We start from the raw sequence: 57671 nt of genomic DNA on the forward strand, positions 1-57671 counted from the left end.
TGATCACGTCCAGCGAGTTGGCGTCGGGCGCGACGAAGATGCCCATGAAGGTGGCCGATTGGCCGTTCATGCGCACCGAAGTGCCGTAGCTCTCCGAGCCGAGCTGCACGTCGGCGACGTCGCCCAGGCGTACGATCGCGCCGTCCTGCTCGCGCACGACCAGCTTGCGGAACTCTTCCGCGTCGCGCAGGTCGGTGCGCGCGGTCATGTCGATCGCGACCATCTGGCCCTTGGTCGAACCCACCGCGGACAGCACGTTGTTGTTCTGCAGCGCGTTGGCGACGTCGCTGGCGGTGACCTTCAGCGCGGTCATGCGGTCGGGTTTCAGCCAGATCCGCATCGCGAACGTGCCGGCGCCGAGGATGTCGGCGCGCTGCACGCCGGGAACGGTGACCAGCTTGGGCTGGATGACGCGGGTGATGTAGTCGGTGATCTGGTTGTTGTTGAGGGTGTCGCTGGCGAAGGACACGTACATCGCCGCGATCTGCTGGCCCTGCTGCAGGTCGATCACCGGGTCCTCGGACTCCGGCGGCAGCTGGCCGCGCATCTTGTTGACCTTGGCCGCGATCTGGGTGAGCGCCTCGTTCGGATCCTGGTCCAAGCGGATGTAGGCCTGGATGGTGCTGATGCCGGCCGAGCTGGTCGAGCTCATGTACTCGATGCCCTCGGCGCTGGCGATCTCGCGCTCCAGCGGCGTGGTGATGAAGCCCTGGATCAGGTCCGCGTCGGCGCCGTAGTACGTGGTGCTGACGTTGACCACCGCGTTGCGCAGCTCGGGATACTGGCGCACGTTCAATTCGCTGAACGCGCGCAGCCCGAACAGCAGGATGAACAGGCTGACCACGATCGCCAGCACCGGTTTGTTGATGAAGATATCGGTGAATTTCATCTGAAATCCTCTCCCTCTCCCGCTTGCGGGAGAGGGTTGGGTGAGGGTGCGGGAAGATCAGCGGTTTTCGGTCTTCGGCTGCGCTTCCGCAGTCGGCAGGACCTTGTTGTTGATCGTCACTTCCGCATCGTTGCGCAGCTTCAGCAGACCGCTGGTCACCACCTGCTCGCCCGGCTTCAGGCCGTCGGTCACCGCGATCAGGTCGCCGCGAGTGGCGCCGGTCTTGACGAAGCGCTGGGTGACGATGAGCTTGTCGCCCGTTAGCGGCTTGCCCTGCATGTCCTTCTCGCCTTCGGCGCGCTTCTTCTTGGTGATCACGTACACCGCGTTGCCGTAAGGATTGAAGCTGACCGCGGTCTGCGGGATCACCACCACGGTGCGTTCGCCGCCCAGCGCGAAGCCGACGTGCGCGAACGTGCCGGGACGCAGATTGCCCTCGGCGTTGTCGAGCGTGGCCTGGACCTTGAAGTTGCGGGTAGCGGCTTCGACTTCGGGCTGGATCGCGGTGACTTCGCCTTCGAAGGTGCGGCCGGGCATCGCGTCCACGGTGGCGCGGACGCGGGTGCCGTTCTGCACTTGGCCCATCAGCTTCTCGGGCAGGCTGAAATCCAGGTAGATCGGATCGAGCGCCTGCAGGCTCACGATCGGGTCGCCGGGATTGACGAACTGGCCGAGGTTGACCTGGCGGATGCCGAGGAAACCGTCGAACGGCGCGCGTATGGTCTTCTGCGCGATCAGCGCGCGTTGGGCGTCGGCGTTGGCGCGGGCGCTGGCCGCCGCGGTGGCGCGTTGCTCCACCTCGTCCTGCGACACCAGCTTGTCTTGGCCCAGCTTGCGCCAGCGGTCGCGCTGCACCGCCGCCAGTTTGGCGGTGGCTTCCAGCGAATTCAGCGTCGCCAACTCGTTGGCGGTGTTCAACCGCACCAGCACCTGGCCGGCCTTCACCGGCTGGCCGGCTTCGAACTCGATCGACTTGACCACGCCGCCGGCTTCGGTGGTGACGTTGGTGCCGTTGATCGCGACGAAGGTGCCGACCGATTCCTCGTTGTCGCTCCAACGTTCCGACTTCGCCGTCGCCGCGGTCACCGCGGACGCCGGCTGCGGCATGTTGTCGAAGAAGTCGTTCATGCCCTTGCTCATGCCGGCCTTGACGAGGAACACGCCGCCGAACACCACGATGGCGCCGATCAGCATCCAGATCATCCGTTTGCGCGTGGAGGGCTTGCGCGCGGGGTCATGCTTGGGCATGGGAAACATCCTTGAGGGAAGTAGAGTTGTGATCGGGCAGGTACGGCGACGGACAGCCGAATACCGCCTCGCTGACGCGTACGACCAAGGCGTCGACGGCGTCGTCGTCGACCGGATCGAACAGCGGCCGCCAGCCGTAGCCGTTGAGCAGGTATTGCAATTGCTTGAACAGCAGCCGGTACGGATCGCCGAAACCCTTGTGGTCCAGCAAACCGTCCTGCTGCAGCAGGGTGTACATGCCCAGGCACATCGCCCAGGGCCCGACCGTCAGCGCCTGCGGCGCCAGCGACATCGTCGCCGGCAGCTCGCCGTTGCGTAAGGCCTCGACCACGATGCCGTCGACCAGTTCGCTCAGCGGCGCGCTGGCTTCCAGCGCGCGCTGGCGGCTGGCTTCGGAAGCCGCGCCCCAAATAACGTCGGTCCACACGAACTGGGCTAGGCGGAAATGTTCGGGCTGGGCGCGGATCACCATCAAGTCGGCCAACGCCACCGCCAGCATGCGCTCGCGGGTCGGGCCGGCCCAGCGCGCGGCGCGTTCGAACAGTTCGACCCGGCTCAGGCAGTTGCGCGTGGCCAAGGCCACCAGCAGATCTTCCTTGCTGGCGAAATGATTGTAGAGCGTGCCGATCGCGTAGTCCGACTCCTCGGCGATGCGCGACATCTGCAGGCTGAGCAGACCGTCGCGCTGGATCAGTTCCTGGGCTTTGTCCAGGAACAGGCGCTCACGATCGGCGAGCTCGCGTCGACGGCGTTCCCGGGTGCTCATGGTCCTTGGCGCGGAGGTCGGTCCGAACGCGATTTTGAACATGGTTCACGAATTGATCAAGGCTTTCGCAGAGGATTCGCCGGATCCTTCGCATCGTCTAGAGGCGCGGTCGCACACGCTGAGAGGCGCGTGACTGAACGACGCGATCCGTCCTTACTTCCGGCACGGTCGCCGTCTCAGCCGAATGCTAGACTGAACAGTATAGAAAATAACAAGACCTTAAGAGGCTTCCCCATGCGCGTTTCCTGGTTTTCTATTTTGGCGGTATCGGCGGCGCTCGCCGCTTGCGGCAAGCAAGCCCCGCCTCCGGCCCCGCCGCCGCCGGAAGTCGGCGTGGTGACGGTCAAGCCCGCGAACGTGCCCTTGCAGAAGGATCTGGTCGGCCGCCTGGCCGCCTACCGTAGCGCCGACGTGCGCGCGCGCGTGCCGGGCGTGCTGCAGCGGCGCGCTTACGCGGAAGGCAGCGACGTGCGCAAGGGCCAAGTGTTGTTCGTGATCGATCCCGCCCCGCTGCGCGCCGCGCTGTCGCAGGCGCAGGCCTCGCTCGCGCAGGCGCAAGCCAATTACACCAACGCCAAGGTCGCGGCCGACCGCGCGCGCCAGCTGGCGCCGACCAACTTCATCTCCAAGTCGGACCTGGACAACGCCCTGGCCGCCGAACGCAGCGCCGCGGCCGCGGTGCAGGCCGGCAAGGCCAGCGTGGACAGCGCCCGCATCAATCTGGGCTATGCGAGCGTGGCCTCGCCGATCGACGGCCGCGCCGGCAAACAACAGGTCACCGAAGGCGCGCTGGTCGGCCAGGGCGACGCGACACTGCTGACGACGGTGGACCAGATCGATCCGCTGTACGTGAACTTCTCGCTCAGCATCGCCGAACTGGAGCAGGTACGCGCCGCGCAGGGCGGTCGGACGCAGAGCAAGGCCCAGGTGCAGGTGCTGCTGCCCGACGGCACGCCGTATCAGCGCATGGGCGAATTGGATTTCTCGGGCGACGTGGTCGACCCGGCCACGGGCGCGATCGCGTTGCGCGCGCTGTTGCCCAATCCCGACAAAACTTTGTTGCCCGGCACTTATGTGACCTTGAAAGCGACGCTCGGCGAACAGCAGAACGTATTCCTGCTGCCGCAAGCCGCGGTGCAGCGCGATGCGACCAGCGCCTACGTGCTGGTCGTAGGCCAGGACGGCAAAGTCGTGCGCAAGGACATCGTCACCGACCGCAGCCAAGGCAACCAGTGGGTGGTGCATCTGGGCTTGAACGCCGGCGATCAGGTGATCGTTTCCGGTTTGCAGAAAGCGCAGCCCGGCCAGCCGGCGAAGGCGACGCCGTGGCAGCCCGACAACGGCGGAGCGCCCGCAAACGCGCCGAAGAAGGACGAAAAGCCGGCGGCGAAGGCCTGATCCGTCATGTCCAAGTTCTTCATCAACCATCCCGTTTTCGCCTGGGTCATCGCGATCCTGATCACGCTCGGCGGCGTGCTCGCGATCCTCAACCTGGGCGTGGAGTCGTATCCCAGCATCGCGCCGCCGCAGGTGACGGTGGGCGCGAGCTATCCCGGCGCCAGCGCCGACACCACCGAGCGCGCGGTCACCCAGGTGATCGAACAGCAGCTCACCGGCATCGACAATCTGGATTACTTCAGTTCGTCGTCCAGCTCGAGCGGCCGCTCTTCGATCACGCTCACCTTCAAGGCCGGCACCAATCCGGACATCGCCCAGGTGCAGGTGCAGAACAAAGTGGCGCTGGCCACGCCGCGCCTGCCGTCGGAAGTGACTCAGCAGGGCGTGGTGGTGGCCAAGGCCAACGCCGGCTTCCTGATGGTGGTGGCGTTGCGTTCGAGCAATCCGGCCTACGACAAGAGCGCGCTGTCGGACATCATCGCCTCGCGCGTGCTCGACCAGATCTCGCGCGTGCCCGGCGTCGGCAGCACCCAGCTGTTCGGCGGCGAGTACGCGATGAACATCTGGCTCAATCCCGACAAGCTGCAAGGTTACGGCCTGTCCGCCAGCCAGGCGTTGGCCGCGGTGCGCGGCCAGAACGTGCAGTTCGCCGCCGGTTCGATCGGCGCCGAGCCTTCGCCGCAAGGCCAGGCCTTCACCGCGACGGTGTCGGCGGAAGGCCGCTACAGCACCGCCGAACAATTCGGCGACATCATCTTGCGCGCCAACCGCGACGGCACCACGGTGCGGCTGAAGGACGTGGCGCGGATCCAGAAAGGCGCTTCGGCCTACGGCTTCGATCTGAAGTGGAGCGGCACCCCGGCCGCGGGCTACGCGATCCAGCTCGCGCCCGGCGCGAACGCCTTGGGCGTGGCCGAAGCGGTGCGCGCGCGGATGGACGAATTGCAGGCGACGTTCCCGCAGGGCGTGACCTGGTTCTCGCCGTACGACAGCTCCACCTTCGTGAAGATTTCGGTCGAGGAAGTGGTCAAGACCCTGATCGAAGCGATCGTGCTGGTGTTCCTGGTGATGCTGATCTTCCTGCAGAACCTGCGCGCCACGATCATCCCGACTTTGGTGATCCCGGTCGCGCTGATGGGCACGTTCCTGGGCATGTACCTGATCGGCTTCACCATCAACCAGCTCAGCTTGTTCGGCATGGTGCTGGCGATCGGCATCGTGGTGGACGACGCGATCGTCGTGATCGAGAACGTCGAACGCATCATGACCGAGGAAGGCCTGTCGCCGAAGGAGGCCACGGTCAAGGCGATGGGCCAGATCACCGGCGCCGTGGTGGCGATCACCGTCGTGCTGGCCGCGGTGTTCGTGCCCAGCGCGTTCCAAGGCGGCAGCGCGGGCCAGATCTACAAGCAGTTCGCGATCACCATCGCGATGGCGATGGGCTTCTCCGCGTTCCTGGCGCTGGGCTTCACCCCGGCGCTGTGCGCGACCATGCTCAAGCCGACCGGCCACCACGAGAGCCGCAACTTCATCTTCCGCGGCTTCAACCGGATCTACGACGGGACGGTCAAGACCTACGTCGGCCACATCGGCAGCGCGGTGACGCACGCACCGCGCTGGATGATCGTGTTCGGCGCGCTGGCGGTGCTGTGCGGATTCCTGTTCGCGCGCATGCCGGGCAGCTTCCTGCCCGAAGAAGACCAGGGCTACGCGCTGGCGATCGTGCAGCTGCCGCCGGGCGCCACGCTGCAGCGCACCCAGCGCGTATTCGAGCAAGTGCGCGGCACGCTGGAGAAGCAAGAAGGCTACGAGGGCATGATGCAGGTGGCCGGCTTCAGCTTCGTCGGCCAGGGCGAGAACGTCGGCATGGCGTTCGTCAAGCTCAAGCCCTGGGACGAGCGCAAGATTACGGCGACCGAATTCATCCAGAAGGCGAACGGCGCGCTGTTCGGTATCCGCGACGCGCAGATCTTCGTGATCAACCTGCCGACGGTGAACGGCTTGGGCCAGTTCGGCGGTTTCGACATGTATCTGCAGGACCGCAGCGGACAAGGCCGCGCGGCCTTGGGCCAAGCGCTAGGCCAATTGCTCGGCAAGGCTTCGCAGAATCCGGCGCTGACCGGCGTGCGCCCGAACACGCTGGCCGATGCGCCGCAGCTGAAGCTGGACGTCGACCGTGTGCAAGCGCAGGCGATGGGCTTGCAGGTCAGCGACATCTACAGCGCCGTGCAGCTGATGCTGGCGCCGGTATACGTCAACGATTTCGTCGACGAAGGCCGCGTCAAGCGCGTGACCATGCAGGCCGACACCGCTTACCGCACCGGTCCGGAATCGCTGGGCCGTTTCTTCACTCCGAGCGCGGCTTCCGACGGTTCGGTCGCGGCGATGATCCCGTTGTCGAACATAGTCAAGTCGAGTTGGATCGTGGGCCCGCCGTCGCTGACCCGCTACAACGGTTACGCCGCCGCCGAAGTGGTCGGTTCGCAAGCGCCCGGCCACAGTTCGGGCGAGGCGATGAAGGTGATGCAGGAGATCGTCGACAACGATCTGCCCGAAGGCTTCGGCTACGACTGGACCGGCCAGTCCTACCAGGAAATCCTGTCCGGCAACCAGGCGCCGATGCTGATGGCGCTGTCGATCCTGGTCGTGTTCCTGTGCTTGGCCGCCTTGTACGAAAGCTGGTCGGTGCCGGTGGCGGTGCTGCTGGTGGTGCCGCTGGGCGTGCTGGGCGCGGTCGCGTTTTCGATGCTGCGCGGTTTGCCCAACGACATCTATTTCAAGATCGGCCTGATCACGGTGATCGGCTTGGCGGCGAAGAACGCGATCCTGATCATCGAGTTCGCGATCGAGCAGCGCCAGGCCGGCAAGCCCTTGCGCGAAGCGGTGGTCGAAGCGGCGAAGCTGCGTTTCCGCCCGATCCTGATGACCTCGTTCGCCTTCATCATGGGCGTGACGCCGCTGGCCATCTCCACCGGCGCCGGCGCCAATGCGCGGCACGCGATCGGCACCGGCGTGATCGGCGGCATGCTGTTCGCCACCTTCCTGGGCCTGCTGCTGATCCCGGTGTTCTACGTGGTGGTGCGGCGGATGCTGGGCGACAAATTGGACGAGAAGCCGGCCATCGCCAAGGATTGACGTAGACCGGGTCCGCGAAGCGAACCCGGAATCACGCCGCGGCAAACCGCGGTTACGCGTTCAACCGAAAAGCCCCGGGTTCGCTTCGCGGACCCGGTCTACGGGATGACGCTACGGCAGGCTGATGCGCAACTTGCGCAACAGTTTGGCCAGCTCCGCGCGTTCTGCCGCGCTTAGGCTTGCGAGGGCTTCATCGGCCTGATCGAAGCGCGCGACGATGGCTTTGTCTATCAATCTGCGGCCTTGCGCGGTCAGCGTCGCCGCCAGCGAACGCCGATCGCCGTCGTCGGCGCTGCGCGCGACCAGGCCGCGCGCCTCGAGCCGGTTCAGGCAGGCGGTCATCGCTCCGGAGGTGAGCAGCACGGATTTGCGCAAAGCGGTCGGCGTCAGCCGATAAGGCGCGCCCGAGCGCCTGAGCGTGGCCAGCACGTCGAGATCGGTGTAGTTGATGCCCGCTTCGCGCAGCCGTTCGCCGGCGCCCGCTTCCAGCAGCCGGCCCAGATGCAGGATCCGCCCGACCACGGCCATCGCCGACGCGTCCAGTTCCGGACGTTCGCGGCGCCAGTCGCGCAGCAGCTGGTCGACGATGTCGTGGTCCGCGCCGGTGGAAGGCTTTCTTGGCATAGCGTCATTATATATTCACATGAAGTATCTTGACATCAAGATATCTCGATGGAAGCATTGACGCACCCTACGAACCGGTGCCCGCGCATGCGTACGATCGTCCGGAGGCCGCTCTGGCGGCTGCTGCTCTCTTTGCTCTTGATCGCACCCGCCGCCGCCTTCGCCCAGCACAAGCCGGGCGAGATCGTCGTCGAACGCGGCACCGTTCGCGACGAACAAGGCAAGGCGGTGCCTTACGAAATCGGCACGCTGTACGTGCCGGAAAACCGCAGCAAACCGGGAAGCCGCCTGATCGGCGTCGGCTTCGCCCGGATCAAGTCGCCGCAGCCGACCGGCGCCCCACCGGTGTTCTGGTTGCCGGGCGGTCCCGGCCTCAGCGTGCTCGGCGCGTTCGCCAAGAACGACATGGGCAAACTACGGCTCTGGCTGAGCTTGACCGCCGTCGGCGACGTGGTGGTGGTCGAGCAGCGCGGCTACACCGCACGCGGCGAAATGCTGATGGCGCCGAGCCCGGCGTGGCCGCTGGACAAGCCCGCGTCGGTGCGCGCCTCAGCGGCGGCAATGCAGGCGCAGGCCAAGGCGGCCGTCGCCGCCAATCCCGACAAGGACCTGTCCGGCTACGACATCGGCGAGTTCGCCGCGGACGTCGACGATGTGCGCCGCGCGCTGGGCTACGGCAAGATCAGCCTGTTCGGCGGAAGCTTCGGCTCGCAATGGAGCTTGGCGGTGATGCGCCTGCATCCCGATGCCGTGGCGCGTGCGGTGCTTTCCGCCGTCGAGCCGCTGGACAACGGCTACGACATGCCATCGCATATCTATGCCTCGTTGCAGCGCATCGCCTACGACGCCGACCGCGATCCGGGATTGAAGCCATACCTGCCGCCGGGCGGCCTCATGGCGGCGGTGTCCGCCTTGCACGACCGCTTCGCGAAAGGCCCGGTCAGCGTGACCGTGCGCGAAAAGGACGGCAAGGCGCGAACGGTCGTGCTCGGCGCCGAAGACCTGCAGCAGGCGCTGTTGTCGCATACCGCCGAGGGCGAGCGCTGGCCGGCCTTCATCCTGTCGCTATATCACGGCCATTACGAAGAATGGGCGAGGGAAACGATCGACGATCGCGCGGCGTCCGAGACGATCATGATCGGCCCGCTGGCGGACAGCAGCCTGGGCGTCAGCGCCGAACGCGAGCATCGCTTGCGCACCGATCCGGCCGTCGCCTTGTTGGGCACGTGGAATTTCGAGGCCAACATCGCGTCGGCGCCGGATTGGCCGACCCGCGACATGGGCGACGCGGTGCGCAAGCCGGTGCCGAGCGACATCCCCATCGTGTTCGTCCACGGCGATTGGGACACCTCGACCCCGATCGACAACACGCTGGGCCTGCTGCCGTATTTCCGCAACGGCCACGCGATCCTGGTCCATCGCGGCGGCCACGATGGCACGATGTACCAGCTCCGCGACGACGATGCGGCGAAGCGGGCGGTCTTCGAGTTCCTGAAAACCGGACGCGGCGAAGATCTGCCGACAGAAGTCGCGCTGCCGCTGCCGAAATTCGATATGCCGGATTTCCCGGCGCCGGCTATGCGCTAAAGACGAGCGCCTATGCCGGCGACGCCCCTTTCATTTGCCGGGATAGGAAAACTCGCAGAGCGTCATGTTTTCTTCCTTGCTTTCCCAGCATTTCCAACATTCGATCTCGTTCGGGCCGATGCGTCTGCATCCATGCGACGTGTCGCCTGCCGAATCCGACCGGGGTTCGTAACCGTTATCCGTCTGCCGAGGCCGATCCGCCTCGGCTCTAGCGCTACCGATACCCAGAATCAAAACCAAGCCTAAAGCGGTGAGCGTTCTCATAGAATGTCCCATTGTCTTTTAGGAAGCGCCCGAATTCCCGGTTCGGATTCGGGCCTCATAAAGACGACAGACCGGATCGCGCCAGGCCATCGAACAAAAAAACCCGGCAGCCGAAGCTGCCGGGTTTCGTTTTTTTCCGATCGCGCGGGGAGAGGGCCGCGCGTTCCGAAGTCTTACTTGGCGGCGACCTTGCCGGCGGCCTTCACGACGCGCTCGGCGTTGCTCTGGGCCTGCTCGGAAGCGGCTTCGAACTGGCCCTTGGCGATCTGGCCGATGGCTTCGTTGGTCTTCAGCGTCTGGCCGTAGACTTCCTGGCCGGTGCTGATGGCGCGCTCGACGTTCTCGCGGGCGACCTGGATGCCGTTCGGCACGACGGCCTTCAGCGCTTCCAGATCGCGGGCTTCGACCAGCTGGCCGAAGTAGGCGAAAGCGGCGTTGGCGCTGTCGTTGAACGCGGCCAGCTGCAGGCCGAACACCTTCTCGGCGTTGTTCAGGGCCAGGCGGTTGATCTGGGCCGCCGTGTCCGCGAACTGACGGGTCGCGGCGGTGAACTGCTCGTTGAACTGCGGATACATGGCGGAACTCCTGAGGTAAATCGGCGGTTTGCCGGTTTGTGCGGTGCAGCATAGCTCCGGCTATGTTGCAATGCAACAACAAAGATATTTCAGGGTTCAGCTAACCGATAACTCGATATAAAACAGTTAGTTATGATAGTTATACCGATAGTCGGCGGCAGCCGGCTCAGGCGAATCCGGCCCTATATGCGCTTTTTTACCCCGATGTAAGCCGGCGCCGGCTAGCCGCGGTAGCGGCAGCCCGAGGTGCAGGTCTCGTGGACGACGATCTCGCTCAACTGCGGCAGCGCAGGCTTGAGCCGCTCCCAAATCCAGACGGCCAGCCGTTCGCTGGTCGGGTTTTCCAGGCCTTCGATGTCGTTGAGATAGTGGTGGTCGAGCCGTTCGTAAAGCGGCTTGAAGGCGGCTTTCAGGTCGGCGAAATCCATCACCCAACCGCTGCGCTCGCCTGGTTCGCCCGAGACGTGCACTTCGATCCGGAACGAATGGCCGTGCAAGCGCGCGCATTTGTGGCCTTCGGGCACGTTCGGCAGCCGGTGCGCGGCTTCCAGGGTGAAAACTTTGAAGATGTCCATGCCGCCATTCTCAGCCCAGGCTTGAGCGGCGGCAAACTCCCGTTGCCGTCATCCCGGCGGGAGCCGGGACCCAGGTCGACGCAGCTACGGCGCGTCGATGCCAACCCCTCGTCATGGGCTCTGGATCCCGGCTTGCGCCGGGATGACGGTTGGGAGCTCAGCGGGCGACCGCGATCGCCCGCTTCGGCGCGAAATCCGTGCGGCGGCGTTCGCGGATGCGTTCGCCGTCGATCCGGCCTTCGACCAGTTCGTAGCCGAGCAGGGCGAACACCCGCTCGCCGATGAAGATCGGCCGCGCATCGCCGTACCAATCCACGCAGCTGGCTTTGCAGCCGTCGTCCACCGCCCGCTCGGCACGGGCGTCCAGTTGGCCCATCCGGCCGAGCTTCAGGTCGCGGTTGCGCAGATAGAGCACGCTCGCGGTCTGGTCGAGATAGCGCTGCATGCTGTTGCTGCGCGCCGCGCCGACGATCGGCAGGCCGACGATGCCTTGCCGCTCGGTTTCGGCACGGTAGAAGAAGCCGTGCGTGCGGCTTTCGCCTTGTGCGGCGTCGCGTTGCACGAACACGCTGCGCTTGTTCGCCGTGCGCGGGCCCAGCTTCAAACTGGTGAAGTGCAGATCCTTACCCGATCCGCCGACGATCACCGCATCGCCGCCCATCGCTTCGATGCGCTCGGCGCCGTGGCCCAGGTCGATCTGCTGCAACGGCATGCGGTCGGCGTAGCGGATCGCGTAGAGCATCGGATGTGCGCCGGCGGCGGAAGGGTCGCGCCAGCGGTACGGCGCCGATCCGTACACCAGCCAATCGCCGATGAAGCGGTTCTGCACTTCGCTGTCGCCGGCGTTGAGCAGCGGCGTATAGGCCGAAGCCGGCGCGGCCGCGCTGCCGTCGCCGAAATCGCGCAGCCGCACGCGCAGCAAAGCCATGTCGCCGCGCTTGCTCTCGGCGCGCCACATGCCTTCGCCGTCGCCGTGCGCGCTGACCAGCACGTTGAGGAAGCCCTTCGCATCCTGCAGGAAGGAGAGCTGGTCGATCGGGCTGCCGCTGGTGCGCAACGCGCTCGGCGCGGCGCCGTCCAGCGGGATGCGGAACACCGCGGAACGGTAGGGGCGGCGCTGGTCGCGATCGTAATGCGTGGTCCAGACGAACACCGAATCGGCGGACACGTAGAACACGCGGCCTTGCGGACCGAGTACGGCGCTGGACTCGCATCGCATCTCCGCGCGGCCCAGGTCGCAGATGCTGACCGTGTGCAGCGCCGCGCCTTCGAACGGATTCAATTCGTCCGCGCTGCGGTAGATGCGCGTGGCCGGCAGGATGCGGCGGAATTCCTGCGGTGTGGCGTCCTTATGCCAGCGGCGGACCGCAGGGTAAAAATCATCGGAGCCGGCGTTCCACGCGTTCAAGCGCATCGGCGTGTAGAAGATTAGCTTGTCGCCGATCAGGCGGCTGGCGTAATTGCGAGAAGAGTAGTAATCGTTGCTGCGCAAGTGATAGGTGGCGCGGTATTTCAGGCCGCCGTCGCGGGCGATGTCGAACAAGCCGATCTCGGTGCCGCCGCGCGCGTAGCTGTAGCCGATCACGACGACCGTGTCGTCCGACACCAGCATCTCGTCGTACCACGCGCCGGAAGGATCGGTGCCGGGCGCGTAGGCGTCGACCGTCGACACCGGCCGCAGCGCGTCGCCGCCGATGCGCACGGTGAACAATCGACCGCGGCGCAGGATCACCAGATGATCGCCATGTCGCTTGACGATGCCGCCTTCGTCGACGCCGGCGGTTTGCACGTTGGTGATCGATTCCTCTTTGTCCGCAGCGGCGTTGCCGGCGACGCTGTCCAAAGATTTGGCTTCGGCCACGGCGCCGGGCGCCATCAATGCGACGGTAGGTGCGGGCGGGGGCGGCGGGGCCATCGCCGCCTGCTTGGCGACTTCCTTGCGCCGGGCGTCCGCCTGCGCGCGCCAACGCTTGAGCAGGCGGTCGAATTCCCCTTCGCCGGAGAAGGCGCGCAGCGTCTTGCGCGGCTGGGTATCCGGCGCCGAGTGTGCTGCGGCGGTCGCAACGCCGTCGCACGCCGCCAGCAACAGCAGGCCAAACAAGAAGGGAAAGATCCGGGGCATGGCAGTTCTCCAGGGTCTAAAACCGAGCGCGAAATCGCGTCGCGTCACGAAGACGAACGTATGGCGGCCGAAGCGGGGTTAAGGAAAACGGATTTCGATCGGCGGGCCGATCCCGCGGTTCGCGCGCAGCGGCCGTACAGCCTCAGCGAAGTCCGGCGATCGATGCTTGACTCTGGACCAAGGTCCAGACTGCAAACTCGCTCCATCCACAGAGGCTACGGCGAGGGCCATGGAAACAGTGCGCAGTACCGAAGGGCTAGACTCGGGGTCGATCGGGATCGGCGATGCGTCCGTCCTGTCCGGGCCAATTCCCCATGTTCCAGCGGAGGAGAACGCATGAGCGCCTCCCAGCATCCCGCGCACGGCAACGGACACGGTTGCTGCTCTAACCATCCACCGTCCGGCGCGGCGGCCCATGCGGTCGTCGATCCGGTCTGCGGCATGCCGGTCGATCCTTCGAAAACGCCGCACCAGGCCGTGCATGCCGGCAACGAATACCATTTCTGCTCTGCGCGTTGCCGCGAGAAATTCGTATCCGACCCGGCCAAGCACCTCGCGCCCAAGGCTTCCTCGCCGGCGGCTCCGGTTCCGGCGGGCACGATCTATACGTGTCCGATGCATCCCCAGATCCGGCAACCGGGCCCGGGCGTCTGCCCGATCTGCGGCATGGCCCTGGAACCCGAGATGCCAAGCCTGGAGGACGAAGAGAATCCGGAGCTTGGCGATTTCTCGCGCCGCTTCTGGTGGACTTTGCCGTTGACGCTGACCGTACTGGCGTTGGCGATGGGAGCGCATCGTCTTACGGTCTTGTCGGCCGAGATGCGGACCTGGTTGGAACTGGCGCTGAGCGCGCCGGTAGTGCTGTGGGCGGGCTGGCCGTTCTTCGAGCGCTGCGCGCAGTCGATTCGCAACCGCAGCCCCAACATGTGGACGCTGATCGGCATCGGCGTGGCGGCGGCATTCGGTTACAGCGTCGTAGCCGCCGTGGTCCCCGATCTCTTTCCGGCGTCGTTCCGGGAGCATGGCCGAGTAGGCGTGTATTTCGAAGCCGCAGCGGTGATCGTTTCCTTGACGCTGCTCGGGCAACTGCTCGAACTGCGTGCGCGCTCCAAGACCTCCGCGGCGATCAAGGCATTGCTCGGGCTTGCGCCCAAGACCGCGCGGCGGATCGGCCGGGACGGTACGGAAGAGGATGTTCCGCTCGAACAGGTGCACGTGGGCGACCGCTTGCGCGTGCGGCCCGGTGAGAAAGTGCCGGTGGACGGCCTGGTGCTGGAAGGCCGTTCCAGCCTGGACGAATCGATGCTGAGCGGCGAGCCCATCCCGGTCGAAAAGGCGCCCGGCGCGCGCGTCGTCGGCGCGACGCTCAACGGTACCGGCAGCCTGGTCATACGGGCGGAGAAGGTGGGATCCGACACGGTCCTGTCGCAAATCGTGCAGCTCGTCGCCCAGGCCCAGCGTTCCCGGGCGCCGATGCAGCGCATGGCCGACAAGGTTGCCTACGGGTTCGTGCTCGCGGTGTTGGTCGCGGCGGTACTGACTTTCCTGGGCTGGGGCCTGTTCGGACCCGAGCCGTCGTGGACCTATGCCGTGCTGAACGCCGTATCGGTGCTGATCATCGCCTGCCCTTGCGCGCTGGGACTGGCTACGCCCATGTCGATCATGGTGGCCACCGGCCGCGCGGCGCGAGCCGGCGTACTGTTCCGCGACGCCGAGGCGATCGAACACTTGCGCAAGATCGATACGCTGGTCGTGGACAAGACCGGCACCTTGACCGAAGGACGGCCGGTGTTCAAGGACGTCATCGCCGCCGAAGGTTTCGCCGCGGACGAAGTGCTGCGCCTGGCCGCCGGCCTCGAGCAAGGCAGCGAGCATCCGCTGGCCGAGGCCATCCTGGCCGAAACCAAACGGCGAGGGTTGTCTCCGCCTGCGGTGGCGGATTTCGATTCGCTCACCGGCATGGGCGTGCGCGGTCGCGTCGCCGATCGCGCGCTGATCTTGGGCAATCGGACGCTGATGGCCGAAGCCGGCGCCGATGTCGCCGCGGTATCCGGAGACGCCGAGCGCCTGCGCGGCGAAGGCGCCAGCGTGGTCTATCTGGCCGTCGATGGCCGCCTGGCGGGGATTCTGGCGGTGGCCGATCCCATCAAGGCCACGACCTTGCCGGCCTTGAACGCGCTGCGCGCGGCGGGCGTGCGCGTGGTCATGGCGTCGGGCGATGCGCAGGCTACGGCCGAAGCCGTAGGACGCGCGCTGGGCATCGAGGAGGTGCGCGGCGAAGTGCGGCCTAAAGACAAGGTCGAGTGGGTTCAAAGGCTCAAGGCGCAGGGCCGGCGGGTGGCGATGGCCGGCGATGGCATCAACGATGCGCCAGCCCTGGCCGCGGCCGACGTGGGTATCGCGATGGGCACCGGCACGGACGTAGCGATGTCCAGCGCGCAGGTGACGCTGGTGAAAGGCGATCTCCGCAAGATCCTGCATGCGCGCGCCATTTCCGATGCCGCTGTCTCCAACATGCGGCAGAACCTGGGTTTCGCGTTCCTGTACAACGCCGTCGGCGTGCCGATCGCCGCCGGCGTGCTGTATCCGGCGTTCGGATGGCTGCTCAGTCCGATGATCGCGGCCCTGGCGATGAGCCTGAGTTCGGTCTCGGTGGTCACCAATGCGTTGCGGCTCGCCCGGTCGCCGTTGCCAGCATCGCCAAGCGAAGGACCGTAGCGCGATTCGACGGGACAAAAATCACCCCGTAGCAGCGCATGCGGGGTGAACCGCATGCCCGGCCGTTAGTCCTGCTGCTGCTCAGCCAATGCCGTCGCTGGACGCGGTCTGCATCTTGCGATGAAAGACCCTTTCCACCCTCGGATCGACCTGCAGCGTCGTCGGACGCGGCCCTGCTACGAGGCTTGAGCGCATTGTGCGGCGACCGCGCGGACGGTTATTGATCCGGATCAATGAAAGCTGCGTACGTAGATCAGGCGATGTCGGCCGGCCTTGCGTCGGACGCCGGAGCTCCTGGGCCGGCTACTGCCCGAAAGCCGAGCCCGCGTCTCCCGTCGGCGCGCCGACGCGCAACACGCAAAGCGCCGCGAGCATCAGGCTGACGCCGCCGATCAGCAGCGCGTAGATCGGCGCATTGCCGAAGAACGTCTTCAACAGGAAGCCGAGCAAGCTGGCGGCGAGCAATTGCGGGATGACGATGAACAGATTGAAGATGCCCATGTACACGCCCATCTTCCCCGCCGGCACGCTGTCGGACAGCAGCGCGTAGGGAAGGGACAGGATCGACGCCCAGGCGAAGCCGACGCCGACCATCGACAGCAGCAGCCAGTGCGGATCGCGGATCAGCAGGAACGACAGCAGGCCGCAGCCGCCCAGGACGAGATTGAGCAAGTGGCTCAGGCGCAGGCCGAGCCGGCGCGTCATCCATGGGATCAGCATCGCCGCGAGCACGGCGAAACCGTTGTAGGCCGCGAACAGCACGCCGGTCCAGTTCGCACCGTCGTTGTAAGCGGCCGAGCGCGTGTCTTCCGTGGCGAAATGCGCGCTGGTCACCGCCGCCGTCGTGTAGATCCACATCGCGAACAGCGCGAACCAGGAAAAACATTGCACCGGCACGAGCTGGCGCATGGTCGCGGGCATCGTCAGCAGATCGGCGACGATCGCGGTGAACGGATTGCGTGCGCGGCTGTAGCCGGCGACCAACTGTATCGCGCCGTAGGCGAACAGGCCCGCGGCGAGCAAGTGCAGCCGCGCATCGGCCTGGGTCAGTCGGATAGCGAGGAACGCAGCCAAGCCCGCCGCGCACCAGAGCGCGCCCGTGTAGCGTACGTGTGCCGGCAACGGCGTTGGAGGCGCAGCCGGCTTCGCGTCCTCGAACGCGGCGAGCACGTCGGGCGGATACTCACGGGTTGACAGCACGGTCCAGACGAGCGTGCCGAACAAGACGGCGGCGCCGAGATAGAACGCCAGCTTCACCGTGTCGGGAATCCCTCCGGAGGCGGCGAGGTTGCTGATCCCGAATTGCGCGAGCAGCCAGGGCAGCAGGCTGGCGATGACGGCGCCGGCCGCGATGAACAAAGTCTGCATCGCGTAGCCGGCCGGGCGCTGCGACGACGGCAGCTGATCGCCGACGAACGAACGCAACGGTCCCATCGAGACGTTGATCGCGGCATCGAGGATCCACAGCAGCGCCGCCGCGGTCCAGAGCGTCGGCGAATTGGGCATCGCGATCAGCGCCAATGCGGCGACGATCGCGCCGGCGAGGAAATACGGCCGGCGCCGGCCGAGCCGGCCCCACGTGCGATCCGAGCAATAGCCGACGATCGGCTGCACGAGCAGCCCGGTCAGCGGCGCGGCGATCCACAGCGCCGGAATGTCGTCGATCCCGGCGCCGAGAGTCTGGAAGATGCGGCTGACGTTCGCGTTCTGCAGCGCGAGGCCGAACTGCAGCCCCATGAAGCCGAAGCACATGTTCCAGATCTGCCAGAAGCCGACCGGGAGCCTGTTTGTCGTGGCAGGCATGGATGTCTGGCCGAAGCGTGCGGCGTTCGCGGCGGCGCCGCTCAGCGCCGCTTCGCCGAAACCGGCGCGGGTCCGCCCGATTGGCGGATCATCAGTTCGTAGGGCACGTCCACGAGCGCGCCCGCCTGCGGATCGCGGATCGCGGCGAGCAACTGCTCGGCGGCGATGCGGCCCATCTCGCGGCAAGGCTGTCGCACCGTGGTCAGGCTCGGCCAGATCTGGCGCGAGGCCGGCGTGTCGTCGAAACCGAACACGGACAAGTCTTGCGGGATGCGCATGCCGCGTTCGAACGCCTCGTGCATGACGCCGCAGGCGCTGTCGTCGTTGGCGGCGAAGACCGCGGTGGGCGGATGCTTCAGGTCGAGCAGTCGCCTCGTGCCGGCGACGCCGTCGTCGAAGGTGAAGCCGCCATCGACGACGAGCTCGGGATCGTAAGGGATGCCCGCGCGGCGCAGCCCGTCGCGATAACCGGCCAGGCGCCAGGCGCGTCCGCCGTGCGGCGTAGGGCCGGCGATGTGGGCGATGCGGCGATGACCGAGCTCGACGGCGTGCGCGATCATGTCCGCCGCCGCCTTGCGCTCGTCGAGGATGGTGCCGATGCGCGCGTGGCCGAGCTTGGCCTTCGCGGAGATCGTGGCGTAGCGCACGCCGAGGGCATCGAGACGGCGCAACAATTTGAGGTCGTCGGTGAACGGCGGCACCAGGATCAGGCCGTCCGGACGATATTGCGCGATCGATTCCTCCACCGCGCGGATGTGGTCGGCATTGGAATATTCCAGCGGACGCAGCATCGCGCTGTAACCCTGGCGCTCGCAGGCGGCGAGCATGCCGACGATGATCTCCATGACGTAGCTCGATGCCGCGGCGGGATCGTCGTACACCAGCGAAATCAGGTAAGAACGGTTTCCCGCCAAGCTGCGCGCCGACGGATTAGGGCGGTAATTCAGCGTCTGGGCGGCCGCCTCGACCTTGAGCCGGGTCTTCTCGCGCACGTTCGGTTCGCGGTTGAACACGCGCGAGACGGTTTTCATGGAGACGCCGGCGGCCTGGGCGACATCTTCGATTCTGGCGCGCATCGATGCGTTTCCGAAGGGGCGGGGTGGGGCAAGTCATGTTATCGCACGCGACGATGCCGGCAGGCGCTCGTTCCGCCGGCATCAGGCGGTCTGCGGCATCCGGTCCCCTTGCGTTTCGTAGTCGCGCGCCATCGCCTCGACCAGGGTCCGGTGGGCGGGCAGATCGTCGAGCGCCAAGCCGGCGACGTGCTGGACCGCGGCGAACTCGCGGCGCGCGGATTCGCCCTGGTCGTAGACGCCGCGCATGGCGGACAGGTCGGTGCGGAACTCCATGCCGTAAAGCACGTATTGCCAGCTGGCCGGCAGGAACATCTCCAGATCGGAAATGAAATCCAACCGGTGCGGCGGCCGGCAGCGCCACATCGCGAGTTTGTCCTGCAGCGTCTGCGGAATGCTGGCGGCATCGACGTTGTCGATCCAGAACGGGGTATCGCGACGCTGGCTGAGGCAGTAGTGCAGCTTGATGAAGTCGAAGATGCGCTCGTAGCGCGCGGCCATCATCGCGTTGAACGTCTTGGATACCGGCGCCATGTCGCCGTCGGCCGGGAACAGGTGCGCGATCAGGTACGCGGCGATCTCGATCAAGGCGATGCCGGTGGATTCGAGCGGCTCCACGAAGCCGCCGGCGAGGCCGACCGCGACGCAGTTCTTGTGCCAGGGTGCCGTGCGGTGGCCGGCCTCGAACTTGATGAGCTTCGCGGTCAGCCCGTCCGCGGCTTTGCCTAGATAGTCGCGCAGCACTTGCTCGGCGCGCGTTTCGTCGGTGTGGCGGCTGGAAAACACGTAGCCGACGCCGCGACGTTCGTGGAGGCCGATATCCCATGTCCAGCCGGCTTCGTGCGCTCGGGCGATGGTGAACGACGGGATCGGCGTGTCCTTGCGCTCGTACGGCACCTGCATCGCCCAGGCGCGATCGTTGAACAAAACGTCTTTCGCGCTGCGCCAACCCACGCCCAGCGCCTGTCCGCACAGCAAGCTGCGGAAGCCGGTGCAGTCCACGTACAAGTCGGCGCTCAACGCGCCTTGCTCGCGCGTGTGTACGCACGCGATCGCACCAGTTTGATCGAGTTCGACGCGCTCTATCGTCGCCGCGCGCCGGACTATGCCCAACTCCCGCTGGCCGTGTTCGGACAAGACATCGGCGAACCGCGCCGCATCGAAGTGATAGGCGTGGTTCAGCGGCGCCTGCCAGGGACCGTCGCTGAGGCGCTTGGGTCCGCGGCCGGCGTCGGTCACGCGTTTCTGCATCGTCACCGCTTCGGCGAAAGCAAGTTCTTTCGGCGCGTAGCCGAGCAGCCAATACGGCAGCAGCTCCGGCGCACCGGGCCGTTGGCTGGGCGCGCTGAACGGATGCAGATAGTGATCGCGGCCCGGCGCGCCGGGCGAGCGCGCCCAGTGCTCGAAGCGGATGCCCTGCTTGAAGGTCGCGTTGGCGCGGGCGATGAACTTGTTTTCGTCCAGGCCGATCGCCGACAGCGTGCCGCGGATCGACGGGAACGTGCCTTCGCCGACGCCGACGATGCTGATGTCGGGCGATTCGACGAGTTCGACGACGATGCCGCCGGGCTTGGCGGCGCCCAGCGCGCGCGCCAAATAGGTCGCAGTGAGCCAGCCGGCGGTGCCTCCGCCGACGACCAGGACTTTGCGCACGATCGCCATTCGATGCTCCCAAAATTTTGCTGCATTGCAGCTATCGCAGCGCAGCATTTTTCCCCGTATTTTCCAGCAGCATAGGCCCGAATGACTGCGCTGTCATCGATTTGTTGACAGCGCTGTCATTTTGCGTGCAGGCTTCGCTCCACCAGGCATAGGGGTGCCGACGGGCGTTGCGCCCGCTGCGCGGCCAGACAACAACCAAAGAAATTCGGGAGAGGGAACAGATGAAGTATTCGCTGCTCTACACGGCAGTCGTCGCCGCACTCGTCTCAGGCAACGCCTTGGCCGCCGATCAAGCGCAGGATGCAACGCCCGCCCAAGAGGCGCCCGCCGCGCAGGCCAAGACGCTCGACACCGTGGTCGTGACCGGCACCAAGCGGGTGACGCCCCTGCAGAAGACGCCGGTGGCGATCAGCGCGATCAGCGCGGAAACGCTCGACAAGGAGCGGGTGATGACCGTGCAGGACATCACCAAACTGGTGCCGAGCATGCAGGCCACCCGCCAGGGCGACCACGACGTCATCACCATGACCCTGCGCGGCATCGGCAACGACCAGGCCAAGACCGAGTACGCCGATCCGGAAGTCGCGATCTTCGTCGACGGCGTCTACTCGCCGCGCGCCGAGGCCGCCGCCGGCCTGCTGCTCGACATCGAGACCGCCGAAGTCCTGCGCGGCCCGCAGGGCACGCTATGGGGCCGCAATTCCACGGTCGGCGCGGTCAACTTCCAGACCGTGAAGCCGGAAATCGGCAGCTATTCCGGCAGCGCGCAGCTGTCCGTCGGCAACTACAACGCGGTCGGCGCTCGTGCCGCGGTGAATTTGCCGATCAGCGACACCTTCGCGATGCGCGTGGCGCTGGCGCAGGAGCAGCACGACGGCTACGTCGACTACCAGAATCCCATCGGCCAGATACCGTCGCTGGACGCGCAGCGCGCCGCCTATGCGGCATCCGGCGGCGATCCGGCGACGTTCCAGCCGATCAATCCGAACCAGTACGCCACCGGCGGCGACAAGTACAACGCGCAGAACCAGTCGGCCGCGCGCGTCAGCGCGTTGTGGCAGCCCAGCGAGACGTTCTCCTGGAACCTGGCGGTGGAATACTTCCGCGACCGCGGCACGCCGAGCATGAACCTGATGCAGAAGCCCCGGCCGGGGCAGGATTTTTGGTCGGCGCTGATCGACACCGCGCCCTACATCGACCGCGACTCCTACGCGCTGCGCAGCCGCATGGACTGGGACATCAACGACGGCCTGCGCTTCAGCTACATCGCAGGCTTCTACAAGTTCGACGGCTCGTCCACTTACGACCAGGACAGCGGCGTACTGGTGCCGACCTGTTTCGCCTGCGGCCCCGCGCAGTACCAGGAAGACCGCACCAACCACTCCGAATACGAGAACACTTCGCACGAGTTCAACCTCGCCTCGACCGGCGAGAACACCGTCGACTGGATCCTCGGCCTGTACTACGCCGCCGAAGACAACTCGATCCGCTTCGACATCCCGATCTTCAACGGCACCCAGCAAGGCACCGTCGCCTGGCAGGGCTCGTTCATCCAGCCCAAGGAGACGGTGGATTCCTACGCCGCCTTCGGCCAGGCCACCTGGAACGTCAACGACGATTGGCGCCTGACGGCCGGCTTGCGCTATACCGACGACAAGAAGGAGAACGTCGGCGGCCGCGGCTGGGGCTGGGCTTACAACCCGGCGGTGCCGCAGGTGCCGATCTCGCCGGGCACGTATCCGAGCCCCGGAACGGGATTCAACGTTTCCACCATCAACGACGGCGAATACAGCCACAGCCAGGTGACGTGGCTGGCGCGCACCGATTTCGATGTCGGCAAGAACGGCCTGCTCTACGCCAGCGTGTCCACCGGCTATAAGTCCGGCGGCTTGCAGGACGGCGGCGCCACCTTCAAGCACGAGGAGCTGACCAACTACGAGATCGGCGGCAAGTTCAGCTTCCTGGAAGGACGCGTGATCTGGAACAGCGCGATCTACTACATGGACTTCAAGGACTTCCAATTGTCCGCGCCGGTGACGTTCCCCGACGGCAATCGCGGCCTGGGCTTCAGCAACGTGGAAGGCAGCACCAAGGTGTGGGGCTACGAGAGCGAGCTTTCGGCGCTCATCGGCGACAACGACCGAGTCAACCTGACCATTTCGGGCGTTCCGGAAAAAGAGCTGGGCAGGCTGCTGTACGCGGGCAGCAACGACTACCAGGGCCTGCCGCCGTGTCCGCCGGCGTCGGGCATCAGCAACTGCATGAACGTCACCGGCAACGAACTGCCGCACGCGCCGGACTTCGCGTTGACGCTGATGTGGGAGCACGACTTCCACCTCGGCAACGGCGGCACGCTGACGCCGCGATTGAGCGGCCACTACGAAACCGAAACCTGGCTGAGCGTGTTCAACCTCGGCGAAGAGGACCAGCAAAAGGCTTACGGCCGCGGCGACTTCTCGCTGCGTTACGAGGAACCCGAGCAGCGCTGGTGGGCCGGCCTGTACGTGCAGAACTTCACCGACGAGAAGACGCGCACCGCGGCGGGCCGTTTCAACCCCGGCGGCGGGCAGTTCCTGTGGGTGTCGCAGTACTTGCCGCCGCTCACGTACGGCGTGAATTTCGGTCTGCGTTTCTGATCGGCGCCCGGCTTCCCTTCGCCCGCATTGCGGGCGCGGGGAAAGTGGCGCGCATCGCATTTCGATCCTGCCTTCCGCTGCGTCGCGTTGCGCGCGGGCGTAAGGCGCAACGGGCGATCCGGCACGCCGCCCGCAGGACTTTCTGGAGTACGGTTTGAAAATCGCATCGAAGAATCCGCGTTCGAGCGCTGCGGTCCTGCGTCGGAGTCTGGTCATGGCGATGGCGCTGGGTTTGACCGCTGGGCCCGGCGTCGCCGAAGACATGACGGCAGGCGGCGCGATCCATCCCGAACGCTGGCCGGCGCCGGTCTGGCCGCTGCCGGCCGATCCGGCGCTGGAGGCGCGCGTCGACGCGCTGCTGCAAACGATGACGTTGGAAGAAAAAGTCGGCCAGATCGTGCAGGGCGACATCTCCAGCCTCACGCCCGAAGACGTGCGCAAGTACCGGCTCGGTTCGGTGTTGGCCGGCGGCGGCTCCGACCCGGGCGGCAAATACAACGCGGCGCCGGCGGAATGGCTGGCGCAGGCCGACGCGTTCTACGAAGCGTCGATGGACACCCGCGGCGGCGGCAAGGCGATCCCGATCCTGTACGGCATCGATGCGGTGCATGGCCAGAGCAACGTGGTCGGCGCCACCGTATTCCCGCACAACATCGGCCTCGGCGCGGCGCGCAATCCGGACCTGATCCGCGAGATCGGCCGCATCACCGCGATCGAGACGCGGACCACCGGCATGGAATGGGCCTTCGCGCCGACCGTCGCGGTGCCCCAGGACGACCGTTGGGGCCGCAGCTACGAAGGTTATTCGGAAGATCCCAAACTCGTGGCGAGCTACGCCGGCGCGATGGTCGAAGGCCTGCAGGGCAAGGCCGGCGACAAGGAATTCCTGGACGGCGCGCACGTGATTTCCTCGGTCAAGCATTACCTGGGCGACGGCGGCACGAGCGACGGCAAAGACCAAGGCGACACGCAAGTCGGCGAGTCCGTGCTGCGCGACGTGCACAACGCCGGTTATCCGCCCGCCATCGCCGCCGGTGCGCAGGCGGTGATGACTTCCTTCAGCAGCTACCAGGGCGTAAAGCTGTCGGGCCACAAGCCGCTGGTCACCGATGTGCTGAAAGGGCGCATGAACTTCGGCGGCTTCGTCGTCACCGATTGGAACGCGCATGGCCAGGTCGCCGGTTGCGACAACGGGCGATGTCCGGCGGCGGTGAACGCCGGCATCGATTTGGTGATGGCCCCCGACAGTTGGAAGCCGTTCTACGAGAGCACGCTGGTCGCGGCGAAGGCCGGCACGATTCCGATGGCGCGGCTCGACGATGCGGTGCGGCGCATACTGCGGGTGAAATTTCGGCTCGGCTTGTTCGATGCCGGCAAACCGTCGCAGCGCGCGCTCGGCGGCAAGTTCGAACTGCTGGGCGCGCCCGGACATCGCGCGGTCGCGCGCCAGGCGGTACGCGAATCGCTGGTGCTGTTGAAGAACCAGCGCGGCATGCTGCCGCTGGATCCGAAGAAAAAGCTGCTGGTCGCCGGCGACGGCGCCGACAGCATGGCCAAGCAGAGCGGCGGTTGGACGTTGACCTGGCAGGGCACGGGCACCACCCGCGCCGATTTCCCGAACGGCGAGACGATCTGGGAAGGGCTGAAGAACGCGGCGCAGGCCGCCGGCGGCAGCGCCGAGCTGGCGCCCGACGGGCGGTATCGGACCAAACCCGACGCTGCCATCGTCGTGATCGGCGAGAACCCTTATGCCGAGTTCCAGGGCGACCTGCCGACGCTGCTCTACAAGCCCGGCGACGACAGCGACCTTCAGCTCATCAGGAAATTGAAGGCCGACGGCATTCCGGTGGCGACGGTGTTCCTCAGCGGCCGGCCGCTGTGGGTGAACCGCGAGATCAATGCGTCCGATGCCTTCGTCGCGGCCTGGTTGCCCGGCAGCGAAGGCGGCGGCATCGCCGACGTGCTGCTGCGCACGCCCGACGGCGGCGTCCCTTACGACTTCAAGGGCAAGCTCAGCTTCTCCTGGCCGCGCCGCGCCGATCAGTACGCCAACAACGTCGGCCAGAAAGATTACGACCCGCAGTTCGCCTACGGCTACGGCCTGACCTATGCCAGCAAGGGCGATCTCGAGCCGCTGCCGGAAATCGCCGGCGTATCGCTCGCGCAGGCCCAACCCGGCGTGTACTACGCGCTCGGCATGCTGGCGCCGGGGCTGTCGATGGCGCTGGAGGCGGCCGGTCAGCGCGCCACCAATGTCGTCACGCTGCCCGCGGCGTCGCGCGACGGCAGTCTCCGCATTGCCGCGGTCGACCATCGGCGCCAAGAGGACGCGCGCCGCGTGACTTGGTCCGGATCGGCGCCCGCACGCCTGTCGTTGATCGCGGAGGCGGCGAAGGACCTGACGCGTGAGGCCAACGGCGATGTGCAGCTCACGTTGACGCTGCGCGTGGACGCGCCGCCGAAAGGCGACGTGGCCGCGAGCGTCGCCTGCGGCGAAGGTTGCGGCGCGGCGCTGCCGTTGCGCGAATCGTTGGCGATGCTGCCGATCGGCCAATGGACCACGTTCGGCATACCGCTGAAGTGCTTCGCGACGGCCGGCGCGGACCTGTCGAAGTTGTCCGGCCTATTGACCATCGAAACCGCCGCGCCCTTGCAACTGTCGTTCTCGCGTATCGCGCTTGCTCCGCAAGGCGAGGCGGAGCGGACGCTCGAATGCAGGATCAACAGATAAGCGCGCTTCGCGAAGTCCCGAAACATGGGGACCGTTCTTCCTCCCCTGCAACCGCAGGGCGGGCGCCACACTGAGGGGGTAACGCCTTGAAACTGTCGACCTTGGACCTGACGATCCTGCTGGTCTACTTGATCGGCATCTTCGCGCTCGCGCAATGGGTCTCGCGCGAGAAAGAAGGCCGCAAGAAATCCGCCAGCGACTACTTCCTCGCCGGCAAGGCGCTGCCGTGGTGGGCGATCGGCGCTTCGCTGATCGCAGCCAACATCTCCGCCGAGCAGATCATCGGCATGTCGGGCTCCGGCTACGCGATCGGGCTGGCCATCGCGTCGTACGAATGGATGGCGGCGGCGACGTTGCTGATCGTCGGCAAGTTCTTCCTGCCGGTGTTCCTGCGCAACGGCATCTACACGATGCCGCAGTTCCTGGAGGAGCGTTACGGCCGCAGGATCCGCACGCTGATGGCGGTGTTCTGGCTGGGCCTGTACGTGTTCGTGAACCTGACCTCGATCCTGTGGCTCGGATCGATCGCGGTCAGCCAGGTGACCGGCATCGATCCGATGGCGGCGCTGGTGCTGCTGGGCGCGTTCGCGCTGCTCTACCAGCTGTACGGCGGTCTGAAGGCGGTGGCGTTGACCGACATCGTGCAGGTTTGCCTGCTGGTGCTCGGCGGCTTGTCGGTCACCGCTCTGACGCTGTCGCAAATCGGCGCCGGCGACCTGGTCGCCGGCTACCGCAAGCTATTGGACGCGCATCCCGAACATTTCCGGATGATCCTCGGCAAGGACAGTCCTTTCTACAAGGACCTGCCCGGCCTCAGCGTGCTGGTCGGCGGCATGTGGATCATGAATCTCAGCTACTGGGGCTTCAATCAATACATCATCCAGCGCGCGCTCGCGGCGAAGGACCTGGGCGAAGCGCAGAAAGGCGTGCTCTTCGCCGCATTCCTGAAGCTGCTGATGCCGTTGGTGGTGGTGATGCCGGGCATCGCCGCAGTGATGCTGGCGCCCGGCTTGGCCAAGCCCGATCAGGCCTATCCGACGATGATGGATCTGCTGCCGACCGGCGTGCTCGGCCTGGTGTTCGCCGCATTGGTAGCGGCGATCGTGGCCTCGCTGGCGTCGAAGATCAATTCGATCGCGACCATCTTCACCCTCGACTTCTACGCCAAGCGCGGACGCGACGACGATCAGGCGCATCTGGTCCGCGTCGGCCGCATCGCCGCGGCGGTCGCGGTATCGCTGGCGATCCTCAGCGCGCAACCGCTGTTGGGCAGCTTCGACCAGGCGTTCCAATACATCCAGGAATACACCGGCTTCTTCACCCCGGGCATCGTGGTGATCTTCGTGCTCGGCCTGTTCTGGAAGCGCGCCAACGAGACCGGGGCGCTGGCCGCGGCGATCAGCTCGTTCGTGTTGTCGGTCGTGTTGAAGCTGGCCTGGCCGGCGTTGCCGTTCATCGACCGCGTCGGCCTCGTGTTCCTGGCGGCCTTGGCGCTGGCGGTAATCGTGTCGCTGGTCACGCCCAAGCAGAAGGAAGGCAGCGACCTGATCCGCGTCGACGATGTCGGCTATCGCACGCCGCCGGGTTTCAATATCGGCGCGTGTGGGGTGGTCGCGATCCTGGTCGCGCTTTACGCGCTGTACTGGTGATCGTTGCGGCTCGGTGCCCGGATGCGCGCGCGGATGCCCGCGCAAGCGGGCACAAAAAATCCGCCTTGCGGCGGAGTTCCGTCAACGCTTTGATTCCGATAGGAAATTTTGGTGGCTATGGGTGGACTCGAACCACCGACCCCAGCATTATGAGTGCTGTGCTCTAACCGGCTGAGCTACATAGCCACGCGGAGAACCGCGAATTATTCCTGCCCGGACCGGCTCAGTCAATTCGACCCCGGATGCGCTTGTCGCCCCGCCGATCCCATGGCAGAGTCGGGCATAGCGACGAAAGTCAAAGACTTAGGAGTCCGCATCGTGATCGATCCGGACGGCTACCGACCCAATGTCGGCATCATCCTGATGCGCCCGGACGGCCGGGTGTTCTGGGCCCGGCGCGTACGCCGCGACGGCTGGCAGTTCCCGCAGGGCGGGATGAACAGCGACGAGACGCCCGTCGAGGCCATGTACCGCGAGCTGCGCGAGGAAACCGGCCTGCTGCCCGAGCACGTGGAAGTGCTGGGCGCGACCCCGGGCTGGCTGCGTTACCGCCTGCCGCAGCGCTCGGTGCGCCACGACGACCGCCTGGTTTGCATCGGCCAGAAGCAGGTCTGGTTCCTGCTGCGGATGCTGGGCGAGGAAGGCGACTTGCGCCTGGATTTGACCGAGAAACCGGAATTCGACCTGTGGCGCTGGGTGGACTTCTGGTACCCGGTCGAGCACGTGGTCACCTTCAAGCGCGGGGTTTATGCCAGCGCTTTGCGCCATCTGGCCCCGATCGCGCGCGGCGTGGCCGGCGTGCAGGCGGTGCCGCAGCCGAAGCCCGACCCGCGCCGGCCGGGCAACGGCCGCTATCGGCCGCGTTACCGGCAACCCACCTCGGGTCGCGGAAACGGCGGCGAACCCGGCAAGAATTGACAATCATTCTCATCTCTGGCGGAATATTCGTCAGGGCCGTCTCGGCCCGTACCGGATCGAGCCAGGAAACATGTACGTCTGCGTCTGCAACGGCGTCACCGACCACGACATCCGCCAAGCGGCCGCCGCCGGTTGCCGCAGCGTGGCCGAGCTGACCATGCGCACCGGTTGCGGCGCCACTTGCGGCACCTGCCTGGACTTCGCTGCGGAGACTTTGGAGCAAGCCCGCGCCCAGCCCATCGGCTGCGTCGTGCCGTTGCCGGTCCTCTCGCAAGCCGCCTGATTCCGCTTTTCCGTAGAGCGGCTTCGGCCGCGAGCTTTTGCTATCGGGTCGCGATCTGAAGGAAAGAGCTCGCGGCTGAAGCCACTCCTACAACAGCCCGTTCCAACGAAATCGGATCGAGGACTCGGAGCACACCTTGAAAATGCGCACGATTCGCGTTCCGTCATCGCCGCGCCGATCGCGCTAACCTGCGCGCCTTCCCGTCCAGCGGAGCGCGGCCATGAAAGGCGACGCCAAGGTCATCGAACATCTCAACAAGGCGCTCTACAACGAGCTGACCGCGATCAACCAGTATTTCCTGCACGCCAAGATGCTGAAGAACTGGGGCTTGAAGGAACTCGCCGAGCACGAGTACCACGAGTCGATCGACGAGATGAAGCACGCCGACAAGCTCGCCGAACGCATCCTGTTCCTCGACGGCCTGCCGAATTTCCAAGCGCTGGGTAAGCTGCGCATCGGCGAGAATCCGCGCGAGCTGCTGGAGTGCGATCTGGCCCTGGAGCTGGAAGCGCTGCCCGCGCTGAAGGCCGGCATCGTGCATTGCGAACAGGTCGGCGATTACGTCAGCCGCAAGCTGTTCGCCGACATCCTGCATTCCGAGGAAGAGCACATCGACTGGCTGGAGACGCAGTTGGGCCTGATCGCGAGGATCGGCGAACAGAACTACCTGCAGACCAAGATCGAGGACGGCGAGTAAGCAGGCTTCCTTCTCCCGCCGGGTGAGGGCGCGCTGCTTGCGTATCGCATCGACCCGGACGGCAAGCCGCGCATCGCCGACGAAGCGCGCGCGGCAGGGACGGGGCGTGGAAGGTGTTGGGGAATCCGTCGCCGAGCGCGCCGGAGCTTGAGCTCTTCGTAGGAGCGGCTTTAGCCGCGAGCTTTTATTCAAAATCGCGACATCGCGGCGATTTCATAGAAAAAGCTCGCGGCTAAAGCCGCTCCTACAAAAAAGCCGTCCGGCAAAAGAGGCGGGTACGCGCGTTGCGCGTTCGCGGGCATGCGCGCGAGCAGGGCGGGGCGCACGCGCTCGTATTCGGCCACGACCACCGCTACCGCGGCGGCCGGGCGGTCCAGGGTCTTTTCGCGCGCGCCGAGCTCGATCCGCTTCGCGGCTTCCGATAACGCGTCGGCGCCGAGATTGGCGCTGGACGACTTCAGGCTGTGCGCGAGTTCGCGCAGCAAGGGCAAATCTTGCGCTTCGGCGGCTGTTTTCAGCTGCGCGATCAGGCGCGGCGTGTTGTCGAGGAAAGCGGCGATGATCTGGACGACGCCGTTGCCGATCATCGCTTCCAATTCGTCCAAGGTCTCTTCGTTGAGCATCGGCATCTCCGGCGCGGGGGGCGCCGCGGGCGCGGCGGCCGGCCGCGATTCGGCGGCGGCGATGCCGATTGTGCCAATGCTGGCGGACGGATGCGCGTTTTCCGGCGCGATCGGCTCGGAAGGCAGCCAACGGCTGAGGCAAGCGTCGAGTTGCGCGCGCGTTACCGGCTTGGCGAGGTAGTCGTCCATGCCGGCGTCCAGGCATTTCTGGCGGTCGCCGGCCATCGCATTGGCGGTCATCGCGACGATCGGCAGATGCCCGGCGCCGAGCGCGGTTTCGTGCTGGCGCCAGCGGTGCGTGGCGGTGTAGCCGTCGATCACCGGCATCTGGCAGTCCATCAGCACCAGATCGTAGGCCGTGCGCGCCATCGCCTGCAGCGCGAGTTCGCCGTTCACGGCGGTGTCGCATTCCAAGCCCAGCACCTTCAGCAATTGCTGCGCCACCAGCAGATTGACCGGATTGTCTTCCACCAGCAGCAGCTTGCCGCGCCAACGGCGGCGTTCCGGCGCGGCTTCGCCGTCCTGGCGCGCGCCGGGCGCGGCGGGCGCGGCGGGCGTGGCCGCGACGACGTTCGACGCCATGATCGTTCCGCGCAGTTCGCTGTCCGACACGCCGCGCGGCAGGAAGGCGGTGTCGCCGCGCTGCAGGCCGTCGGGAATGCCGTCTTCGCCGAACAAGCACACCAGGCGCACGTTGCCGTACAAGGTGTGGCGCTGCAGGTTGCGCTGCAAAGCGACCGCGGTGTTGCGCATGCCGGCCAAATCGGCGAGCACGATCGAGTAGTGCCAAGGCTGGCCTTGCGCGGCGGCGGTGCGCAGGCGTTCGAGCGCATCGTGGACCGTGTCCACCGCGGTCAGGCGCAAGCCCCAGTTCGGCAACAGCATTTGCAGGCGGCGGCGCAGGCGTTCGTCGCCGCTGAGCAGCAGCACGCGGCTGCCGCTGCGCTCGGCGACGACTTGGCGTTGCTCCAGATCGCCCTGCACCTTCATCAGCGGGATTTCGAAATGGAAGGTGGCGCCGTTGCCGTAATCGGACTGCACGCCGATCTTGCCGCCCATCAGGTCGACGATGCGCTTGCAGATCGCCAAGCCCAAGCCGGTGCCGCCGTACAAGCGCGTGGTCGACGCATCGGCTTGGGAGAAGGCCGTGAACAGCTTCGTTTGCGCTTCGGGCGGAATGCCGATCCCCGTATCGCGCACTTCGAAGCGCAGCATATGCTGGCTGGCGTTTTCGCCCAGCCGGCGCACGCTCAGGCCGATGCTGCCGCGCTCGGTGAATTTGACCGCGTTGCCGATCAGATTGCCCAGCACCTGGCGCAGGCGCACCGGGTCGCCGCGCACCGGCAGGCGCACCGAAGGATCGATTTCCAAATGCACCTTCAGGCCTTTCATGTCGGCCGGATGGCGCATCCACTGGACCACGTCCTCGAGCAGCTCGCGCAGGTTGAAGACGGTGCTTTCCAGCGCCAGCTTGTCCGCTTCCAGCTTGGAGTAGTCGAGGATGTCGTCGACGATCCGCAGTAGCTGCTGCGACGAAGCGTAGGCGGTGCGGACCAGGTCGCGCTGGCCTTGCGGCAGCGGCGAAGTCAGCAGCAGATCGAGCATCGGCACGATGCCGTTGAGCGGCGTGCGGATCTCGTGGCTCATCGTGGCCAGGAATTCGCCCTTGGCCAGCATCCCGGCCTCGGCCGCCTGCTTGGCCAGATGCAATTGGCGTTCCAGTTCCTGGTGCTTGCGGATCTCGTTCTGCAGCGACTCGACTTCGTTGCGGCTGCGCTCGGCGCGCAGCAACCGCGCTTCGAGTTCGGATTCGCGGTTGCGCAGCGCCAGCACCACCACCAGCACGCTGAGCAGGGTCGTCAGCACCAGCAGCAAGGCGACGATCCGCCACGGCCCGCCGACGCCCAGATGCTCCAGCGCCAAGGCCAGCACCGCGCCCACCGCCGAGCCCAGGGCGAGCCAACGCACGGCCATCGGCGGCGATGTCGCGGCGACCATCCCTAAAGCACCGCGCTATGGAAATCGAATTCGAGATCGCCGCTGGCGCGCTGCACCAAGTTGCCTTGGATGAAGTCGATGCCGCTCATCCACAGATTGGCGGCGGCCTGCGGATCCTCGATCTGATGGCCGATCACCAGTAAACCCAGCCGATGCGCGCGATCGATCACGCCGCGCATCTCGTCGCGCAAGGTCGGGCTGGCCTGGGCGTTGGCGTAGCGCGGCGACAGGCGCAAATAGCCCAGCGGCAGCTGCGCCAGCAAGGCTTCGGCTTCCGTGCCTTGTTCGTACTGGCTCAGGCAGAACTGGACGCCGGCGCGCATCATCCTTTGGCAGAACTGCTGCAGGCTGACGGTGTGGATCAAGGCGTCGGCCAGGCGCAGATCGATCACCAGCGCATTGCCGGGCAAGCCGTGCACTTCCAGCGCGCCGAGCAGCCACTCGGCGTAATCGTCGCGCGACAGCGAGCGCGGCGACTGCGGCACGAACAGGCGCAGCGGGCGGTTGTCGTGGTAGCGGTTCTGCAGCGTATCCAGCACGCGCTCCAGCACCCAGTGGTCGATTTCGGCCAGCAGCGCGCTGTTCTCGAGCGCGGGCAGGAATTGCGCGGCCGGACGCAGATGGCCGTCGTTGTCGCGCAGGCGCAGCAGCGTCTGGTATTGCGGTTCGTCGCCGCCGGCGACGGCGACGATCGGTTGGTAGGCCAGTTCGAAACGGTTTTCCGCCAAGGCGTCGCGCACCTGGTCGGTGGCCGATTGCGATTGCTCGGGCGCCTCGGGTTGCGGCGCCACGTAATCGGCGATGCCCGTCGGCGCCACGCGCGCGGCGCGCAATGCGCGCTCGGCCGCGTCCAGCGCGGCGCCGGCGTCGGCGAAGCCGCCGTCGAGCATCACCGCGCCGATGCTGGTGCGCAGCCGCACCGCTTCCAGGCCTTCGCCGAACGTGGGCTGGGCCAAACCGTCGCGCAGCTTGCGCGAGAACGCGCCGACGTCGGCGCCTTGCAGGTTCGGCGCCAGGATGGCGAAGGCGTAATCGTTCAAGCGCGCGACCGAAGCGTCGTCCGCCAAACTTTGCAGATGGCGGCCGGCGTCGATCATCAACGCTTCGTAAGCCGCGTAGCCGAGCCGCTCGCGCAAACGTTCGGCGCCGGCGATTTCGGCGAAGAGCAGGACGCCGCGGCGCGCGTCGGGCGTCAACGCGTTGCCGAGCAGATTGATCAAGTCGCCGCGTTCCAACAGCCCGGTCAGCGGATTGACGGCCGGCGGCTTGGCGCGGCTTTGCGCCATCCGCCGCGCGCGCTGGACGCGGCTGAGCACGGCGGCGACCAGATGGCGCGGCCGGATCGGCTTGCTGAGGAAATCGTCCGCGCCGCCGGCCAGGGCTTCGTACTGGCGCTCGGGATCCGGATCGCCGGTCAGGAACACGATCGGCGTGTGCATCAACAGTTCGTGGCCGCGGATGCGGTTGGTCAGCGCCAAGCCGTCCAAGCCGGGCATGTGCAGATCCATCAGCACCAGATCCGGTTTGAAGGCTTCCATCGCCGCCACCACGTTCGCGGGCTGGTCGACGATCACCGTTTGCATGCCGGTTCCGGCCAGCACGCCTTCGGCGAATTTCGCCTGGCTGGGATCGTCTTCGGCGATCAGGACGCGGAACGGGCCGGCCGGGCCGGTCAGGATCGCGGGAATGGCGATCGTCACCGGCGTGGCGGGCACGGCCGGTTCGCGCTTGGGCGCAGGTTCGGGGCTCGCTTCGGATTCCGGCGGCGGAACGTGGAATACGGGCGCGTCGCCGCCCCAACGCCGCCAATGCTGCGGCGGCGGCGTTTCGGTGCGGCGCGGATGGCGGATCGGTTCAGGGCTCATGGCGTCTTTTTCGGCGACGCCTTCGCTCCCCCCCGATGCCAGGCGCTTGCGTGTTTTGGGTCCGTCGCTGGACATGCTTTCCCCTACGGATGTCCTGCGGTCGCGGTCCCCCCTGCCGACGACGGCGGATGTCCGTTAAACGCGGCGACGGCCCTGCAAAGGCCACGCTGCGGCGGTGATCATCCCGGTTGCGCTTTCGGCGCGCGGCGGAACAGCTTACGCCATAGCCACCACACCGCCAGTGCGAAGAGTACGGTCAATCCGACCACGATCGCCAATGCGATCCACGGATGCGAGAACGCCAGCGCCAAACCGCCGATCACGGCGGCGTCTTCGGTGGCCGAAGCGGTCCAATTGCTGACCGGTTCAGGCGACGTATTCAGCAGCGCGCGCGTGCCCGATTTCAGCAGGTGGCTGGTCAAAGCCACGCCTGCGCCGGTGGCGAGCATGCCTGCGCTCAGTTCGCCGTTCGGCGATAGCGCGGCCGCTGCGAGGAAAGCGCCGACCGGCACGCGCAACAAAGTGTGAAGCAAGTCCCAGATCGAATCGACGCCGGGAATCTTGTCGGCGAAGAACTCCGCCGCTGCCAATGCGCCCGACACGCCGAGCACCCACGGCGATTGGGTGGCCTGCAGCGCTTCGGGCAGGTCCAGCCAGCCGAAGAAACCGGCCAGGCCGATGCCGAACACGGTCAGGTAGACGCGGATGCCGGCCAGCCAGGCCAAGAGCACGCCGATCGCGAACAAATGGGCTTCCGACATGGCGGTTTCCCCCGTTCCCGCGGCCGCCGCGGGCCGCACGCGGCGAGTATAGGCATGCATGCTTAATGCCGAACGTACAATCGTCGCCCACCCCGTCGCGAGCCCCCCATGAGCGCTCCCACGCCCGATCCGCGTTTCGTGATCGTCCCCGCACGCCGCCACGCCTGGCGTTGGGGCCTGCTGATCGCCTTGCTGTGGCTGGCATCGCTGGCTGCGGTGTGGTGGTTGTTCGGCCGCGCCGCCGAGCCCGCCGCCGCGGCCGGACCTTCGCCGGAACAATCCGCGCAGTCTCAACAGCAACTGGCGACGCTGCAGATGTCCGACCGGATCAGCCGCCAGGCGAACCGGGAACTGCAGCAGACCCTGGCCGAACGCGAAGAGGAAATCGCCGGCCTGCGGGCGGACGTGGCCTTCTACGAGCGTTTGGTCGGCGCCACCGGCCAGCGCAAGGGTTTGAACGTGCACGAAATCCAGATGCGCCGCGACAACGACGGCAGCTGGCGCTACACCGCCACGCTCACCCAGAACTTGAATCGGGGCGCTGTCACTAAAGGTGACCTGACTCTCAGTGTGGAAGGCACCCGCGATGGCAAACTGACCCGGCTGGATTGGGGACAACTGCTGCAGAATCCGCAGGCGCCCGCGCAACGCTTCGAATTCCGCTATTTCCAGCGGCTCGAAGGCAGCGTGCTGTTGCCGCAGGGATTCGTGCCGGGCCGAGTGATCGCCCGGGCGCGCGCCGACGGGGGCGGAAGCGCGGAGCAGGCGTTCTCCTGGCAGGACGCCATTGCGACCACCGAGTGATGGGGAGAGCACCGACATGTTCGATCGAGACAAAGAACGCATCCGACGCGCCCAGCGCGCCGGCCAAGTCGACACGCTGATCGGCGAGAAAGTCGTCATCCGCGGCGACATCCATTTCAGCGGCGGGCTGTACCTGGCCGGACGCGTGCACGGCTCGATCAGCGCGCAGGACCCGGGCGCGATCCTGACCCTGGCCGAAAGCGGCCTGGTCGAAGGCGAAGTGCGCGCGCCGGTGGTGGTGATCAACGGCGAATTGCGCGGCGACGTCCACGCCAGCGAGCGGGTCGAATTGGCCAGCAACGCGCGGGTGCTGGGCAACATCCACTACAAAGTGGTGGAAATGGCCGCCGGCGCGGCGATCAGCGGCCGCCTGCTGCATGCCGAGACCCAGCAACTGCATGCCGTGCCCGAGGCCGAGCATGCGCCGGATCGGCCGCTGCGGCTGAACACCGCGGCCGCCTGAACAGAAACTCCGGCGGAAGCGCGTAGCCCGGGTAAGCGCAGCGCACCCGGGAACACGCTGCGATTCGCCCCGGGTGCGCTGCGGTTACCCGGGCTACGCCCGCTGTCGGGGCTGAAGCCCCTCCCACAAAAGCCGCTGCGCAACGCAGCGGATCGGCCACGGGATTGAAAACCCGCGGCCGGCGGCCCATCTTGTCGGCATGGATATCGTCTCCGCCGGCTCCACGCCCCATTACCAGCAGCTCGACGCGCCGCTGCTCTTCAGCCCCGCCGCCGCCGCCAAGGTGCGCGAGCTGGTGAAGGAAGAGGGCAACGCCGCGCTCAAATTGCGCGTCTACATCCAGGGCGGCGGCTGCTCCGGCTTCCAGTACGGCTTCGAATTCGACGAACAGCAGGCCGAAGACGATCTGGCGATCGAAACCGACGGCGTCGTCCTGCTGGTCGATCCGCTCAGCCTGCAATACCTGATGGGCGCGGAAGTCGACTACACCGAAAGCCTGCACGGCGCGCAGTTCGTGATCCGCAATCCGAACGCGAAGACCACCTGCGGCTGCGGCAGCAGCTTCACCGTCTGATCGTCTGAGGCGTCGGTAATTACCGTCATCCCAGCGAAAGCTGGGATCCATTTTGCTTTTGCCGTTGCCTTTAAGCCGTCATCCCCGCGAAGGCGGGACTGCGGAGGCAGGACGCCGGAGCGAACATTGGCGAAGCCGATGGCCCGAAGGGCGCGCCGCAGGAGCGTCGCGTAATCCAGTGACTTCGCTTTTGCTCGTCGCCTTGCTCTTGCCGTCATCCCGGCGAAAGCCGGGACCCAGGGCTCCGATATTCGTGCAGATCGCGGTGCGGCTCGCTACATGGACAAAAGCTTCCGGGCTGACGCCCGGGTCACTTTCTTTACTGGCATAAAGAAAGTAACCAAAGAAAGTGCCTAACTTCAACGGCGGTGCGTGAAGTCGCGCGTCTCAATCCGCCGGGCGTTGCGGCTGGACAGCACGCCGATTCTCGGTCTCGGCCCGAAGTTCGATGGCAGGCGGTTGGTTCGACGTCGCTTCGCTGCGTGGTCGCTGGCAGGCCTGGGGTGAGAGCCTGCCGCGCCTGAAAACAAAAGCGTCGTTGCGAGTCGGCCGCGTCGGCCTAGATCTCGACCTGCGCCTAGGATGACGGCATTTTGACGGCTCCGAGTACACTGCCTCCGCCGCAGCGTCGTCCAGAACCACATGGCCCCGCAAAACCCCCGCGACCCGCAACCCACCTTCGCCTTCTCCGATCCGGGCCCGGACCGCGCCGATCACTTGCGCGACGATCCCACCGCCCTCGCCGCGCTGTGGAAGAACGGCAAAGTCCTGCTGATCGACGGCGAAGGCCAAACCAGCGCCGACGCCGACAAGCATCTGCTCGCCGCCGCCGGCGCCGAACTCGACTACGCCGCGCTGCAACCCGTATTCCTCGGCCTGCGCGGCGACGAAGCCTGGTTCGCCGCGCGCACCGCCGAAGCCGACACCGACGCCGCGCCGCGCATCGATCTGCGCAACGCCGCCGCGCTGTGGCCCGGCTTCGAAGCCAGCGTGTTCGCGCAGGCGCGCGCGCTGCTGCATTGGCAAAGCCGCCATCGCCATTGCAGCGTGTGCGGCGGCGCGCTCGAATTCCTGCGCGGCGGCTGGCTCGGCCGCTGCTCCGCCTGCGCCGCGGAACATTACCCGCGCACCGATCCGGCCGTGATCGTGGCCATCACCGACGGCGAACGCCTGCTGCTAGGCCGCCAGGCCGCGTGGCCGCCGCACCGCTATTCCACTTTGGCCGGCTTCGTCGAACCCGGCGAATCGCTGGAGCAAACCGTGGTGCGCGAAGTGTTCGAGGAAAGCGGCGTGCGCGTGCGCAGCAGCCGTTATCTCGCCTCGCAACCCTGGCCGTTTCCCGGTTCGTTGATGCTGGGCTTCATCGCCCGCGCCGAACCCGACGAACCGCGCGCCAGCGACGAACTCGAGGACGCGCGCTGGTTCACCCGCGACCAGATCGGCGCGGCGATGCGCGGCGCGTCCGGCGAAGGCGGATTGCTGCTGTCGCCGTCGATCTCCATCTCGCGCTGGCTGATCGAAACCTGGTACGACAACCCCGGCGCCGCGCCCTCGCGCTAGAATCCAATCATGTCGACCACCCTGATCGCCGTCGTCGTCGCTTTGCTGTTGGGCCACGCGGCCCAATCCCTGGCCGCATCGGTGCGTCATTACGGCTGGTGGGGCAATTGGCTGCGCTGGCTGGGCGCGCAGTTCGGCGAAGGCGGGTTCTGGCGCGGCCGCTACGGCATCGCCGCCGCGCTGCTGCCCCCGGTGGTGACCGTGGCGCTGTTCCAACTGGCGCTGGACGAACCGCTCCTGGGCCTGGCCGGCTTGCTGCTCAACATCGCGGTGCTGTTTTACGCCTGGGGTCCGCGCGACCTGGACTTGGACGTGGACGCGATCGCGCAGGCGCAAGACCCGGTCGCGCGCCGCGACGCCGCCGCGCGCCTGTGGCCGCACGACCAATCGCCGTCGCTGGACGGCCCGAGCCTGGTCGATGCCGTGTTCCGCAACGGCCTGCGCCGCTGGTTCGGCGTGCTGTTCTGGTTCCTGCTGTTCGGCGCCTGTGGCGCGCTGCTGTACCGCCTGACCGCGCTCGCCGCGGAAGGCGACGAATCGCATCTGCTGCCCGGCGAAAACGCGAGCGGCGCGCGCGCCTTCCTGACGCTGCTGGACTGGCCGGTGGCGCAGCTGATGACGCTGTCGATGGCCTTGGTCGGCAATTTCGATACCGTGCTCGGCGCCTGGAAAGAAGGCGGCGGCGCATCGCTGCAGATGAACACCGATTTCCTCGGCGCCGTCGCCCGCGCCAGCGTGCGCAGCGAGATGGCCGACGAAGCGCAGGACTACGCCGAATCCGGCGTCGCCAGCGGCACCGCCGTCATCGCCCAAATGGGCGAGATGCCCGAACTGCGCGACGCGATGAGCCTGATCTGGCGCATTCTGCTGCTATGGCTGGCGGTGATCGCCTTGTTCGTGATCGCCGGCTGGGTGACCTAGCCGCGCTTGTTGTTGCCCCCTTTTTCAAAGGGAGCAACGGCAAGAGCTACGCCGCGTCGCCGCGCAATGCCCGCACTTTCGCTTCCAACATTTCCGCCGTCGCCTCGCGCCCGTCCACCGGCGCATCCGCCGCCACTTCCACATGCGCGCGGAAGCGCCGCGGCACGCGCATGCGGCCCATGCGGTTGTCGCGATGGCTCCACATGCTGCTCCACATCCCGCGCAGCGCCATCGGCACCACCGGCACCGGCCGCTTGGCCAAAACGCGCTCCACGCCCGACTTGAACGCGGCGATCTCGCCGTCCGTCGTCAACCGGCCTTCCGGGAAAATCCCCACGATTTCGCCTTCGGCCAGCGCGGCGTCGATCTCCTCGAACGCCTTCTCCATCAACGCCGGATCCTCCTTCGCCCCGGCGATCGGAATCGCCTTCGCATTGCGGAAGATGAAGCGCATCACCGGGATGTTGAAGATCTTGTAGTACATGACGAAGCGCACCGGCCGCGGAATGCTGGCCGACAAAATCAGCGCGTCCATATAGCTGACGTGGTTGCACACGATCAGCGCCGGCCCTTCGTCCGGCACGTTCTTTTCGATGCCGTGCAGCTTCAGCCGGTACATCGACCGCACCAGCACCCAGCTCAGGAACCGCATCGCGAATTCGGGCACGATGCTGAAGATGTAGATCGCCACCAGCGCATTGGCGATGGCCAGCGCCAGGAACACCTGCGGGATCGTCCAGCCGAAGAAACGCTGCACCACGATGCCCAGCACCGCCGCCAGCACGATGAACAACGCGTTCTGGATGTTCATGCCGGCGATGACGCGCGACAGCTCGTCTTTCGGCGTGCGGCTCTGGATCAGCGCGAACAGCGGCACCACGAACATGCCGGCGAAGAAGCCGATGCCGGTCAGGTCCAGCATGATCCGCCAGCTGCCGGCCTGCTGCACGAATTGCGGAATCGTCAGTCCGGACGCCGGCGCCAGGCCGCTGCGCGCGAAATACAGATCCACCATGAAGGCGCTGATGCCGAACGCGCCCAGCGGCACCAGGCCGATTTCCACCGTGCGCGCCGACAGTTTCTCGCACACCAGCGAGCCGGCGCCGGTGCCGATCGAGAACAGCGCCAGGGCGAAGATGTACAGCGGCTGCAATCCGCCCAGGTTCGTTTCGGCATAGGTCGGCAGCTGCGCGGTCAGCACGGTGCCGACGAACCAGAACCAGGACACGCCCAGGATCGAATTGCGCACCGCCAGCTGCTTGCGAGTGAGCCGCCAGATGGCCAGCGATTCGGGCAGCGGGTTCCAGTTGATCTTCAGGTCCGGCGCGCCGGCTTCGGCGCGCGGAATCGCGCGGCTGACCGTATTGCCCAGCACCGCCAGCGCGATCACCGCCGTGGCCGCCGCTACTGGCCCGTGGCTACCGGCCAGCTGGAAGATCAGCCCGCCGAAGATCATCCCGCACAGGATGGAAATGGACGTGCCCATCTCCACCAAGCCGTTGCCGCCGGTCAGCTCCTCCGGCTTCAGCACCGAGGGCAGGATGGAGTACTTCACCGGCCCGAACAGGGTGGACTGCACCCCGGTGCAGAACAGCGCCACCAGCAGCACGGCCATGTTCTGGGTCAAAAAGCCCACCGCCGCCAGCGTCATGATCGCGATCTCCATCGTCGTGGTGATCCGGATCAGCTTGGATTTCTCCAGCTTTTCGGCGATCTGCCCGGCATGGGCCGAGAACAGGAAGTAGGGCAGGATGAACAGCGCCGGCGCCAGATTGGTGTACAGCGTCCGCTGCTCCGGCGTGACCCCCAGCCAGAACAACAGCCCGATGATCGCCTGCCGGTAGACGTTGTCGTTGAACGCGCCCAGGGACTGGACCAGGAAGAAGGGCAGGAAGCGGCGCTGCTTGAGGAGTTCGAACTGGTTGTGGGCCATAGGTCCGGGCCGGGCTGCGGTGGGGCGAGCCTACCAGAGGCGGTTGGCGGTCCGCAGGTCAATCGTTTTGCACACCGATCTTTATAGGGATAAATCGCGGGTTGCTGCTTCAGTTATTCCATATTCCAGAATGCGGAATATTTGGGGTTTCGGAGACAAGGCGGGTCTGCTGACGGCAGTTGTGGCTCGCAGGTCAATCGTTTTGCACACCGATCTATATAAGGATAAATTGCGGACTGCGGGTCAATTGTTTGCGGACAGGCTTTCGCGCTTGAACTCGCGACATAGCGCATGGCCATCGTCATGCGCGGCTTCCGTCTCTTGAGCTTCCAACACATGGAAGGGAGACGGAAAGATGGCCGAGGCTTCGACGCTTTTGTTCGATGGACTGAACGCCTTGCACGGCGGCCCGCTCGATGATGCCAGCGGCTATGTCTTCTACCGCGAGCTCTACGGCCACCTCGATGGCATGGTCAAGCAGTTTGGCCTAGATCTATTCGGCCGCATGCTGGCCTGGATTAGCGCCGCTGCGACCATGCTGCTCACCTTGTGGCTGCTGATCGAGGGCTATCGCATCCTCATCGGCCACTCGCAGCGTTCGATGACGGCGTTTGTCACCGACATGCTGCAGGCGGTGATGATCGCCACCCTCGCCACCGGTTCGGCTTTGGGCGGCAGCACCTTGTACGACTGGGTCGGCCATGACTTCGGCCAGATGGTCCACCATGTCCTGACCGGCCAGGATGGCGACGTCTTCGAAGGCATCGACCGCACGCTTGGTTACATGCAATTGGCCTTCGGATTCATCGACGAAATACAGACCGGCGCTAACGAAGCGCTGGAAGACGACAAGCTCCGCAACCTGAGCCTCGTCGCCTTGGGCATGGGCGGTCCGGCCATCGTCGCCGGGGCTTTGCTACTTATGTACAAGGTGATGCTGGCGCTGTGTCTGGGTTTCGCGCCGCTGTTCGTGCTGTGCCTGCTGTTTCCGCAGACCAAGACGCTGTTCTGGAACTGGCTGAACTACCTGGTCGGCACCTTGTTCGCCCTATCGGTACTGCACGTCATGGCCGCGATCGCTACGGACATGATTTGCGCCGTCGCGGTCACTTTCTGGACGGGCAAGCTTACCGGCGCAACGGTGGAAGGCGTCAACAGTCTGGCGATGCAGCAAGGTGGCCTGGGGCTGCTGCTGACTACATTGATCATGGGCGCGCCGGCGATAGCGGCCAAGTTCTTTAAGGGGTTGCTGGGGAACTTTAATCCCTATTCGGTGTTCGGCAGTGCGGGCGCTGGTCACTCCGGCACGACTGGTGCCTCTCGTGCGCATTCGCATACACCTGCATACGCGAGCCCGGGTCGCCGCTTGCATACGCCCATGCATGCGCATCGTGCGGCAATGCCCGCGCGCGCAACTGCACAAGAAGATCGGATCAAGCCGACTGAGGATACGCGGTCGTTCTTGGAGCGGTATCCGAATGCAACAGCGGCATTGAATGCCTCGGGCGGGCCGGGGGATCCGCTCCCGGAAGCGATACGGGCTGCTGCTAGCGACGCTTCCCGTCTCAGGGTCTATTCGGATGCGGATATTCAATTCGTCATGACAGAAAGGATGGAAACGCCGTCTGGCGGATATCTAGAGAAACCAAGATTTCTTGAACCCGGGTCAGGCGAATACGAAGCCGCTAAAGCAAGGTTCGGGTCGGCCAACCTGCGCGAAATAGCGAATGCCGTGAACACGTTAGGCGAAAAATTGGCTCGGCGAGGCGATCCAGAAGAAATTAGAACATTCAACAACATCAGATCGATTGCGGTAGAGGTAAACCCGGGGCATGCGCACGGTGCCACGTATTCGGCCAAGGCACATGACGGCGCCATCTACATCAATCCAGAGATATTTGCAGATTATTCGGAGTTAAGACAGGCAAACCGCATGGCTCATGAGTTCCGACATCTGATGAAAATCAATCAAGAGCTAACTGGGTCAGAGTACGCGGCAAAGCACTCTCCCGCAGAAAACGATGCGGAAGAATTTGCCAAGGAGCTATTCGGAAAGGATTCCAAATGAAGGCAGTGCTGGTAATCGTGTTTTTGTTGCTGATTGGATGTGCACAAAAACCCATAACTTCAAGTGGGCCGTGCGATATCGAGCCGCTCGCTTCTGCCACTGATGGCCAAAGGTGCGTCTTTAAGGAAATAGCTAAACGCTGTAATGCAGTCGACGAATGCTTGGTCCATTGCTGGAACGACGGCAGGGGCAAGGGGGTGGGCGGCGGCTGCCATCACCTCTGCTGGGGCAGCAAGTCATTGGATTGGGCGCCACCCCAGTCCGTCAATCACTGCCCAGCAGAGTAGATGCCAGATGTCTCGATACCTACATATTTTCTGGGTGAACAAAAAGCCAGCGCGATATATCGCCTTCGAATTTGTATCGGAAGTGCAACCGCCGGTCTTTCAAACCGAACTAATAACGTGGGGTACGGGCCGTGAGTACATGCTGCCCGACTTGGCGCTTATTCTCAGCGCTCGAGGTTGGCTTCTATCTGATATCGCCGTGGCTTTTGAGGCCGCAGAGAAAATAGCTCGGCTGACGTTCGGTTAACACCTTCGGGAGCAGGGTTTACATTCTCGCTCTCCAGGCTAAGGCCATGCTCCACAATCTCAGTGCGACTCAAGCTGCAGAAATGCTGTTTGAGTATCAGATGACTGGGTCATTCAATCCTCTGGCCCGAAAATATGGGATTTCGCCGGCCGCGCTGCATCGTTGGCGCAGGTATTTGGGTCTAAATGCCGAGTGGATAGTTCGAGTTAAAGCGTTGGAGCACGAGCTTGCCTTAATGCGTAATCATTGCGAGAAGGTAGAGCAGAATCTCGCCATAGCTCGTCGCGTAATTATTCGGTTCCAGCCAAGTCCTCGGAAGCGCTCCGTTCTAGCAGCCCTCCTTATAGCGCAATTTCGGATCACGCATTCAAGCGCCAATTCTATTGTTGGCCTTTCTAAAAAGACGGGCCGCAATAAGAGCTGGATGGTGAAAGAAAACGAGTTAGTAGGAATGATGGAGGGCTTTCTTGCGGAGAACCCTGGGTACGGGTTCAGAAAGCTATTTGCAATTCTATTGAGGGATGAACCTTGCGGAAAAGGTTTGGCCCTTAGGCTTTATAAGAAGTTTGGGTTCGAGATCGGAACTAGAAAAATTAAGCCCAAGGTGCCGGTGCGAATCTTCAAGCCGATGGCGGTTCAAATCGAACCAAACACAGTTTGGTCTATGGATTTAATGACCGACGTTTTATCAAGTGGAAAAAGATTCTGGGTATTGAATGTCTTGGACGATTTTAATCGAGAAGCTGTAGTGATAAAGGTTTTAATGCGGCCGACAGTCAAAGCAGTGATTGCGGCATTAGATGAGGTAGTAAATTTCAGAAAACCTAAGTGTATTCGCACAGATAACGGCGCAGAGTTCAAAGCCGTAACTTATCGATTTTGGGCAAAGCGACGGCACATATACTGCGAATACACCCGTTTTAAGACACCTACCGATAATGCTTATGTTGAGAGTTTTAACGGAACTCTCAGGCGGGAAATATTCAATCACTTTCGGTTTGCGGACACACGAAGCTTGCAACGGATGCTAGATGATTGGCGCATTCGATATAACCTTGGCCGACCTCATTCCGCATTGCAGGGACTTTCACCTGCGCAGTTCGCGATGTTGATGGCTTAAGCCAGAAGGGTGCCGGAGCTCGTATGCCGGCCGTGCCGGAAAGGGGCTGCCCGATGGGTTGTTGGTAGCTGTGGCGTTCGCGATAGATTTTGTAGAACCTATCGACAAACTACGTTATTTGTGCATACCATGGCCTCCAGGAGGAAGCCATGGAAGCAGGGCCAAATGCTCTCCGAGAACCGACGGCGCGTGAGTTGATTGAGGTGGGGTCGATCAAAACGGCCCATGCTGTTGGTCGAGCGGGAGGGTTTGCCATCGTGTTTCACTGCGGCGCAGCTGAGCGGTGCTTAGCCAATGCGCGTGGAGGAGTGCGCCTGTTCTCTAACCTAACAACCCTCGGAATTTACTTGCAGCGGCTCGGAATCTCAGGTTTTGAGGTTGACATGAGCAACTATCAGCCTGGACGGCTGAGGCCTCCTCGCCCTGACCGGGCAGAGGCCTTACGAAAGACCCGAACACGGCTACGTCAAGCTGACTTACTGGAACCCATATACCGATGACTGCCTCTGATGACTTCCTTCGCCGTGTCCGTGGCCGTCGTTTTGCGACCGTGCTAGCGGATCCTCCGTGGCGTTTTCAGAATCGTACTGGGAAGGTCGCACCGGAGCATCGACGCCTGAACCGCTATGGCACGATGACTTTAGAAGAAATATGCGAACTTCCTGTTGCGCAAGCTTGCCGCGATACCGCACACCTTTATCTTTGGGTTCCCAATGCATTGTTGCCCGAGGGGATACGTGTCCTCCAGGAATGGGGGTTCACGTACAAGTCGAATCTTGTGTGGCACAAGATAAGGAAGGATGGCGGGCCTGATGGTCGCGGCGTTGGGTTTTATTTCCGAAATACAACAGAGCTTGTGCTTTTCGGCACCCGTGGTAAGAACGCGCGCACGCTTCCCCCGGCGCGCAGCACTGTCAACATTATTAAAACGCAGAAGCGAGAGCACTCAAGAAAACCAGATGAGATGTATGGTCTCATTGAGGAGTGCAGCCCCGGCCCATATCTCGAGCTATTCGCACGGGGTACGCGTAAAGGATGGGCTACATGGGGTAATCAGGCGGATGAATATGCGCCTACATGGTCTACCTATGCCAATCACTCTCAAGCGGTTAATGTGCCAGCAGAATAAGTAAGTCGTAGTCCTGATTGGACGAGATTACTCGGCGTTATCTTCTGGTTGGATCACATCTTTTGCCGCATCGTCAATAGATAGCCCTGCGGGGAAGGTAACGATGCTCGGAGGTAATCCAATCAAAAGTAATGGGCATGGGTGACCTACTCCACGCTGTACACGATCTTCAAGTTTGCGCCAATGTGTTGTTGCCTGCCCATATTTGTCCGATATAAAAGCGCTTGCCCACGCATCCACAAAAGAAAGCGGATTGCGTTTCCTCTTCACACGTGAGTCGATAGCTTGACGTTGGCGCGTAGTTCTTTCGATATTTAAGCGAGCAAGATCTTCAAATGAAGATATCTCTTGGTCGCGACCATATTGGGTGACAAGCTCGAGCAGCTTGATTTGTAGCTCTTGTCCACGAGTTACAATTGCGCCAACGCTGATCGCTCCTTCAGCATGAAGGCGCTTGAAGTTCTCTAGATCTCGATCGAAGAATGGATCTTTGTTATTCCATTCTAATTCAAGGGCTATGACACCCTTTTCAAGGGTACGGACATGATCTACTTCATGTGAGGTAGAGCCGCGATCTGTACCGTTGATCGTTTTCTTAATTTCAAAATTGGTTTTTTTCCACCCTTCGACAGCGAGCGATCGGCGAAGGCGTTGGGTGCCTTTTGATTCCCCGCCCCCCGAGCCAATAATTTCTTGAACCGGTATTTCGAACTCGAGCAACTTTGACTCAAGCTCTTTTACGGCTATAGGAAAGTCAATTTCGAGTATCGCCTGTGCGTGGGACAGGAATACTATTTCGAAGCCCTTCGAGCGAAGTTGTTCGAACACTGTCAAGCCCCCGAATGCCTACAGGCGTGACATCCTAATACATAGCAGCCTAAATCAGGCTCTGCTAATAGCTCGCCATCCAATGTCGTGCCGATGAAACTCCCCATGCCAGGAGATCCCACCCACTTCGGCATACGCCTTCTTCTGCGCATCGGCAACGCTGTCGCCTAACGCACACACGCACAACACCCGCCCGCCCGCGGTGACCACTTGGCCGTCGACCAGCTTGGTCCCGGCATGGAACACCTTGGTATCGGCCACGTCGGGCACGTCCCAGCTGCTGATGGGGTCGCCCAGGCGCGGGGTGCCGGGGTAGCCTTCGGCGGCCATCACCACGCCCAGGCTGGGGCGGGGGTCCCAGCGGACTTCGGCGCCGGCCAGTCGGGCGTCGATGGCGGCTTCCACCAGATCCAGCAGGTCCGATTGCAGGCGCATCATCACCGGCTGCGTTTCCGGGTCGCCGAAGCGCACGTTGAACTCGATCACCTTCGGCGCGCCGGCCTTGTCGATCATCAGCCCCGCGTACAGGAAACCGGTGAACGGGACGCCGTCGCTGGCCATGCCGCGCACCGTCGGCTCCACGATCTCGCGCATCACCCGCGCATGCACCTCGGGCGTCACCACCGGCGCCGGCGAATACGCGCCCATGCCGCCCGTGTTCGGGCCCGTGTCGCCGTCGCCCACGCGCTTGTGGTCTTGCGACGTGGCCATCGGCACCGCCGTCCGGCCGTCGACCACCGAAATGAAACTGGCTTCCTCGCCGTCCAGGAATTCCTCGATCACCACCCGCGAACCCGCCGCACCGAACGCATTGCCGGCCAGCATGTCGCGGATGGCTTCTTCGGCCTCATTCAACGTCATCGCCACGATCACGCCCTTGCCCGCGGCCAGGCCATCGGCCTTCACCACGATCGGCGCGCCCTTGTCGCGCACGTACGCGAGCGCCTCGTCCACGTTCGTGTGCACCGCGTAATGCGCGGTGGGGATGCCGTGGCGGGCCAGGAAATCCTTGGCGAACGCCTTGCTGCCCTCCAACTGCGCCGCCGCGGCAGTGGGGCCGAACACGCGCAAGCCCGCGGCGCGGAAACGGTCGACCACGCCGGCCACCAGCGGGCCTTCGGGGCCGACCACGGTGACGGCGACGTTTTCGTTCTTCGCCAACGCGAGCAGGGCGTCGATGTCGCTCGCGGCGATGTCGATGTTGCGGCACTTGGTTTCGGTCGCGGTGCCGGCGTTGCCGGGAGCGACCAGCACTTCAGTGATGCGCGGCGATTGCGCGAGTTTCCAGGCCAGGGCGTGTTCGCGGCCGCCGGAGCCGATGACGAGGATTTTCATGCGTCGCAGTCTCCTGAATTCTTCGTCGCGCTGCTTTTGGCCCCTCTCCCCTCGGGAGGGGTTGGGGTGAGGGTTCGGCGGAGCGTCGCAAGCTGGAACGACGTCGTACTCCGAACCCTCATCCGCCCTTCGGGCACCTTCTCCCGGTGGGAGAAGGGAAAAACAAAAGCTTAGTGCCGGAAATGCCGCACGCCGGTGAACACCATCGCCAAGCCATGCTCGTCCGCCGCGGCGATCACCTCAGCGTCGCGCATCGAACCGCCCGGCTGGATCACGGCCTTGATGCCCACCGCCGCAGCGGCGTCGATGCCGTCGCGGAACGGGAAGAAGGCGTCGGACGCCATCACCGAGCCCGGCACGGCGAGGCCGGCTTCCTCGGCCTTCAAGCCGGCGATCTTGGCGCTGATCACGCGGCTCATCTGCCCGGCGCCGATGCCGACCGTGCGATGGTCCTTGGCGTAGACGATGGCGTTGGATTTGACGTACTTGGCCACGCGCCAGGCGAAGAGCAAATCGTCCAGTTCGGCCGGCGTCGGCGCGCGCTTCGTGACGGTTTTCAGCTCGTCGCGGCCCACTTCGCGGTTGTCGCTGCTCTGCATCAACAAACCGGAGCCGACGCGCTTCACGTCGTACATATTGCGGCCGTCGCCGTGCGGGATGCGCAGCACGCGCACGTTGGCCTTCTTCTTGGCGTAGTCGAGCGCACCGTCCTCGTAATCCGGCGCGATCAGCACTTCCACGAATTGGCGATCCAAAATCACTTTCGCCGTGGCCGCATCCAGCTTCGTGTTGAAGGCGATGATGCCGCCGAACGCGGAGGTCGGGTCGGTCGCGTAGGCCAATTCGTAGGCGTCGCCGCAAGCCGCGCCCTGGGCGACGCCGCAGGGATTGGCGTGCTTGACGATCACGCAGGCCGGCGTCTGGAACTGGCGTACGCATTCCCAGGCGGCGTCGGCGTCGGCGAGGTTGTTGTAGCTCAGTTCCTTGCCCTGCAATTGCGTAAACGTCGCCAACGTGCCCGGCACCGGATACAGGTCGCGGTAGAACGCGCCTTGCTGATGCGGGTTCTCGCCGTAGCGCAGGTCCATCGCTTTGACGAAGTTGCCGTTTTGCTGCTGCGGAAATTCGCTGCGCGAGCCGTCGTCGTCGATCGAAGACAGATAGTTGCTGATGCAGGCGTCGTACTGCGCGACGCGATTGAACGCGGCCACGGACAGGGCGAAGCGCGTCTTCGCCGACAGCGCGCCGTCGTTCGCGTTCAATTCCTCGACGAGGCCGGCGTACTGCGAAGGTTCGGTCGCCACCGCCACGCGCGCGAAATTCTTCGCCGCCGATCTCAGCATCGCCGGGCCGCCGATGTCGATGTTCTCGACGATGTCGTCCATCGAACTGTCCGGATCGGCGGAGACTTTTTCGAACGGATACAGGTTCAGCACCAGCAGGTCGATCGGGGCGATGCCGTGCTGCGCCATCACCGCGTCGTCGGTGCCGGCGCGGCCCAGCAGGCCGCCGTGGACCACCGGGTGCAGGGTCTTGACCCGGCCGTCCATCATCTCCGGGAAACCGGTCGCCTCGGCCACGTCCTTCACCGGTAAACCCTCGTCCCGCAAGGCTTTTGCGGTGCCGCCGGTGGACATCAGCTCGACCCCGCGTGCGGCCAGGGCGCGGCCCAGATCGATCAGGCCGGTCTTGTCGGACACGGACAGCAGGGCCCGGCGGATGGGCAGGCGGTCGGGAGCGGTCATGCGTCGGGGAGGGTGCGTTGCGGAACGCGAATTGTACCGTGCCGCCGCGCTTTTGCTTTTGTGGGAGCGGCTTCAGCCGCGAGCTCTTTCGACCCATCGCGGTGAATGGACGGAAAAGCTCGCGGCTGAAGCCGCTCCCACCAAAAAACGAGAGCAGCGGAGCCAGCTCCGCTCTACACGAGCAACAGCGATCAGCTCAAGCCGTAGTCTTTGAGCTTCTTGCGTAAGGTCGCGCGATGGATGCCGAGCATGGTCGCGGCGCGGCTCTGGTTGCCTTCGCAATGGTTCAGCACTTCCACGAACAGCGGGATCTCGAACTCGCGCAAAGCGACGACATATAGATCGGCGTTGTCGCTGCCGTTCAAATCGCGCAGATAACGACGCACCGAATTGGCGACGTGGTCGCGCAAAGGCGTGCGCGGCGCGTTGCGGGCGATGTTGTCGTTGCGGTCTGGCACGGCGTTCGATCGTCAGGCTGGTTCTGGGGAGCGTGGATGTCCGCCGGGCGGGCCGCCGACGAGGGGAGGAGTCTAGCGCGCCTGCGTCGCAGCCGCCAATGAATCGGCCCCTTTCGTCAACGAAAGTCGAAGGAAAACGCGACCACGCCCGGCGCCGGCTCCATGATCTCCATACGGATCGCCGCGCTTTGGCCGGAACCGATTTCCTTTTGCGTAACTTTGTCGCCCAGATATTCCTTGGGGGCGAAGATGCGCGTGCCCAGCGCGCGGCCGTCGACGTCCGACAGCGTCAACACCAGGTCCGGCCACGGCTGCGCCCAGCGGGCGTTGTTGCGGAACGCGGCGTCGACGCGCAAGGCGCCGGGCATGTAGGGATGCTGGCGCACTTCGCGGCCGAGCATGGCGAAGGCGGCGGGCTCGCGCCACGGCGGGATCGCGCAATTCAGCGTCGCGCACAAGGAAGCGATGGCCGGCCGCCAGCGCGCGTCCGCGGCCAGTTGCGCACGGTCGGCGAGCACGATCTGCAAACCGGCGAGCAAGGCCAACCCTGCGGCGATGGCCCACAACCAAGGTGGGGTGGGGCGCTCTGCAGCGCGTTGTTTGCGTCGCGCGAAACTCGGTGCGGCGGCTTTTTTGCGGGGCTTGGGTTTATCCGGATCGGCTGGCGCTTTTTTCGCCACGCCGTCTTTTTCGCTCGCGACGGACGCGGCGGGCGCCTCGGCGAAGCCGTCGTCGCCGTCTTCGGAACGATCGGCTTCGCGCGCCGCGTCGTCGGCGGTTTCCGCAACGATGGCGGCGGGCTCGGCCGGTTCATCATCCGATGCCGCCATCGCTTCCGCTTCGGTGGCGTCTTGTTCGGCAATGGCGGCCTGGATGGGCGCGGTTTCGGTTTCTGCTTCGGCCTCGATTGAGGCTTCCGCATCGGCCGGCGCCGCATCGGCCTGTACGACTTCCGCGTCGGCGAGCGGGCTGTCGCAATACGGGCAGAAGTCGGGCGCGGCGCCGCCGACCGCGTCGGCGGCGACCAGGGAGCGGCAGCGGGGGCATTGGACGAACATGCGCCCTATTCAAACATGTTCAAACCGGTTTGCGGACGCCGTCGATGCGGACCCAGTCGCCTTCCCGGGCCACGCGCAGGTCGGCGAAGTTTTCGCCATAGCGCTGCAACAATTCCGGTTCTTGGCCATGCAGTATTCCGGACAAGGCGATCTTGCCGCCGGCCGCCACCCGCGCGGCCAGCGTGCCGGCCAGCGCGTGCAGCGCCGTGGCGAGGATGTTGGCGACCACGATGGGGTAAGTCGCGTCGGGTTCCTGTTCGGGCATGAACGCGGCGATGCGCTCGCCGACGCCGTTGCGCTCCGCGTTGTCGAGCGTGGCGGTCAAAGCCTGCGGGTCGTTGTCCACGCCGACCGCGCGCGCCGCGCCCAGTTTCAGCGCGGCCAAGGCCAGGATGCCGCTGCCGCAGCCGAAGTCGAGCACGGTCGCGCCTTGCAGTTCGCCGGCGGCGGACAGGGCGTCCAGCCATTGCAGGCACAGCGAAGTCGTCGGATGCGTGCCCGAGCCGAAGGCCAGGCCCGGATCCAGCCGCACCACCGCCGCCTGCGGGTCGTCGGCCTCTTCCGGCAGCGCGTGGTTCCACGGCACGATCCAGGTGCGCGCGCCGAAACGCAGCGGCGCGTACTGGTCCATCCAGGCGCGTTCCCAATCTTGATCGTCGACTTTGCGGAAACCGGCGCGCGACCAATCGAGCCCGGGATCGAAAGCTTCCAGCGCCGCCAGCAGCAACAACGGATCGGCGTCGTCCGGAAACAGCGCGGTCAAGGTCAGCGAATCCCACAACGGCGTTTCGCCCACGCCCGGTTCCAGGATCGCGTGCTCGTCCGTGGTGCCCGCGTCGGCGTCGAGCATGGTCACCGCGAGCGCGCCGATGTCCTCCAGCGCGTTTTCGTAGCGCGGTTGTTCGGATTCGCGGCAGCGCAGGGAGATTTCGAGGAAAGGCATGCGGCGAGTATCGTCCATTCCCCGCCGTTCGCGTAGCCCGGGAAGCGCAGCGCACCCGGGGCTTTCGTCGCAGGTGCGATAGGGCATCCCGGGTGCGCTGCGCTTACCCGGGCTACGGTGTGGTCTCGCGCACGACGTGCGCTACCCGGATGCGCCAATCCCGGAACAACGCGGTCTTGCCGCGCAGCTGCGCGTCGCGATGCGGCGGATGCTCGCGCCAGGCCGCGACGGCCTCGCCGTCGCGCCAATACGACAGCGACAGCAAGCGGTCGGGATGGGCCAGGCTTTGGAAGCGTTCGATCGACAGGAAGCCGTCGGCTTTGCGCAAATCCTCGGCAAGCGCCGCGGCGGTGGCCAAATATTCGCCACGGCCTTCCGGGTGCGGCTCCACTTCGAAGATCACCGCGATCATGCGCGCGCGCCTTCGCGCAGGAAGGACAACGTTTCGGCCCACAGCGCTTCGCGCCGCGGCTGCAGGTGCAGCCAATGGTTGCCGCCGGAAATCTTGACGTCGCGCTTGTCGCGGGTGCCGGTCAGCGCGTCGTACAGGCGCTTGGCGTCCGCGTCGGCGGCGATGTGGTCCCAATCGCCGCGCACGATCAGCGTCGGCTGGCGGATGCGCGCGCTGTCGACCAAGCTTTGTCCGGCCCACAACGCGTCGATGTCGGCGCCGGGGCCGTTGGGCACTTTCGCCGAGCGCGGCGTGCGCTGCGCGGAGGTCGGATCGCTGTCCAGATAAGCCGCGCACCAGCGGTCGATTTCGGCTTCGCTCACCGGCGTCGGTTCGTTCGCGGGCAAGCCGGCGCGTTGGCGCGGGCGTTGGTAAGCCGCGTCGATCAGCGACCAGGCCGGCGCGGGCGTTTCCTCGCGCGGGCCTTCGCGCGTGGCGACCGGGCCGAACAGCACCAGCCGCGAAACCAAGTCCGGATAGTCGATCGCCGCCTGCTGCGCGGGCAGCGTGCCCCAGGAGTGCGCGACGACGTGGATCGGCGCGCCGGGCCTGGCTGCGCGGATATGGCGCAGCGCGACGCCGATCTGCGCGGCGGCGTCCGTGCAGCGGCCGAACGGCGGCGACGCCGTCGCGTCGGCGTCGAACGCGCGCGGCCGGTCCGAATGGCCGTAGCCGGCGAAATCCAGCGCCCACGCGTCCAGACCGGCGCCTTGCCAATGATCGAGCCAAGACATGCCGTCCATGCGCCAGCCCGCCGACAGCGCCGCGGGGAACGTCGCGCCGTGCACGTACAGCACCGCATCGCCCGGCGCGGCTTGCCGGGTCAGCGCGAGCTGCAGCGTTTCTCCGCCGTGGCGCCAAGCTGCGCGTTGGAGTTGCGGCGGCGCGCTCGCGCTCGCCGGCGTTGCGCGGCCGCCGGAAGGCAAGGCCGCCATCGCCAGGCCCAGCATCGAAATCTTGATCGCGTCGCGTCGGTGCATCGCGGCCTCCCGGCCGTATGAGGATGGGAGCGATGTTGCGCTTGCATTCGCGGCGATGCTTCGTTCAATATCGAACTATGGATGCAGGCCCCTCCCTGGCCCGAATCGCCGCCTTGATCGGCGACCCGGCGCGCGCGCTGATGCTGGCCGCGCTGATGGACGGCCGCAGCCGCACCGCGGGCGAATTGGCGCAGGCGGCGGGAATCACGCCGCAGACCGCCAGCGCGCATCTGGCCAAGCTCGCCGATGCGGGTTTGCTGGCGATCGAGAAGCAAGGGCGGCACCGCTATCACCGGCTCGGCAACGGCGACGTGGCGCATGCGCTGGAAGCGCTGATGGCCGTATCGGCCGCGCCGCTGAAAACGCCGCGCCTGGGGCCCGCCGACGCGGCGCTGCGGCATGCGCGCACGTGCTACGACCATATGGCCGGCGAAATCGCGGTCGGCCTGGCCGAGCGCTGGCTCGGCAAAGGTTGGATCGAAGGCGAAGACGGCGAATGGCGGCTCACCGCTTCGGGTCGGCGCGGATTCGCCGCGCTCGATATTCCGCTGCCGGACGAATCGCAGCGGCGCCCGTCGCTGCGGCCGTGCTTGGATTGGAGCGAACGGCGTCCGCATCTGGGCGGGCAGCTCGGCGCCGCCGTGCTCGAATCCCTGCTCGCGCGCGATTGGGTGCGCAAGCGGCGCGGCTCGCGCGCGTTGCTGCTCACCGACGAGGGCGTGCGTGCGTTGGCGCGTTGGCGCCAGCGCTAAAGTCGGCCGCGGCTTTTTGTAGGAGCGGCTTTAGCCGCGAGCTTTATCCCGCAAAAAAATCGAGCCGAACCCGCGATTCGCCGAAAAGAGCTCGCGTCTGAAGCCGCTCCTACAAAAGCGGGACGCGACGCTCGGCTTTCCGCCGCTCCTGCGCAGCATTGCAGACAGGTCGGCCCCGTCTTGCAGCGACTTTGTAGAGTCGAGCAGGCTCGACTCTACAAAAGCAAAAAAGCCGGCGCAGGGCCGGCTTTTCGGGTTGCTCGGCAGACTAAGTCAGTTGCCGACCAACTGCACCGCGTCGATGTAGCTGTAGTCGTTTTCGACGTTGTTGGCGAAGGTGATCTTGGCGCCCTTGGCTTGGTACGCCGTCGGCTCGAACTTGCGCACGATCCAGGTGCGCGGGCCGCGCTCGTCCTGCTTGCTGTCGCTCAGGCCCGACCAGACCGCATGCGCGTTGCCGTCGGTGTCGATCAGCTCGATCTTGGTGATGCCTTCCACGCCGTGGCCGGTTTCCAGGGCGATGCGGACTTCGGTGGCGCTGACGGGCTTGTCGAAGCCGGCTTCCAGCCAGTCGAAGCCGACGTTCTGGTTTTTATTGCTCCACGTTTCGCCGTTGACCGGACCGGTCGCCTGCCAAGGCGTGTAGCTGCCGTGGTCGTCGGCAGCGGGAGCGGCGTCGTAGCCGTAGCTGGAACTGGCCTTGGCGGAAGTGGCCCACTGCGCTTTGGCGTCGTTGATGTAGCCGTCTTCCATGGTCGCGTAATCGAGCTTGGCCTGTTGCGCGGCGCGCTCGGCATCGGCTTCGCTAGTCGCGGCGGCGGGCGCTGCAGGCGCGGCGGCCGGAGCGGCTGCGTTCGCATCGGCGGCGGCGGTTTCCGGCGCCGCGGCCGGCGCGGCGTCTTCGGCTTGTTTCTTGCAGGCGGTCAGGGCCAGCGGGGCGGCGACGGCGAGGGCCAGCAATGCGCGTTTCATCGGGCGAAATCCTTGTGTGGTCCGATCGTGGGATGGATGGGCGAAAAACGCGCTCACCCTACAACGGAACCGGGGGCAAAGGAATGCGGCGGGCGGACCCGGCTAGGGGAATCTTTTCTGCAGCAGAGTCCAGAGTTTCCGGGCGGCTTCATCCGCGGCGGAATCGCAGTTGCGGGCGCGCGCGGCGTAGCGACCGTGTACGCAGGCCTCCAGGAATACCGGTCGACCGTCGAAGCAGTCGACGTCGCGTTGCTCCGCCAGCCACAGCGCCGGTTCCGCCCACGCTGCGCGGATCGGTTCTAGTTCCGCTTTCTGCAACCAGTATCTCCGCGGCGCGAAGGCGGGAGCCTGCGCCTCGTCTCGCGCATCCGGCGGAGGCGGGCGCAGAGGAAAGCTCGCGTCTTCGATCGTGACCTGGATCTGAGAGCCCTGCACAAGCAGATCCAAGCGCCACATCCTGGCGTCGGGTTTCAACAATGGATCGCCGATGACGGCGCGATAGCGCTCGGAAGCGCCGTCGGAATCGTAGCTGCCGCAAGTGCGCGTCAATGCGTCGTCTTCGGGCATCGAGTCGGCGACGAACAGCAGACGGCGCGCAGCGAATCCCGAGGCATCCATGCCGTCGGGAGGCATGGGTATCCAGCTCTCATCGATCTTGGTCGCAAGAGCCTTGGGTTGGGGACGCGAAATCCAGGCGATGGCGGCGACGGCGAGCGCCGCGCCCAACGCCGCCCACCCGATCCGAGCCATGCTCAATTGCATCAGGACTCCCGCCTGCCCCGCGGACGCGGCTTACACGATCGACAGCGACTTGTCTTTCCGCTCCGCCAACCGCTTCTCGAGGTAGTGGATATTCTGCCCGCCCAGCTGGAAACCGCCGTCGGCCAGGATCCGCTGCTGCAGCGGGATGTTGGTCTTGATGCCGTCCACCACCATCTCGCTCAGCGCCACGCGCATGCGCGCGATCGCGGTGTCGCGGTCGGGGCCGTGCACGATCAGCTTGCCGATCATCGAATCGTAGTTGGCCGGCACGCGATAGCCTTCGTAGATATGAGAATCCACGCGCACGCCGGGACCGCCGGGCGCGTGGAAATGCTTGATCAGGCCGGGCGAGGGCAGGAAGGTGTCCGGATCCTCGGCGTTGATGCGGCATTCGATCGCGTGGCCGGTCAGCACGATGTCGGATTGCTTGATCGACAGCTTGTGGCCGGCGGCGATCATCAGCTGCTCGCGCACCAGGTCGATGCCGGTGACCAGTTCGGTCACCGGATGCTCCACCTGGATGCGGGTGTTCATTTCGATGAAGTAGAAGCGGCCGTTCTCGTACAAAAACTCGAACGTGCCGGCGCCGCGGTAGCCGATGCGGATGCAGGCTTCCACGCAGACCTTGCCGATCTCTTCGCGCTGCTGCGGCGTGATGCCGGGCGCCGGCGCTTCTTCCACCACTTTCTGGTGGCGGCGCTGCATCGAACAGTCGCGTTCGCCCAAGTGGATGGCGTTGCCCTGGCCGTCGGCGAGCACCTGGATCTCCACGTGGCGCGGGTTCTCCAGGAACTTCTCCATGTAGACCATGTCGTTGCCGAACGCGGCCTTGGCTTCGGTCTTGGTGGTCAGGATCGCGGCGTTGAGGTGCGCTTCGGTATGGACCACGCGCATGCCGCGGCCGCCGCCGCCGCCCGCGGCCTTGACGATGACCGGATAGCCGATCTCGCGCGCGATCTTGATGTTGGCCGTGGCGTCGTCGCCGAGCGGGCCGCCGCTGCCAGGCACGCAGGGCACGCCGGCCTCTTTCATCGCGCGGATCGCTTCGACCTTGTCGCCCATCAAGCGGATCGTCGCGGCTTTCGGACCGATGAAGATGAAACCGGATTGCTCGACGCGTTCGGCGAAGTCGGCGTTCTCGCTCAAGAAACCGTAGCCGGGATGGATCGCCTGCGCGTCGGTCACTTCCGCCGCGGCGATGATCGCCGGCATGTTGAGATAGCTCTCGCTGGACGCGGCCGGGCCGATGCAGACCGACTCGTCCGCCATCGCCACGTGCTTCAAGTTGCGGTCGACGGTGGAATGCACGGCGACGGTCCTGATTCCCAACGCATGGCAGGCGCGCAGTATCCGCAGCGCGATCTCGCCGCGGTTGGCGATGACGACTTTATCCAGCATCGCGCGCGCCTCAGCCGATCACGAACAGGGGCTGGTCGAATTCGACCGGCTGTCCGCTCTCGCCGAGCGCGGCCAGTACCGTGCCGGAGACATCCGCCTCGATCGGGTTGAACATCTTCATCGCTTCGATGATGCCCAGCGTCTCGCCGGCCTTGACCGTCTGGCCGACGGTGACGAACGCCGGCTTGTCCGGGCTGGGCGAGGCGTAGAACGTGCCGACCATCGGCGAGCGCACCACGTGGCCGTCGGGCAAATCGGAAGGCTTGGCGGTGCCGCCGGTGGC

45 protein-coding genes and 1 tRNA gene (2 of these 46 running past the window's edge) are annotated in these 57671 nt (G+C 65.3%); 19 read left to right on the forward strand and 27 right to left on the reverse strand.

All coding sequences use genetic code 11. The features are described from left to right. The 3 genes in view from FCE95_RS10790 to FCE95_RS10800 are tightly spaced (at most 57 nt apart) and all read right to left on the reverse strand, a layout consistent with a single transcriptional unit that may run on beyond the window. A protein-coding gene (locus tag FCE95_RS10790; protein ID WP_137267021.1) for an efflux RND transporter permease subunit crosses the window boundary here: on the reverse strand, positions 1-889 show its beginning. 2294 nt of this gene lie to the left of the window's left edge; 889 of the gene's 3183 nt are visible here — the first part of the coding sequence; the start codon lies at positions 887-889; its stop codon lies beyond the left edge, outside the window. A gap of 57 nt (positions 890-946) precedes the next feature. Then, positions 947-2137, reverse strand: a complete 1191-nt coding sequence (locus FCE95_RS10795) for an efflux RND transporter periplasmic adaptor subunit (RefSeq protein WP_137267022.1) — start codon at positions 2135-2137, stop codon at positions 947-949. Beyond that, the gene (locus FCE95_RS10800) at positions 2124-2903 is read right to left on the reverse strand and encodes a TetR/AcrR family transcriptional regulator (protein ID WP_189644731.1); all 780 of its coding nucleotides are present in this window, start codon (positions 2901-2903) and stop codon (positions 2124-2126) included. Before FCE95_RS10800 ends, FCE95_RS10795 begins: the two co-directional genes overlap by 14 nt. Positions 2904-3137: 234 nt before the next feature. Here FCE95_RS10800 and FCE95_RS10805 point away from each other — a divergent pair, with 234 nt between their 5' ends. Both FCE95_RS10805 and FCE95_RS10810 read left to right on the forward strand, forming a co-directional pair. Next, positions 3138-4301: an efflux RND transporter periplasmic adaptor subunit gene (locus tag FCE95_RS10805; protein WP_137267024.1), complete on the forward strand. Its 1164-nt coding sequence runs from the start codon at positions 3138-3140 to the stop codon at positions 4299-4301. A gap of 6 nt (positions 4302-4307) precedes the next feature. Further along, entirely contained in the window at positions 4308-7436 is a 3129-nt protein-coding gene (locus tag FCE95_RS10810; RefSeq protein ID WP_137267025.1) for a multidrug efflux RND transporter permease subunit, read from the forward strand. Positions 7437-7547: 111 nt separating this feature from the next. Here FCE95_RS10810 and FCE95_RS10815 read toward each other — a convergent pair whose 3' ends face one another. Further along, the gene (locus FCE95_RS10815; protein ID WP_137267026.1) at positions 7548-8060 is read right to left on the reverse strand and encodes a MarR family winged helix-turn-helix transcriptional regulator; all 513 of its coding nucleotides are present in this window, start codon (positions 8058-8060) and stop codon (positions 7548-7550) included. 87 nt (positions 8061-8147) lie between these two features. On the opposite strand from FCE95_RS10815, the gene FCE95_RS10820 reads away from it, so the two are divergent. Further along, positions 8148-9647, forward strand: a complete 1500-nt coding sequence (locus FCE95_RS10820) for an alpha/beta hydrolase (RefSeq protein WP_137267027.1) — start codon at positions 8148-8150, stop codon at positions 9645-9647. Between the two features lie 437 nt (positions 9648-10084). Here the strand turns inward: FCE95_RS10820 and FCE95_RS10825 are convergent, their stop codons facing one another. From FCE95_RS10825 to FCE95_RS10835, 3 genes are all read right to left on the reverse strand, one after another. Then, positions 10085-10486 carry a phasin family protein gene (locus FCE95_RS10825; RefSeq protein ID WP_137267028.1) on the reverse strand — a complete coding sequence of 134 codons (402 nt, stop codon included), beginning with the start codon at positions 10484-10486 and terminating at the stop codon, positions 10085-10087. A 221-nt stretch (positions 10487-10707) separates the two neighbouring features. After that, the gene (gene queD, locus FCE95_RS10830; RefSeq protein ID WP_137267029.1) at positions 10708-11061 is read right to left on the reverse strand and encodes a 6-carboxytetrahydropterin synthase QueD; all 354 of its coding nucleotides are present in this window, start codon (positions 11059-11061) and stop codon (positions 10708-10710) included. 157 nt (positions 11062-11218) lie between these two features. Next, positions 11219-13183, reverse strand: coding sequence for a beta-propeller domain-containing protein (locus FCE95_RS10835; RefSeq protein ID WP_137267030.1), 1965 nt, complete (start codon positions 13181-13183; stop codon positions 11219-11221). A gap of 336 nt (positions 13184-13519) precedes the next feature. Here FCE95_RS10835 and FCE95_RS10840 point away from each other — a divergent pair, with 336 nt between their 5' ends. Continuing rightward, the gene (locus FCE95_RS10840; protein ID WP_137267031.1) at positions 13520-15901 is read left to right on the forward strand and encodes a heavy metal translocating P-type ATPase; all 2382 of its coding nucleotides are present in this window, start codon (positions 13520-13522) and stop codon (positions 15899-15901) included. A gap of 303 nt (positions 15902-16204) precedes the next feature. Here FCE95_RS10840 and FCE95_RS10845 read toward each other — a convergent pair whose 3' ends face one another. From FCE95_RS10845 to FCE95_RS10855, 3 genes are all read right to left on the reverse strand, one after another. Beyond that, positions 16205-17704 carry an MFS transporter gene (locus FCE95_RS10845; protein ID WP_137267032.1) on the reverse strand — a complete coding sequence of 500 codons (1500 nt, stop codon included), beginning with the start codon at positions 17702-17704 and terminating at the stop codon, positions 16205-16207. A 41-nt stretch (positions 17705-17745) separates the two neighbouring features. After that, positions 17746-18780, reverse strand: a complete 1035-nt coding sequence (locus FCE95_RS10850; RefSeq protein ID WP_137267033.1) for a LacI family DNA-binding transcriptional regulator — start codon at positions 18778-18780, stop codon at positions 17746-17748. Positions 18781-18861: 81 nt separating this feature from the next. Further along, the gene (locus tag FCE95_RS10855; protein WP_137267034.1) at positions 18862-20439 is read right to left on the reverse strand and encodes a tryptophan halogenase family protein; all 1578 of its coding nucleotides are present in this window, start codon (positions 20437-20439) and stop codon (positions 18862-18864) included. A 221-nt stretch (positions 20440-20660) separates the two neighbouring features. On the opposite strand from FCE95_RS10855, the gene FCE95_RS10860 reads away from it, so the two are divergent. The 3 genes from FCE95_RS10860 (at position 20661) to FCE95_RS10870 (ending at position 27455) form a co-directional block, all read left to right on the forward strand. Continuing rightward, positions 20661-23075, forward strand: a complete 2415-nt coding sequence (locus tag FCE95_RS10860) for a TonB-dependent receptor (RefSeq protein WP_137267035.1) — start codon at positions 20661-20663, stop codon at positions 23073-23075. A 214-nt stretch (positions 23076-23289) separates the two neighbouring features. Beyond that, positions 23290-25806: a glycoside hydrolase family 3 protein gene (locus tag FCE95_RS10865; RefSeq protein WP_137267036.1), complete on the forward strand. Its 2517-nt coding sequence runs from the start codon at positions 23290-23292 to the stop codon at positions 25804-25806. 86 nt (positions 25807-25892) lie between these two features. Next, on the forward strand, positions 25893-27455 hold the full coding sequence (locus tag FCE95_RS10870; protein WP_137267037.1) for a sodium/sugar symporter: 1563 nt from the start codon (positions 25893-25895) through the stop codon (positions 27453-27455). A 109-nt stretch (positions 27456-27564) separates the two neighbouring features. Here the strand turns inward: FCE95_RS10870 and FCE95_RS10875 are convergent. After that, a tRNA-Met gene (locus FCE95_RS10875) sits at positions 27565-27641 on the reverse strand. Between the two features lie 132 nt (positions 27642-27773). On the opposite strand from FCE95_RS10875, the gene FCE95_RS10880 reads away from it, so the two are divergent. From FCE95_RS10880 to bfr, 3 genes are all read left to right on the forward strand, one after another. Further along, positions 27774-28373, forward strand: a complete 600-nt coding sequence (locus FCE95_RS10880; protein WP_137267038.1) for an RNA pyrophosphohydrolase — start codon at positions 27774-27776, stop codon at positions 28371-28373. A gap of 70 nt (positions 28374-28443) precedes the next feature. Beyond that, positions 28444-28656, forward strand: a complete 213-nt coding sequence (locus tag FCE95_RS10885) for a (2Fe-2S)-binding protein (RefSeq protein ID WP_137267039.1) — start codon at positions 28444-28446, stop codon at positions 28654-28656. 220 nt (positions 28657-28876) lie between these two features. Then, positions 28877-29353, forward strand: coding sequence for a bacterioferritin (gene bfr, locus FCE95_RS10890; protein ID WP_137267040.1), 477 nt, complete (start codon positions 28877-28879; stop codon positions 29351-29353). 188 nt (positions 29354-29541) lie between these two features. On the opposite strand, the gene FCE95_RS10895 is transcribed toward bfr, so the two are convergent. The 3 genes from FCE95_RS10895 to FCE95_RS10905 form a co-directional block, all read right to left on the reverse strand. After that, the gene (locus FCE95_RS10895; RefSeq protein ID WP_223266859.1) at positions 29542-31974 is read right to left on the reverse strand and encodes a hybrid sensor histidine kinase/response regulator; all 2433 of its coding nucleotides are present in this window, start codon (positions 31972-31974) and stop codon (positions 29542-29544) included. 2 nt (positions 31975-31976) lie between these two features. Next, positions 31977-33839, reverse strand: coding sequence for an EAL domain-containing protein (locus FCE95_RS10900; RefSeq protein WP_137267041.1), 1863 nt, complete (start codon positions 33837-33839; stop codon positions 31977-31979). A gap of 179 nt (positions 33840-34018) precedes the next feature. Then, positions 34019-34600: a DUF4126 domain-containing protein gene (locus tag FCE95_RS10905; RefSeq protein ID WP_137267042.1), complete on the reverse strand. Its 582-nt coding sequence runs from the start codon at positions 34598-34600 to the stop codon at positions 34019-34021. A gap of 108 nt (positions 34601-34708) precedes the next feature. Here FCE95_RS10905 and FCE95_RS10910 point away from each other — a divergent pair, with 108 nt between their 5' ends. The 5 genes from FCE95_RS10910 (at position 34709) to FCE95_RS10930 (ending at position 38922) form a co-directional block, all read left to right on the forward strand. After that, on the forward strand, positions 34709-35404 hold the full coding sequence (locus FCE95_RS10910) for a DUF6776 family protein (protein WP_137267043.1): 696 nt from the start codon (positions 34709-34711) through the stop codon (positions 35402-35404). A 16-nt stretch (positions 35405-35420) separates the two neighbouring features. Further along, positions 35421-35867 carry a bactofilin family protein gene (locus FCE95_RS10915; protein ID WP_137267044.1) on the forward strand — a complete coding sequence of 149 codons (447 nt, stop codon included), beginning with the start codon at positions 35421-35423 and terminating at the stop codon, positions 35865-35867. 199 nt (positions 35868-36066) lie between these two features. After that, positions 36067-36441 (forward strand): iron-sulfur cluster insertion protein ErpA, encoded by a 375-nt coding sequence (erpA, locus tag FCE95_RS10920; RefSeq protein ID WP_137267045.1) that lies wholly within the window; start codon positions 36067-36069, stop codon positions 36439-36441. 642 nt (positions 36442-37083) lie between these two features. Further along, the gene (nudC, locus tag FCE95_RS10925; RefSeq protein WP_137267046.1) at positions 37084-38001 is read left to right on the forward strand and encodes an NAD(+) diphosphatase; all 918 of its coding nucleotides are present in this window, start codon (positions 37084-37086) and stop codon (positions 37999-38001) included. A gap of 9 nt (positions 38002-38010) precedes the next feature. After that, positions 38011-38922 (forward strand): hypothetical protein, encoded by a 912-nt coding sequence (locus FCE95_RS10930; protein WP_137267047.1) that lies wholly within the window; start codon positions 38011-38013, stop codon positions 38920-38922. Between the two features lie 46 nt (positions 38923-38968). Here FCE95_RS10930 and FCE95_RS10935 read toward each other — a convergent pair whose 3' ends face one another. Continuing rightward, the gene (locus tag FCE95_RS10935) at positions 38969-40855 is read right to left on the reverse strand and encodes an MFS transporter (RefSeq protein ID WP_137267048.1); all 1887 of its coding nucleotides are present in this window, start codon (positions 40853-40855) and stop codon (positions 38969-38971) included. Between the two features lie 355 nt (positions 40856-41210). On the opposite strand from FCE95_RS10935, the gene FCE95_RS10940 reads away from it, so the two are divergent. The 3 genes from FCE95_RS10940 (at position 41211) to FCE95_RS10950 (ending at position 45706) form a co-directional block, all read left to right on the forward strand. After that, positions 41211-42923 (forward strand): TrbL/VirB6 family protein, encoded by a 1713-nt coding sequence (locus FCE95_RS10940; RefSeq protein WP_137267049.1) that lies wholly within the window; start codon positions 41211-41213, stop codon positions 42921-42923. A gap of 580 nt (positions 42924-43503) precedes the next feature. Further along, complete coding sequence (locus FCE95_RS10945; protein ID WP_137267050.1) at positions 43504-44577, forward strand: IS3 family transposase; 1074 nt, start codon at positions 43504-43506, stop codon at positions 44575-44577. A gap of 496 nt (positions 44578-45073) precedes the next feature. Continuing rightward, the gene (locus tag FCE95_RS10950; RefSeq protein ID WP_137267051.1) at positions 45074-45706 is read left to right on the forward strand and encodes an MT-A70 family methyltransferase; all 633 of its coding nucleotides are present in this window, start codon (positions 45074-45076) and stop codon (positions 45704-45706) included. A 27-nt stretch (positions 45707-45733) separates the two neighbouring features. Here the strand turns inward: FCE95_RS10950 and FCE95_RS10955 are convergent, their stop codons facing one another. The 8 genes from FCE95_RS10955 to FCE95_RS10990 all read right to left on the reverse strand — a co-directional run bounded on the left by FCE95_RS10955 (position 45734) and on the right by FCE95_RS10990 (position 53504). After that, positions 45734-46534, reverse strand: coding sequence for a BglII/BstYI family type II restriction endonuclease (locus tag FCE95_RS10955; RefSeq protein ID WP_137267052.1), 801 nt, complete (start codon positions 46532-46534; stop codon positions 45734-45736). Between the two features lie 54 nt (positions 46535-46588). Next, positions 46589-47869, reverse strand: coding sequence for a phosphoribosylamine--glycine ligase (gene purD / locus FCE95_RS10960; RefSeq protein WP_137267053.1), 1281 nt, complete (start codon positions 47867-47869; stop codon positions 46589-46591). A gap of 170 nt (positions 47870-48039) precedes the next feature. Next, positions 48040-49614, reverse strand: a complete 1575-nt coding sequence (gene purH, locus FCE95_RS10965) for a bifunctional phosphoribosylaminoimidazolecarboxamide formyltransferase/IMP cyclohydrolase (protein ID WP_137267054.1) — start codon at positions 49612-49614, stop codon at positions 48040-48042. Between the two features lie 191 nt (positions 49615-49805). Next, entirely contained in the window at positions 49806-50072 is a 267-nt protein-coding gene (fis, locus tag FCE95_RS10970; RefSeq protein WP_137267055.1) for a DNA-binding transcriptional regulator Fis, read from the reverse strand. A gap of 116 nt (positions 50073-50188) precedes the next feature. Beyond that, positions 50189-51130 (reverse strand): DUF3426 domain-containing protein, encoded by a 942-nt coding sequence (locus FCE95_RS10975; RefSeq protein WP_137267056.1) that lies wholly within the window; start codon positions 51128-51130, stop codon positions 50189-50191. Positions 51131-51149: 19 nt separating this feature from the next. Beyond that, positions 51150-52073 carry a 50S ribosomal protein L11 methyltransferase gene (prmA, locus tag FCE95_RS10980; protein ID WP_137267057.1) on the reverse strand — a complete coding sequence of 308 codons (924 nt, stop codon included), beginning with the start codon at positions 52071-52073 and terminating at the stop codon, positions 51150-51152. 112 nt (positions 52074-52185) lie between these two features. Beyond that, the gene (locus FCE95_RS10985; protein WP_137267058.1) at positions 52186-52485 is read right to left on the reverse strand and encodes an antibiotic biosynthesis monooxygenase family protein; all 300 of its coding nucleotides are present in this window, start codon (positions 52483-52485) and stop codon (positions 52186-52188) included. Beyond that, positions 52482-53504, reverse strand: a complete 1023-nt coding sequence (locus FCE95_RS10990; protein ID WP_137267059.1) for an alpha/beta hydrolase — start codon at positions 53502-53504, stop codon at positions 52482-52484. Before FCE95_RS10990 ends, FCE95_RS10985 begins: the two co-directional genes overlap by 4 nt. A gap of 77 nt (positions 53505-53581) precedes the next feature. On the opposite strand from FCE95_RS10990, the gene FCE95_RS10995 reads away from it, so the two are divergent. Then, positions 53582-54256 (forward strand): metalloregulator ArsR/SmtB family transcription factor, encoded by a 675-nt coding sequence (locus FCE95_RS10995; RefSeq protein ID WP_137267060.1) that lies wholly within the window; start codon positions 53582-53584, stop codon positions 54254-54256. Positions 54257-54529: 273 nt separating this feature from the next. Here the strand turns inward: FCE95_RS10995 and FCE95_RS11000 are convergent, their stop codons facing one another. The 4 genes from FCE95_RS11000 to accB form a co-directional block, all read right to left on the reverse strand. Then, entirely contained in the window at positions 54530-55228 is a 699-nt protein-coding gene (locus tag FCE95_RS11000) for a hypothetical protein (RefSeq protein WP_137267061.1), read from the reverse strand. 102 nt (positions 55229-55330) lie between these two features. Further along, positions 55331-55954, reverse strand: a complete 624-nt coding sequence (locus FCE95_RS11005) for a hypothetical protein (protein ID WP_137267062.1) — start codon at positions 55952-55954, stop codon at positions 55331-55333. Between the two features lie 66 nt (positions 55955-56020). Further along, positions 56021-57388, reverse strand: coding sequence for an acetyl-CoA carboxylase biotin carboxylase subunit (gene accC / locus FCE95_RS11010; protein WP_137267063.1), 1368 nt, complete (start codon positions 57386-57388; stop codon positions 56021-56023). 10 nt (positions 57389-57398) lie between these two features. Further along, positions 57399-57671 carry the 3' portion of an acetyl-CoA carboxylase biotin carboxyl carrier protein gene (accB, locus tag FCE95_RS11015; RefSeq protein ID WP_137267064.1) on the reverse strand. 207 nt of this gene lie beyond the right edge of the window, so the window shows 273 of its 480 coding nt (coding positions 208-480); its start codon lies beyond the right edge, outside the window — the gene reads right to left on this strand; the stop codon is at positions 57399-57401.

It is taken from the genome of Luteimonas gilva (genome assembly GCF_005239095.1).
Lineage (GTDB): Bacteria > Pseudomonadota > Gammaproteobacteria > Xanthomonadales > Xanthomonadaceae > Luteimonas_C > Luteimonas_C gilva.

Excerpts from the sequence above, each read along its gene's own strand:
- FCE95_RS10850 (WP_137267033.1), bottom strand. The coding sequence starts at position 18,780 with ATGCGCGCCAGAATCGAAGATGTCGCCCAGGCCGCCGGCGTCTCCATG.
- nudC (WP_137267046.1), top strand. The coding sequence starts at position 37,084 with ATGGCCCCGCAAAACCCCCGCGACCCGCAACCCACCTTCGCCTTCTCC.
- FCE95_RS10935 (WP_137267048.1), bottom strand. The coding sequence starts at position 40,855 with ATGGCCCACAACCAGTTCGAACTCCTCAAGCAGCGCCGCTTCCTGCCC.
- FCE95_RS11000 (WP_137267061.1), bottom strand. The coding sequence starts at position 55,228 with ATGAAACGCGCATTGCTGGCCCTCGCCGTCGCCGCCCCGCTGGCCCTG.
- erpA (WP_137267045.1), top strand. The coding sequence starts at position 36,067 with ATGGATATCGTCTCCGCCGGCTCCACGCCCCATTACCAGCAGCTCGAC.
- FCE95_RS10810 (WP_137267025.1), top strand. The coding sequence starts at position 4,308 with ATGTCCAAGTTCTTCATCAACCATCCCGTTTTCGCCTGGGTCATCGCG.
- FCE95_RS10995 (WP_137267060.1), top strand. The coding sequence starts at position 53,582 with ATGGATGCAGGCCCCTCCCTGGCCCGAATCGCCGCCTTGATCGGCGAC.
- FCE95_RS10815 (WP_137267026.1), bottom strand. The coding sequence starts at position 8,060 with ATGCCAAGAAAGCCTTCCACCGGCGCGGACCACGACATCGTCGACCAG.
- accC (WP_137267063.1), bottom strand. The coding sequence starts at position 57,388 with ATGCTGGATAAAGTCGTCATCGCCAACCGCGGCGAGATCGCGCTGCGG.
- FCE95_RS10975 (WP_137267056.1), bottom strand. The coding sequence starts at position 51,130 with ATGTTCGTCCAATGCCCCCGCTGCCGCTCCCTGGTCGCCGCCGACGCG.
- FCE95_RS10900 (WP_137267041.1), bottom strand. The coding sequence starts at position 33,839 with ATGAGCCCTGAACCGATCCGCCATCCGCGCCGCACCGAAACGCCGCCG.
- FCE95_RS10860 (WP_137267035.1), top strand. The coding sequence starts at position 20,661 with ATGAAGTATTCGCTGCTCTACACGGCAGTCGTCGCCGCACTCGTCTCA.
- FCE95_RS10840 (WP_137267031.1), top strand. The coding sequence starts at position 13,520 with ATGAGCGCCTCCCAGCATCCCGCGCACGGCAACGGACACGGTTGCTGC.
- purH (WP_137267054.1), bottom strand. The coding sequence starts at position 49,614 with ATGACCGCTCCCGACCGCCTGCCCATCCGCCGGGCCCTGCTGTCCGTG.
- FCE95_RS10800 (WP_189644731.1), bottom strand. The coding sequence starts at position 2,903 with ATGAGCACCCGGGAACGCCGTCGACGCGAGCTCGCCGATCGTGAGCGC.
- FCE95_RS10990 (WP_137267059.1), bottom strand. The coding sequence starts at position 53,504 with ATGCACCGACGCGACGCGATCAAGATTTCGATGCTGGGCCTGGCGATG.
- FCE95_RS10805 (WP_137267024.1), top strand. The coding sequence starts at position 3,138 with ATGCGCGTTTCCTGGTTTTCTATTTTGGCGGTATCGGCGGCGCTCGCC.
- FCE95_RS10795 (WP_137267022.1), bottom strand. The coding sequence starts at position 2,137 with ATGCCCAAGCATGACCCCGCGCGCAAGCCCTCCACGCGCAAACGGATG.
- FCE95_RS10885 (WP_137267039.1), top strand. The coding sequence starts at position 28,444 with ATGTACGTCTGCGTCTGCAACGGCGTCACCGACCACGACATCCGCCAA.
- FCE95_RS10945 (WP_137267050.1), top strand. The coding sequence starts at position 43,504 with ATGCTCCACAATCTCAGTGCGACTCAAGCTGCAGAAATGCTGTTTGAG.
- bfr (WP_137267040.1), top strand. The coding sequence starts at position 28,877 with ATGAAAGGCGACGCCAAGGTCATCGAACATCTCAACAAGGCGCTCTAC.
- FCE95_RS10905 (WP_137267042.1), bottom strand. The coding sequence starts at position 34,600 with ATGTCGGAAGCCCATTTGTTCGCGATCGGCGTGCTCTTGGCCTGGCTG.
- FCE95_RS10855 (WP_137267034.1), bottom strand. The coding sequence starts at position 20,439 with ATGGCGATCGTGCGCAAAGTCCTGGTCGTCGGCGGAGGCACCGCCGGC.
- purD (WP_137267053.1), bottom strand. The coding sequence starts at position 47,869 with ATGAAAATCCTCGTCATCGGCTCCGGCGGCCGCGAACACGCCCTGGCC.
- FCE95_RS10825 (WP_137267028.1), bottom strand. The coding sequence starts at position 10,486 with ATGTATCCGCAGTTCAACGAGCAGTTCACCGCCGCGACCCGTCAGTTC.
- FCE95_RS10835 (WP_137267030.1), bottom strand. The coding sequence starts at position 13,183 with ATGCCCCGGATCTTTCCCTTCTTGTTTGGCCTGCTGTTGCTGGCGGCG.
- FCE95_RS10930 (WP_137267047.1), top strand. The coding sequence starts at position 38,011 with ATGTCGACCACCCTGATCGCCGTCGTCGTCGCTTTGCTGTTGGGCCAC.
- FCE95_RS10865 (WP_137267036.1), top strand. The coding sequence starts at position 23,290 with ATGGCGATGGCGCTGGGTTTGACCGCTGGGCCCGGCGTCGCCGAAGAC.
- FCE95_RS10915 (WP_137267044.1), top strand. The coding sequence starts at position 35,421 with ATGTTCGATCGAGACAAAGAACGCATCCGACGCGCCCAGCGCGCCGGC.
- FCE95_RS10910 (WP_137267043.1), top strand. The coding sequence starts at position 34,709 with ATGAGCGCTCCCACGCCCGATCCGCGTTTCGTGATCGTCCCCGCACGC.
- FCE95_RS10845 (WP_137267032.1), bottom strand. The coding sequence starts at position 17,704 with ATGCCTGCCACGACAAACAGGCTCCCGGTCGGCTTCTGGCAGATCTGG.
- queD (WP_137267029.1), bottom strand. The coding sequence starts at position 11,061 with ATGGACATCTTCAAAGTTTTCACCCTGGAAGCCGCGCACCGGCTGCCG.
- FCE95_RS10895 (WP_223266859.1), bottom strand. The coding sequence starts at position 31,974 with ATGGTCGCCGCGACATCGCCGCCGATGGCCGTGCGTTGGCTCGCCCTG.
- FCE95_RS10940 (WP_137267049.1), top strand. The coding sequence starts at position 41,211 with ATGGCCGAGGCTTCGACGCTTTTGTTCGATGGACTGAACGCCTTGCAC.
- FCE95_RS10950 (WP_137267051.1), top strand. The coding sequence starts at position 45,074 with ATGACTGCCTCTGATGACTTCCTTCGCCGTGTCCGTGGCCGTCGTTTT.
- FCE95_RS10820 (WP_137267027.1), top strand. The coding sequence starts at position 8,148 with ATGCGTACGATCGTCCGGAGGCCGCTCTGGCGGCTGCTGCTCTCTTTG.
- prmA (WP_137267057.1), bottom strand. The coding sequence starts at position 52,073 with ATGCCTTTCCTCGAAATCTCCCTGCGCTGCCGCGAATCCGAACAACCG.
- FCE95_RS10985 (WP_137267058.1), bottom strand. The coding sequence starts at position 52,485 with ATGATCGCGGTGATCTTCGAAGTGGAGCCGCACCCGGAAGGCCGTGGC.